Origin of the sequence: Thermomonas sp., assembly GCF_041919455.1 — a bacterium.
Taxonomy (GTDB): Bacteria; Pseudomonadota; Gammaproteobacteria; order Xanthomonadales; family Xanthomonadaceae; genus Thermomonas.
Map to the genome: position 1 here is coordinate 1 of NZ_JAYRTQ010000001.1, position 55,737 is coordinate 55,737.

Below are 55,737 nucleotides of genomic sequence, written 5' to 3' on the forward strand. Positions count from 1 at the left end.
CCACCCACCCAGCGAGCTGGGCAATACAATCGCCGTCGGCCACGGCCGACCCCCGGTTTGTTGACTCGACAACTGCAAACTAACCGGGTCGGCCGTGCGCCTCTCCCTCAGATGGGAGAAGAACCTTTTTTTTGTGCCTCTACCAGCCCTTGGGCATGCGGTACGGGCAATCCAGGCCACGAGGGGCTTGACGGCATGCGGACTCGGGCGCAGCGTGGAGTCGGGCATCGGGCCCGTCCAGGAGGTGTGGCATGACCGCTTCCGTGTTTGCTCGACCGCAGCCGCAAGCCGCTGCGATGGCCGGCATCAACATCACCCCGTTGGTCGACGTGATGCTGGTCCTGCTGGTGATCTTCATGGTGACCATGCCGATCCGCAGCGAATCGATCGATTTGACCCTGCCCGGAACCATCGATGTGCAACCCGTTCCCAGACCCGAGCCGGTGCAACTGCAGGTGCAGGCCGATGGCAGCGCGTTGCTTGATGGCGTGCGTGTCGAATTGTCGGCATTGACCGCGGAACTGCGTGCCCAGCATGCGCAGGCACCGAAGGCCGCGCTGGCGCTGGATGGCAGCGGTGAAGCGGAATACCGGGCATTCGCGTTTGCCTTGGCCGCCGCACGCAATGCGGGTTACCGGGATATCGCGATCAAGCGCTGACGGAATGGCCTACCGCCGCATCGACGATGCGGCGGTAGGCGCGGACGGTGGGATCCAGTCCCGCGTACAAGGCTTCGCCGATCAGCGCGTGGCCGATGGAAACCTCCAGCACGCCGGGCACGGTAGCGAGGAATTCGGCCAGATTGGTCTGGCTCAGGTCATGCCCGGCATTGACGCCCAAGCCGGCTGCTTGCGCGCGGCGCGCAGTCTCCGCGGCGGATCGCAATGCGGCCGCGGCGTGGCCGCTGGCGCAGGCCTCGGCAAACGGGCCGGTGTAGAGCTCGACACGATCGGCTCCCGCCCTGGCGGCATGCTCGACCAGCGGATCGCCGACGTCGACGAACACGCTGACCCGGCATCCAAGCTGCCTGTACATGGCGACCAGCGGGCGCAGGGCTTCGCCGTCACGGGCGAAGTCGAAGCCGTGGTCCGAGGTGAGCTGGCCATCGCCATCCGGCACCAGGGTGATCTGCGCCGGCCGAACCGCTTGGCATAGCGCCAACAGGCCGGGGTAGCCAGGCCGCGGCGAGGCGAACGGATTGCCTTCGATGTTGAACTCGACGCCGCGCGAATGGCAGAGCGCGCCCAGCGCATGCACGTCGTCCTCGCGGATATGGCGGGCATCGGGGCGTGGGTGCACGGTCAGTCCGTGCGCGCCAGCGTCGAGGCAGGCGATCCCGGCGCGCAGCACGTCGGGCTGCGTGCCGCCGCGCGAATTGCGCAGCACTGCGATCTTGTTGAGGTTGACGCTGAGGGCGGTCATGCGGAAGGAACTGCCTGGCGCAAGCCTGCGATCAATCCTGCGCGTCCTGGCTGGCCGCCGCCTTGCGGGCCTCGGCCTGTTCGCGGAATCGGCGCAGCTCGGCGGGGTCGATCATCATCGAGACGTCGCGTTCCTGGCTGCCCACCCGTGCGGAATACATCGCCGCCAGCCACAGGCCGAACAGCACCAGCGCCACCAGCCAGCACAGCACCATCACCACGGTGTTGGTGGTCAGGAACGACATCACCAGGATGGCGAAGCCGATCAGCAAGAACAGCCAGTGCATGCGCGCGCTCCGGGCGGGAAGGGCGCAGTGTAACGCCAGCCACCGCCGCCACGAACAGGCGCGCCGCTAGAGCAGCGGTGCCATCAGCCGGGCCAGTGCCTCGGGCAGGCGGGCGCCGAGCAGGGGCCGCGCGCGATCGTTGCGCACCCGTGGCGCGGACGCGAATTCGCGTTCGATGACCTGCGCCAGGTCGGCGGCCACGCCGGCATCGTCGAACAGCAGCGAGGCCTCGAAATTAAGGCGGAAGCTGCGATGGTCGAAGTTGGCGGTGCCGATGATCGCCAGGTGGTCGTCGACCAGCATCGCCTTGGTGTGCAGCATCCGCGGGCCGTACTCGTACACCTTGACCCCGGCGGCCAGCAGGTCGTCGAAGTATGAGCGCACGCAGTAGGTCACCAGCCGGCTGTCGCTCATCTTCGGCACCAGCAGGCGCACGTCCAGGCCACCCAGCGCGGCCGAGGTCAGCGCCATCATCGCCGCCTCGCCGGGAACGAAATACGGCGTGGCCAGCCACACCCGCTTGCCGGCCGAATGGATCGCGCCCACGTGCAGGCGATGGATCGATTCCCATGGCGAATCCGGCCCGGAACTCAGCAACTGCGCGCGGATCGGCCCCGGCTGCGCGGGTGGCATCGCCCGCACCACGTCGCCGACGAAATCGCGGGTCTCGGTGGCGTAGGCCCAGTCTTCGACGAAGACTTCCTGCAAGGCGCGGACCACGTCGCCCTCGACGCGCAGGTGCAGGTCGCGGTAGGCGTCCTCGCGCAGGCGCTCGTCTTCCTCGTCGGTGATGTTGATGCCGCCCAGGAAGCCGACGCTCCCGTCGATCACCACGATCTTGCGATGCATGCGCAGGTTGACCCAAGGCCGTTTCCACAGGGTCCACGGTTGCGCCGGATGGAACCAGGCGAGCTCGCCGCCGGCTTCGACCAGCGGCGCGAAGAAGCGCGGCTTGGCCTGCTTGGAACCCATCGCGTCCAGCAGCAGGCGCACCTTGACCCCGGCGCGCGCGCGCTCGACCAGCGCATCGCGCAGGGCGGTGCCGCAGTGGTCCGGGTTGTAGATGTAGTACTCGAGGTGCACGTGGTCGCGGGCGGCGGCGATCGCCTCCAGCAAGGCCGGGTACTTGCTGCCGCCGTCCACCAGCAGGCGCACGTCTCGCGCGGTGGTTGGCGCCAGGCCGGTCGTGGCATGGGCCAGCGTGCGCAGTTCCACGCTGTCGTCGCCCGGGCCTTCGGGCTCGCGCGCGAGGGACGCGCGATGGCGCAGGCGGCGCGCGCGATGGCGGGTGATCTTCTGCGGGCCCAGCAGGTAGTAGACCGCGAAGCCGATGTACGGCAACGCGGCCAGGCTGACCAGCCAGCTCAGCGTCGCCGCAGGCTCGCGTTTCTGCAGCACGATCCACAGGCCCAGCCAGACCAGGTAGAGGATCCAGCCGCCAGTCAGCCAGGCGCGGATATGCGGGATCGCCCAGAAGGCGTCCCAGGCATGCAGCAGGTCGGGCATCGGGACTCCGGCGTCGCGTGCGTTGCGACCACGACAGGGTAGGGTGGAACGATGGCGATTTCACGTGACGAAGGCCGGCCCGGCGACGATGCTCGCCGCGCGATGGCACCGACCAGGGGTCGCGGTGCGGCCTCGCGCGTGGCCGGGCGTTTCGAGAAGCGCGAATACCGCGGCGAGGACGACGGCTGGGGCTCGGTGTACGACGGCATGGACGATGCGCCATCACCACGCACGCAGGTGACCACCGAACGCGCGCGCAGCATCATCAGCCGCAACCGGTCGCCGGACATCGCGTTTTCGCAATCGGTGAATCCGTATCGCGGCTGCGAACACGGCTGCGTGTACTGCTTCGCGCGGCCGTCGCATGCCTACCTCGACCTGTCGCCCGGCCTCGATTTCGAAACGAAGCTGTTCGCGAAGACCAATGCCGCCGAGCTGCTGCGCGCGGAACTGGCGAAGCCAGGCTACGTGCCCGCGCCGATCGCGCTGGGCATAAATACCGATGGCTGGCAGCCGATCGAACGACACCATCGCATCACCCGCGACTGCCTGGCCGTGCTGCTGGAGACGCGGCATCCGCTCAGCATCGTCACCAAGGGCAGCGCGCTGCTGCGCGACCTCGACCTGCTTGCCGAGCTGGCGAAGCACGGCCTGGTCAGCGTGTTCGTGTCGATCACCTCGCTGGACAACACGCTGTCGTCGAAACTGGAGCCGCGCGCGGCTGCACCGCGCACGCGCCTGAAGATGCTCGCGGCCCTGCACGAAGCGGGCGTGCCGGCCGGCGTATTGGTGGCGCCGGTGATCCCGATGATCACCGACATGCACCTGGAGCACATCCTCGAAGCCGCCCGCGATGCCGGTGCGCAATCCGCGGGCTACGTGCTGCTGCGCCTGCCGCATGAGCTGAAAGAGATCTGGCGTGAATGGCTGCAGCTGCACTACCCGCAGCGTGCCGAGCACGTGATGAGCCTGGTCCAGCAGATGCGCGGCGGCAAGGACTACGACAGCACCTTCGGCAGCCGCATGCGCGGGCAGGGGCCGTTCGCGGATCTTGTCGCGATGCGCTTCGCCAAGACCCACAAGCGGTTGGGGTTCGAGGGCGTGCCGCCGTTGCGCACGGATTTGTTCGTCGCACCGAGGAAGCCGACGCCGCAGGGTTCCTTGTTCTGACCTCACGTCGCAGGAATGTGTCGGCAGGCCCGATGCCGGGGATTGCGGAAAGCGCGCCAGGGACGGCGCGCGGCGGCGCCTCGAACAGGACGTTCGCAGAAGCCGAGGAGCAATCCCCGGTATCGGGCCTGCTGCGCTGGCCCCGCGATGCGGCCTCAACGCTCAGGCAGCGGAATCCGCTCCACATCGTCGCCCGGGATCAACCCGAAGCGGCCTTCGTCCCAATCGTGCTTCGCCTGCTCGATGCGCTCCTTCGACGACGACACGAAGTTCCACCACATGTGCCGCGGGCCATCCAAAGGTTCGCCGCCAAGCAGCATCGCCTTCAGCGGCGTCTTCGCGCGCAGCACGTGGCGCACGCCACGATCGAGCACCAGCAGGTGCATCGAAGGGATGTCGGTGCCGTCGAGTTGCGCATCGCCTTCGAGCACGTACAGCGCGCGTTCGACCGCTTCGGGCGCGAGCGTGAGTTCGGCATCCGCGGCGAGGTCGACGGCGACGTTCCACGTGTCGGCGAACACCTTGACCGGCGATTCCATGCCGAACGCGCGCCCGGCGATGATGCGCAACAGGCTGCCGGCGTGATCGCGTTGCGGCAACGTCGATGCGGCGTGGTGATGGAACGAAGGCTCGACCTCGGCGTCCGACTGCGGCAACGCCACCCAGGTCTGCATGCCGTGCAGCGGGAAGCCGGTCTCGCGCAGGTCCGGCGGCGTGCGTTCGGAGTGGGCGATGCCGCGTCCCGCGGTCATCCAGTTGACGTCGCCGGGCAGGATGTCCTGCAGGCTGCCGAGGGTGTCGCGATGGCGCATCCCGCCCGACCAGAGGAAGGTCACCGTGGCCAGGCCGATATGCGGGTGCGGACGCACGTCCACGCCGTGGCCGGCATCGAAATGCGCCGGTCCCATGTGGTCGACGAACACGAACGGGCCGACGCTGCGCGCCTGCAGGGTCGGTACCGCGCGGCGCACCTGGAAGCCGCCGAGGTCGTGGGTGCGTGGCGCGATCAGCGTGGTCATGGGGACGTCCTCATCCGAAGTGGGGCAGCAGTGGGCCGCCGAGCCACAGCCAGCGCGCCATCCACGCACTGACCAAGGCAATCGCCACGGTCAGCGGCAAGCCGATGCGCAGGAAGTCGCCGAACCGGTATTGCCCGGGGCCGAGGATCAGCAGGTTGCCGTGGTGGCCGATCGGGGTGAGGAAGGCGACCACCGCGCCCAAGGCCGTGCACACCACGAACGGCGTTGGCGGCAGGTCGAGCAACTGCGCGAGGGCGATCGCGACCGGACCCAGCAATGCGGTGGTGGCGGCATCGCTCATCACCTGGGTGAGCAAGGCGGCGACGCTGAACATCACCAGCAGGATCACCAGCGGCGGCCAGTGCGCAACGAGGTGCGACAGGCCCTTCGCCAGCAGGTCGGCGGTGCCGGTCTGTTCCATCGCGATGCCGAGCGGGATCACGCCAGCGATCATCACGAAGATGCGCACGTCGATCCCGCGATAGGCCTGTTCGATGTCCACGCAGCGAGTAATCACCATCGCGACCGCGCCGAGCAGGAACGCCAGCGGTGCGGGGATCCATTCGGTGGCGGCGGCGAGGATGGTGAGGCCGAGGATCGTCAACGCGAGCGGCGCGCGCAGGCGGCGCTTGGCCTCGCCGGCGAACGGCACCAGCATCAGGAAGCCGTGGTGCGCCGCCAGGTCGGCGAAGCGCGAGGGCTTGCCCCACAGCACCAGCAGGTCGCCCTCGCGCAGGCGTGCGTCGGACAACCGATCGGCGACTTCCGCGCCACGCCGCCACAGTCCGGCGATGACCGCATGGAACTGCCGCGAGAAATCCAGTTCGCGGATGCTGCGGCCGATGAACTCGGAGCCGGGCGCGACCACCGCCTGTACCAGCTGCGGCTCGCCTTCGCCATCGAGGTTGTCGCCGAAACGCGCGATCGCGTTGAGGTCGAGGCCGGGATCGTCGTGCAGCGAGAGCAGTTCGTCGGCGGCGGCTTCGACCAGCAGGATGTCGCCCGCCAGCAGCGGGCTGCTGGGCCCCAGGTCGTCACGTCGCTGGCCATCGCGCAACCAGCCGAGCATGCGGAAGCGGCTGCCCAGCGCCTTCTGCAGCTCCGCCATCGGCCGCGTGCACCAGCGCCCGTCCTTCACGATCAGCAACTCGGTGCGATAGCGGTCCAGCCGCAGGTAGTCCTCGTCGTTGCGCTCGCCGCTGCGGCGCGGCAGCAGCCAGCGCGCGACCAGCATGTACACGGTGCCGACCACCACCAGGGCGAGGCCGATCGGGGTGATCGAGAAGATCCCCAGGCTTTCGGCGCCCGCGCGCTGCAGCAGGTCGTTGGCGAGCAGGAAGGCCGGTGCGCTGACCAGGGTCAGGGTGGTGCCCAGCGAGGCCGCCAGCGACATCGGCATCAGCAGGCGCGATGCCGGCAACTGGCGGTCGCGCGCATGCCGCAGCAACAGCGGCAGCATCATCGCGGTGACCATGACGTGGTGGGTGAACGCCGCCAGCAAGGCCACCAGCGGCATCACCACGCCGATCGTGCGGGCCTCACCGCGACCGCCCGCGCGACCCACCCATGCGCCCAGGCGCTCGCTGATGCCGGTGGCGGCCAGCGCACCGGAGATCACGAAGACCGCGGCGACGATGATCGCCGGCTCACTCGCAAACCCCGACAGCGCCTGCTTGCCATCGAGCACGCCGGTCAGCACCAGCGCCAGCAGGATCAGCATCGCGGTGACGTCGACCCGCAGTTTCTCGGTGATGAACAGGTACAGCCCGCCGACCAGGATCAACCCGAACGACAGTTGCTGGAGCAGGTGCGGCGGCAGGTCCATGACGGCATTCTGCCTGTTCGGCTCGTGATGGCGACCGGGACGACCTGCACATCGCGTTGACGAAGGCAGGCGTTAACCTCGATCCACAAGCAAGCTGCCCATGCCCATGCGTTCCGCAACCACTGATGTATTCACCATGCGATGCCGGATGGCGATGCCGCCCGGCTCGTCTCCGTGCGGGCGTGGCACCGACCCGGGGTGCCACGCCGCATGAGCACGGAACGGGAAGCGCGGTTGCAGCAGCAGCTTGAGGCTGCCGACAAGCGCCTGCAGGTGTTGATGCATGGCATCTCCCACGATCTGCGCGCGCCACTGCGGGCCATCGACGGTTTCGCGGCGCGGCTGTCCCGGCAACTGCAGGCCAATGACGATCCGGCCGCCATCGAGTCGCTGGCACGGATCAGCGCGACCAGCGCGCGCATGGCCGGGCTCATGGACGGCCTGCTCGAACTGGCCCGTGCCGGCAGCGTCGAATTGCGCCCGATGCCCGTCGACGTGAGCCTGCTGGCCGACTGGTGCGCCGCCGAGCTGCAGGATGCCGATCCCGGACGCGAGGCCGTGATCGAGGTGCAGCAAGGACTGGAAGTCATCGGTGACGAACGCCTGCTGAAGACCCTGTTGGCGCAACTGCTGCGCAATGCCTGGCGGTTCTCTGCGACGCGTCCGCGGGTGCAGATCGACGTCAGCGGAACGCGCGATGGCAACGGACTCGCGCTGGTCGTACGCGACCATGGCATCGGCTTCGAGATGACCTATGCCGAAAAGATGCTGGAACCGTTCCAGCGCCTGCACGGCAGCGACGACGGTGCGGGGGACGGCATCGGCCTGGCCATCGCCGACACGATCGTGTCGCGGCATGGCGGCCATATCCGCGCGGAATCGGTGCCGGGCGAAGGCGCGACCTTCCATGTCCGGCTGCAAGACTTGCCGATGCCGGAGGCGCGATGAACGGCCACGACATCCTGCTGGTGGAAGACAACCTGGACGATGTCGAGCTGACCCGGCTCGCGTTCGCCGAGGCCGGCGAGCCGCATCGCCTGCACGTGGTCAGCGATGGCGCCGAAGCGGTCGACTACCTGCTCGCGCGGGGCCGTCACGCGGATCGCGATGGTGCCGACCTTCCGGCGCTGGTCCTGCTCGACCTCAACCTGCCGCGGCTGGACGGCCACGAAGTGCTGCAGGCGATCCGCGCGGATGAGACGACGCGTTGCCTGCCGGTGGTGGTCCTCACCACCAGCATCGAGCCTTCCGATGTGGATCGCGCGTACGTGCTGGGCGCGAACAGCTATATCCAGAAGCCGGTCGAGTTCGACCGCTTCGTCGAAGTGGTGCGCCAGGTCGGACGTTACTGGTTGGGGATCAACCTGCCGCCGCGTCGTTGCTGATCGGGATCAGCTTGCCGCGGCGTGATAGCCGACCGCGGCCTCGACCTCGGCCTTCGAGCCCAGGAATACCGGCACCCGCATGTGCAGGCCGGTCGGTTGCACCTCGAGCAGGCGCTGGTGGCCGGTGCTGGCGGCGCCGCCGGCCTGTTCGACCAGCAGCGACATCGGGTTGGCCTCGTACATCAGGCGCAGGCGGCCGCCCTTGTCCGCGCACTTGCGGTCCAGCGGATAGCTGAAGATGCCGCCGCGGGTGAGGATGCGGTGCACGTCGGCCACCATGCTCGCCACCCAGCGCATGTTGAAGTCCTTGCCGCGCGGGCCTTCCGCGCCACGCAGCAGGTCGCCGACATAGGCCTGCATCGGCGGCTCCCAGTGGCGCTGGTTGGACATGTTGACCGCGAATTCCTTCGTCTCCTCCGGGATTCGCATGCCGCGCACGGTCAGCACGAAACTGCCGACTTCGCGATCCAGGGTGAAGGCGTGGGTGCCGTGGCCGACGGTGAGCACCAGCGTGGTGCTGGGGCCGTAGATGCAATAGCCGGCGGCGACCTGCGCGGTACCCGGCTGCAGGAAGTCCGCATCGACCGGATTGGTCACGCCGTCCGGGCAGCGCAACACCGAGAAGATCGTGCCCACCGAGACGTTGACGTCGATGTTCGACGAACCGTCCAGCGGATCGAACAGCAGCAGGTAGTTGCCGCGCGGGTACTTGTCCGGGATCGGGTGCGAGGTATCCATTTCCTCGGACGCCAGCCCGGCCAGGTGGCCGCCCCAGGCGTTGGCTTCCATCAGGATCTCGTTGCTGAGCACATCGAGCTTCTTCTGCGCCTCGCCCTGCACGTTGATGCTGGCGTCGCTGCCGCTGCCGACATCGCCCAGCACGCCGCCCAATGCCCCCTTGCCGACCGCGATCGAGATGGTCTTGCAGGCCCGGGCGACCACCTCGATGAGCAGGCGCAGGTCGGGATTGATCCGGTCGGCGCGCTGTTCCTCGATCAGGAAACGGGTCAGCGAGATGTTCGTGTTCGACATGTGCAGGCCGGTGGCAACGGGAGGCGGTATTGTCGCCGAAGTCCGCCACGGAGCGCCCCGATGCCTCGTCCGCTGCTGTTGCCCGCCGTGATCGTCCTGTCCCTTGCCGCGTGTTCGCCGCCGCCCGCCCCGGCGTCTTCTCCTGCACCGACTGCGTCCGCGCCCGTCCCGGCCGAGGCCACCCCGACGTCGACCGCCGCACCCGCGGCCACGCCAGCCGCGCCGGCCGCGCCGTCGCAGCCCGTTGCCACGCCATCCGGTTCGGCCATCGAAGGCGCCATCCGCGACGGCAACCGCCCGCCGCCGGCGTTGCGGGTCTGCGCGCATCCGCTGGATGGCGGCAAGCCGACCTGCACCGACACCGCGACAGGCGCGACGTCCTATCGCATCGAGGTCGCGGCCGGGCGCTACATCGTTGCTGGGCAGGCGCTGGACGATCCCGGCATGAAGTTCGCGCATGCCGAGCGCATCCGCTGCATCCGCGCGCCCTGCCCGCCGGATACCGCGATCATCGTGGATGTGGGCGCAGGCGCGGCCACGAACGGCATCGACCTGAGCCTGGGCGAGGCCTTGCCTCCCGGCTGAGCGTGGATCAGTCCGATGGCAAGGCCAGCTGCAGGTGTGCTTCGCCATCGCGGATGCGACTGACCGTGGCGACCGACACCTGATGGGCCGCCATCGCTGCGCGCAGGGCCTGCTCCCAGGCGGTGGCCTGCGCATCGTCCGCGGTCGCCAGCACCGCATCGACGCCAGCGGCGCGCCAGCGCTGCAGGGCCCACGCCTGCGCATCGAGCATGCCCCGTTGCGCAGCATCGGGACCGGCGTCGTTTTCGCGTGGCGCGCCCATCGCGATCACCGGCAGCGCCTGCAGGGCCGGGATCACCAGCAGTGCGTCGTCCTCTTGCGAGCGCGCGGCATTGATGTCGGTCTCGATCCGCCGTGCCCGCGCGATCGAGACGCGCGCGTCCGGGGCGAGCCACAGTTCCCAGCGGCTGTCGTCGCTGCTGCGTTGCAGCCGACCCAGGTAGGGCAGCAGCGCGGCGCTGATGCGCGCCTGCTGGGCCTGCGCGGCCTGCAGGCGCTGGCTGCGCGCGCTTTCGGCGTCCTCCAGCGCAAGCACGCTGCGCTTGAGTTGGGCCAGGGTGCCCTGCTGGCGGGCGATGCTGGCGTCGTCGGCAGTCAGCACCTCGCGCAGGCGCAGCGACACCGGCTGCGATGTACGTGCGGCCAGCTGCGCCTGCAGGCGCGATTCCAGCCCGCCGACATGGCTTGGCAGCATCATCACCACGTCCACCGCAACGCCGTCCGCAGCATTGTCGACGCGCAGCGCCGACACCCGCCCGCCGGCCTGGTTGGCCGCGGCGTCGAGAGTGGCCCGCACCGTCAGCTCGGTCTGCGACTGCAAGGCGATGCGCTTGAGCGCCAGCCCCAGCGGGATGGACAGCAGCACGAAGCTGGCGACGATCATGATCGCCTGCCAGGCGGTCTGCTTGGGCGTGTCGGCACCACCGAAGCCGTACCAGCGGGCGACGATGGTGACCGACAGCGCGATCGCCAGCAGGTTGGTCATGAACAGGAACGCGGCGCCGCCGGCGATGGATCCGTTGCCCACCGCGATGCCGTAACCGACCACCGCCAGCGGCGGCATCAACGCGGTGGCGATGGCGACGCCGACGATGGTCTCGCCCTTGCGGGTGACGGTGGCATAGGCGCCGGCAAGGCCGGAGAACACCGCGACCAGCAGGTCGAAGAAGGTGGGCTCCGTGCGTGCCAAAATCTCGCTGGTGGCTGCCTTCAGCGGCGACATCCACACGATCAGCACGGCGATCGCCAGCGCCAGCAGCACGCCGGTGGCCAGGGTGACCAGCGACTCGCGGATGCTGCGCAGTTCGAAGGTGGCCAGGCCCATGCCGAGCTGGACGATCGGCCCCATCAGCGGCGAGATCAGCATCGCGCCGATGATCACCGCCACCGAGTTCTGCAACAGCCCGAGCATGGCGATGCCGCAGGACATCACGATCATGAAGGCGTAGCGCGGTGCCAGCTGCCCGGCGTCGTGCACGTGCTCCAGCACCGCGATGCGGTCGATGCTGTCGACGAGCTGGTTCTGGCGCCATTGCCGCGCCCATCGCCACCAGGCGGCGGGCGTGCCGATGTCGAGATTCGTTTCCATCGGCGCAGGATAGCGGGGCAGGCGCGTGCGGTCAGCCGCGGCGGCTCAGGCGCGGCCCTCGTCGCGCAAGCGCGCGAATTCCTCGTCGGTGAACAATCGCGAGCGCACCAGGAAGCGCACGCCCTCGCCGTTCTCCAGCGAGAACATGCCGCCGCGGCCGGGCACGACGTCGATGACAAGCTGGGTGTGCTTCCAGTACTCGAACTGTGAGGGGCTGATGAAGAACGCCGCGCCGCCGATCTCGCCCAGCTTCACGTCGCGCTCGCCTACGATGAAATCGCCGACCGGATAGCACATCGGCGACGAGCCATCGCAGCAGCCACCCGACTGGTGGAACAGCAGTGGGCCGTGCTTCGCGCGCAGCTTTTCGATCAGCTGCAGCGCGGGGATCGTGGCGATGACCTGGCTTGTGTCCATGGCGTCTAAGAAGAGGCGGCGGATGCGCGGGAGGGAGGGAACCGCGCGATCCGCCGCATGGAAACACGCTGCGCCCGATGCCGAACGCAGCAGGATCGACCTCAGAAGAAGCCGAGCGCCTTAGGCGAGTAGCTCACAAGCAGGTTCTTGGTCTGCTGGTAGTGGTTGAGCATGTCCAGGTGGTTCTCGCGGCCGATGCCGCTCTGCTTGTAGCCGCCGAACGCCGCGTGCGCCGGATACGCGTGGTAGCAGTTGGTCCACACACGCCCGGCCTGGATCGCGCGGCCCATGCGGTACAGGCGATTGGCGTCGCGGCTCCACACGCCGGCGCCCAGGCCATACAGCGTGTCGTTGGCGATCGCCAGCGCTTCGGCCTCGTCCTTGAACGTGGTCACCGACACCACCGGGCCGAAGATCTCCTCCTGGAAGATGCGCATCCTGTTGTGGCCCTTGAACACGGTCGGCTTGACGTAGAAACCACCGGCCAGTTCGCCGTCCAGTTGGTTCTGCTCACCGCCGATCAGGATTTCGGCGCCCTCCTGCCTGCCGATGTCGATGTAGCTGAGGATCTTCTCCAGCTGCTCGCGGCTGGCCTGCGCGCCGACCATGGTGTTGGGGTCCAGCGGATTGCCCTGCTTGATCGCCGCCACGCGTGCCAGCACCTTTTCCATGAAGGCGTCGTAGATCGATTCCTGCACCAGCGCGCGACTCGGACAGGTGCAGACCTCGCCCTGGTTGAAGGCGAACAGCACGAAGCCCTCGATCGCCTTGTCCAGGAAGTCGTCGTCCTCGGCCATGACGTCGGCGAAGAAGATGTTCGGCGACTTGCCGCCCAGCTCCAGGGTCACCGGGATCAGGTTCTGGCTGGCGTATTGCATGATCAGTCGGCCGGTGGTGGTCTCGCCGGTGAAGGCGATCTTGGCGATGCGCGGGTTGGACGCCAGCGGCTTGCCGGCTTCCAGGCCGAAGCCGTTCACCACGTTGAGCACGCCGCCCGGCAACAGGTCGCCGATCACCTCCATCAGCACGAGGATGCTGGCCGGGGTCTGCTCGGCCGGTTTCATCACCACGCAGTTGCCTGCGGCCAGCGCCGGCGCCAGCTTCCACACGGCCATCAGCAGCGGGAAGTTCCACGGGATGATCTGCCCGACCACGCCCAGCGGTTCATGGAAGTGGTAGGCGATGGTGTCGTGGTCGATCTCGCTGATGCCGCCTTCCTGCGCGCGGATCGCGCCGGCGAAATAGCGGAAATGATCGACGCACAGCGGAAGGTCGGCGTTGAGGGTCTCGCGGATCGGCTTGCCGTTGTCCCAGGTCTCGGCATGCGCCAGCAGTTCGAGGTTCTGTTCGATGCGGTCGGCGATCTTCAGCAGGATGTTCGCGCGCTCGGTGGTGCTGGTCTTGCCCCAGGCGTCCTTCGCGGCGTGCGCGGCGTCCAGCGCCAGTTCGATGTCGGCGGCCTGCGAGCGCGCCACCGAGGTGATGACCTTGCCGGTGATCGGCGAGGTGTTGTCGAAGTACTGGCCGCCCGCCGGCTCGACCCATTTGCCGCCGATGAAGTTGGCGTAGCGCTTCTTGAAGATGGAAGACGGATCGACGGCTTGCGGGCGGGGCGAGGCGACTGCGTTCATGCGGAACTCCGTGCGTATGGGAACCCGTTGCGGGTATTCCCGGTAGCGCAGGCCACGTGCCAAGCGCGCATGTTGCGATGCGTCATCGCGCAGCGCCAGCATTGGCGCCGATCGGCTCGAAAACCTGCCGCAGCGCAGCATCGAAAGTCGTTGCGATGTGTCGCAGGCCTGTGTTGTGTAGTGGGACAGGCGGCGATGCGGCTGTCGCAAAATGCGACACATCGCCGACAGGTGGTCCGATGGCCCGCACAATCCCCACCCCATTTCCCGACCTCGCGCAGGCGCGCCGCTCCTTCTTCGAACAGGGCGGTGCGCCGGTCGGGCAGGTGCCCAATGCGATCCTGCAGTCGTGGCGGCGTTCGCGCTCGCTCGGCGTGGCCGCGGATCGTCGCCCGAGCATCGAACCGGTCGGCGACCTGCGCCTGCGCGAACTTCGCGAACGCCACGAGCGCCTGTGGCAGCGCGCGCGCGCGGAAGTGGAGATGCTGGCCAGCGACGGCGCCACCACCGGCAGCATCGCCATCCTCACCGATGCCGAAGGCTGGATCCTGGATGCCGAAGGCAGCACCGGCTTCCTGGACAAGGCCGGCCGGGTGGCGCTGATGCCGGGCGCCTGCTGGAACGAGGCGCGGGTGGGCACCAATGCGATCGGCACCGCGATCGCCGACGGCCGCGCGGTGGAAGTGCGCGGCGGCGAGCACTACGCGGCGGCCAACCGCATCCTCAATTGCGCGGCTGCGCCGATCTTCGATCCGTATGGACAGCTGGTCGGCGTGCTGGACATCTCCGGCGACGCGTCGATCGCGCAGGTGCATGCGCTGGGGCTGGCGCGGCTGGCGGTGGCCAACATCGAACATCGCTATTTCGACGAAGGCCTGCCCGATTGCGACCTGCTGCGCGTGCATCGCGACCGCGCCCTGCTGGGCAGCGCGCGCGAAGGCCTGCTGGCGTTCCGCGGCGGTCGACTGGTGGCGGCCAATCGCGCCGGGCTCGCGCTGTTCGGGCTGGAACGCGGCGAGCTGGGCCGCGCTTCCTACGAAAGCCTGTTCGCCGATGCGATGACCCGGTTGCGCGACGACGGCGTGCTGCTGGACCGCAGCGGCCGCGCCTTGTTCGGCCATGTGGACGAACCCACCCGCGCGCGGCGCGCGCGCGCCCAGTCCGCGATCACCGTATCGAACGCCAGCGATCCCGACGCACCGATCTTCGATGCCGCCCAGTCCGCCGAACTGCAGCGCGCGACGCGCGTGCTGGATGCCGGCATCGCGGTGCTGCTGCAGGGCGAGACCGGCAGCGGCAAAGACGTGTTCGCGCGCGAACTGCACCGGCGCAGCGCGCGCGCCGGCAAGCCGTTCGTGGCGGTGAATTGCGCGGCCTTGCCGGAAGGCCTGATCGAGGCGGAACTGTTCGGCTACGAAAGCGGCGCGTTCACCGGCGCGCGCAAGCAGGGCAGCCCCGGCCTGCTGCGCCAGGCCGACGGCGGCGTGCTGTTCCTGGACGAGATCGGCGACATGCCGCTGGCGCTGCAGCCGCGCCTGCTGCGCGTGCTGCAGGAACGCGAGCTCTCGCCGCTGGGCGGCGGCAAGCCGGTCAAGCTGGACTTCGCGCTGGTCTGCGCGACCCATCGCAGCCTTGGGGACGCGATCGGCGATGGCCGCTTCCGCGCCGACCTTTACTACCGCATCAGCGACCACGTGGTGCGCTTGGCACCGCTGCGCGAACACGCGGATGCGCGCGCGCTGGTGCAGGCGCTGTGGGCGCGCATCGGCGCCGGCAGGCGCTTGTCGCCGGCGGCACTGGACGTGCTGTCGGGCTACGACTGGCCCGGCAACACGCGCCAACTGGTGGCCTGCCTGCGCACGCTGGCCGCGCTGTCGGACCCCGGATGCGACGTCGGTACCGAGGCCTTGCCGGCGTATCTGCGCCAGCCGTCGCAGGAAGCAAAACCGACGGCACCGCGCTTGCCTGAGGCCGAACTCGGCGAACTGGAACTGGCCGCGATGCGCACCGCGCTGGAGGCCAGCAACGGAAATGTCGCGCGTGCCGCGCGCCGCCTCGGCATCAGCCGCAGCACCTTGTATCGCCGGCTGGGCAGCGACCCGCGCGCGCGCCACTGAGCGAATCGCGCGCTGCGGCGAATTCCCGGATTCGCGCGCGTATTTCCATCGGTGATGACGGCTTGACGAACGGTTGGCGCAACAGCGCGTCGGCGTAACCGGGCTTTTACAAGCCTGCCATCCGCAACCGGTATCACTGGCCCTCCATCGACGTAGGAACAGCGCATGCGCATCACCATCATCGGTGCCGGCTTCAGCGGCGGCGTCCTGGCCACCGAACTCATGCGGCACGCGTCGCAGGCCACCGAACTGCGCCTGGTCGGCGTGGCCGACAGCTTCGGCCGCGGCGTGGCCTACGGCGAATCGCGCGCCGAGCACCTGCTCAACGTACGCGCCTGCGAACTCGGTGCGGATCCGGACGATATCGACGGCTTCGCCCGCTGGTTGAACCTGGGCAAGCGTGCGGAACGGGGTTACATGCCACGGCTCGCGTACGGCGAATACCTGTATTCGCGCCTGCAGGACGCGATCCACGAATCGCGCGCCGACGTGCGCCTGCACACGCAGGAGGCGGTGGCGGTCGAACGTGCCGGCCGCCGTTTCCGTGTGCTGTTGGCCGACGGTCGTGAATTCGACAGCGACATCGTGGTGCTGGCGGTCGGCAGCCTGCCGCCGCAGCGCCTGCACGGCGTGGGCCCGCGCCTGCTGGTGGACCCCGCCTACATCGCCTAGCCGTGGCAACGCAGCCTGGCCGGCGACGAAGCCATCGATCGCATCGCGCCGGATGCGCGCGTGCTGATCGTCGGCAGCGGCCTGACCATGGCGGACACCGTGGCCACGCTGCAGCGGCGCGGGCATCGCGGCCCGATCACTGCGCTGTCGCGGCACGGCCTGTTGCCGCAGGCGCATGCCGACGTCGCCACGGACCCCATCGCATTGCCGCCGACCGTCCTGCATGCACTCAACAGCGGCAACGTCCGCCAGTTGTTGCGCGCACTGCGGACACTGCTGCCGATATTGCCCGACTGGCGCAGCCTGGTGGACGCGCTGCGACCGTATTCGCAGGCCTATTGGAAAACCCTGTCGCAGGACCAGCGCGCGCGCTTCCTGCGGCATCTGCGTTCGCACTGGGAAGCGGCGCGCCATCGGCTCGCGCCGGAGGTGCATGCCTCGTTGCTCGCGTTGCAGGCGGAAGGCCGGTTGCGGATCCGCGCCGGCCGCATCCTGCGCGCGCAACGCGGGCCGCAGGCGGTGGATGTGTTGCTGCGCGAACGCGGCAGCGGCCGCGTCGTTGCCGAGCAGTACTACGTGCTGGTCCGCGCCACCGGACTGGACACCGATGTCGAACGCACCAGCCACCCGCTGCTGGCGCAGCTGCGCGACAGTGGCCTGGTCAGCGCCGATCCGCTCGGGCTGGGTGTGCGTGCCTCGGCGCAGTGCGAGTTGCTCGATCGTCGCGGCATGCCGGTGCGCGGCTTGTACGGACTGGGCCCGCTGCTGCGCGGGCAGTCGTGGGAGATGACGGCAGTGCCCGAATTGCGAATTGCGGCTCGGCAACTGGCAGATCACCTGCTACGCCGGCAGCGGTCGGCATCGTCGCTGCCGCAGGCGGCACTGCGCGCGCGGGTCGGTTGAAACGAGGATCAGGACATCACATGCGGTGGCGTGTGTCAGACGTCGCCGTCGACGCTCCAGCCTTCGCCATTGCCGCGCTGGAACACCGCATCGGTGTCCAGCACGTTGCCGGCCGCGATCGCGTCCTGCTCGCGCAGGCGTTCGTAGATCGGGGTGAAGTCGGGCAGCGTCGCTTCGATCAACTCTTCGTAGCTGTCGATCACGAAATAGGTCTGCTGGTAGCTGTCGATTCGGTAGCGGGTGCGCATCACCCGCTCCAGGTCGAAGCCGATCCGGTTGGGCGCGGCGCTCTCCAGCGAATGGATCGACTCGCCCTTCGAACTGACGATGCCGGCGCCGTAGATGCGCAGCCCGTCCGGCTGGCGGATCAGGCCGAATTCGACCGTGTACCAGTACAGCCGCGCCAGCTGCATCAGCGCTTCCGGGCCGATGCCGTGCGCTTTCACCCCGCCCTTGCCGTAGGCCACCAGGTAGTCGGCGAACATCGGATCCATCAGCAGCGGTACGTGCCCGAACAGGTCGTGGAAGAGGTCGGGCTCCTCGATGTAATCGATCTGGTCCGGGCGACGGATCCACCAGCTGACCGGGAAGCGGCGATTGGCCAGGTGGTCGAAGAACACCAGCTCCGGCAGCAGGCCCTCCACCCCGACGATCTGCCAGCCGGTCGCATCGCCGAGCACGCGGTTGAGGTCGCTGAACTTCGGGATGCGGTCGGGCGTCATACCCATCGTGTCCTGCGCGTGCAGGAAGGCGTCGCTGGCGCGGCCCGGCAGGATCTCGCGCTGCCGCTTGTACAACTGTTGCCACACCGCATGGTCGCTGGCGCTGTAGCTGTCCCACGGCTGCTCGACGGTGCCGGTGGCATACACCGGCAACGACCCGCGGTCGCTCTGGATGTTCTCGATGCGTCGGGGCGTGGCGTTGGTGGTCATGCCGTCATCTTACGCCCGGCGGTTTTCGGGAACTTGATCGCGCGCAAATCGTGCGAGAAAAGGGGTCGGAGTGAATTTTTCGCCGACCCTGTTCGCTTGATCGACAGGCTGGATCGAAAAACTTCACTCTGACCCCTTTTCGGATCAGCCCTGCTTGCAGTCCTCGTCGCGGCGCAGCGTGTCCATCCAGCCCTGCTGCTGCGCGCAGCGTGCCTTGCGTTCGGCCTCGCGCTGGCGCGCGGCTTCGGCATCGGCGGCCTGTCGCGCCTTCGCGATGCGCGCGGCCTGCAGCGCGGCGATCTTCGCCCTGATCTGCGGCAGCGCGGCCTGCGCTGCGCGTTCCCCTTCCAGGATCGCGCGGTTCTTCGCCGCGAAATCGGCCGGGCCGATGTCGTTCACCTTCGGCCGGATCACGATGTCGGCGCGCGCGAGCTCCTGCGCACCGAGCTTCTGGCCCATGATCCGGATGCTCTGGTTGAGGTTGCCGAGCATGCTGGTGGTGCTGGCGATGCCGTCCGCCTTGCTGCTGATGTCGACCGCGATGACGAAGTCCGCGCCGAGTTCGCGCGCCGCATCCACCGGCACCGGGCTGACCACGCCGCCATCGACGTAATGCGCCTTGCCGATCGCGACCGCCTCGAACACCCCCGGGATCGAACTGGACGCGCGCACCGCCTGGCCGGTATTGCCGCGCACGAACACGGTGCGTTCGCCATTGGCCAGGTTGGTGGCGACCACCGCGAACGGCTTGCGCATCCTGTCGAGGCTGCGGCCACCGACCAGCTCGTTGACGTAGTCCTGAAGCTTCTGGCCCTTCACCACGCCGCCGGAGAACAGGCTGACGTCGCGGATCTTCGATTCGTCCAGCGCGAAGGCCTTTTCCTGCATCGCGTAGGCATCCATGCCGCTGGCATACAGCGCGCCGACCACGCTGCCGGCGCTGGTGCCGGACACGAAGACGGGCTTGATGCCGTTGGCTTCGAGCATCTTGATCACGCCGATGTGGGCGAAGCCCTTGGCCGCGCCGCCCCCCAGGGCGATGCCGACCTTGACCGGCGGCGGTGCGGTGACCGCCACGCGGACCGGCGCGCGCACGTCGGGGGTACTGGCGCAGGCGGCGAGCAGGCCGCACAGCAGGGCGGTGGCGAAGGCGCGATGCATCGTCGTGTCGGTCTCGGAAGGGCGAGCCACGGATCGCGGCCGGCGCGGTGAAGGCGAAGCTTAATGCGCGTTTCCGCAACGCCACCCGAACCACGCGCTAGCATCGGCGCATGACGGCAGACCACAGCGACATCGCGATCCCGCCCTCGCAAGGCGAACGCTGGCTGCTTGCGGGCGTCACCGTGCTGGCCTTGGTGGCCTCGTTCCTCATCGCCAAGGATCGACTCACTTGGTTCCTCGAAGTGATCTGGGCGATGGTCGGGCTGGCCCTGATTGCCTGGCGCTGGTCGCGGTTCCCGCTGACCCGGCTGTTGTGCTGGCTGTTGCTGCTGCACGCGCTGGTGCTGATCCACGGCGGTGCCTACACCTACTCGCTGACGCCCGGCGGCTTCTGGCTGCAGGACCTGCTGGGCACCGAGCGCAATCCGTGGGATCGCCTGGGCCACTGGATGCAGGGCTTCGTGCCGGCGATCCTGGCCCGCGAATTGTTGCTCCGGCTGACGCCTTTGCGCCGTGGCGGCTGGCTGGTCTATCTGGCGCTGGCCGCCTGCCTGAGTTTCTCGGCGTTCTTCGAACTGATCGAATGGTGGGCGGCGTTGATCTACGGCGCCGATGCCGATGCCTTCCTGGCCACCCAGGGCGACCAGTGGGACACGCAGTGGGACATGTTCCTGTGCCTGTGCGGCGCGGCCACGTCGCTGCTGTTGCTGTCGCGCTGGCATGACCACCAGCTGGGCCCGCGGGTGCTGGCGGGCAAGTAGCTCATTCGCCGGGGCGGCGGAACGGCAGCACCTTGCCGCGTTCCGCGTCCGCGGGATCGCGGTTCCACAGCACCGGCACGTCGCGCGGGGCGTCGGTTTCGTACATCGCGCGCTCGGCATCGCCCTGCTGCCGGGCCAGTTCTTCCTCGAGTTCCCAGCTGTATTTCGGCTTCACGGCTTGCGGGTCGGCGCGGCGGAACAGCAAGGCCGCGACGACGCCACCGATCGCACCGCCGAGGTGCGATTCCCAGGACACGCCGGCCTCGCGCGGCAGGATCGTCATCAGCATGCCGCCGTAGAACAGGAAGGCGAGCATGCCCGCGGCGATCGCCGCGCGGTCGCGGCGCAGCAGGCCCAGCACGAAGACCAGGAAGCCCAGGCCATGGGTCACGCCGCTGGCGCCGAGGTGGTGCGAACCGGCGTTGCCGAGCAGCCAGGCGCCAAGGCCCGAACCGATCCACAGCAGCGGCAACGCGCGCAGGGTCGCCTTCGGATACACGGTACCGGCGAGGGTGCCGAGCATCAGCACGGCGATGCCGTTGGCGACGATGTGTTCGACCGAGCCGTGCAGCAGTGGCGCGGTGAGCACGCCGAGCAGGCCTTCGACGCTGCGCGGTGAGACGGTGAGGAAGCGGAAGTCGAAGCCATGCTGGGCGGCGAAGCAGACCGCCAGCAGCAGCACGAAGCCGAGGCTGGCGTTCAACGCGCGGCGCAGGCGCGTGCGGTCGGCCAGGCGTTGCTGTTCGGTGGTCAGTGGCGTGGACATCCCATCGAACTGGGGCGCGGCACGCCGAAAGCAAGCACCGCCCGGGCGGGCGGTGCCTGCGGTGGCGCAACGCTGCGTGTCGTCAGCGCGCCGGCGGTGGCGGGCGCAGCAGGCTCAGGGCGATGGTGGTGCCGATGGTCGCGGCCACGATGCCCAGTGAGACCGCGATCGGGATCTTGTAGACATCGACCAGCAGCATCTTCGCGCCGATGAACATCAGCACCATCGCCAGCCCGTAGGGCAGCAGGTGGAAGCGGTCGGCCATGCCCTGCAGCAGGAAGAACATCGCGCGCAGGCCGAGCACCGCGAACACGTTGCTGGTCAGCACGATGAAGGGATCGTCGGTGATCGCGAAGATCGCCGGGATCGAATCCACCGCGAAGATCACGTCGGTGATGCCGATCATCACGATCACGATGAACAGCGGCGTGTACAGGCGCTTGCCGCCTTCGATCACCGACAGCGCGCTGCCGTGGTAGCCGCGGGTCATCTGCACGTGCGCGGTCAGCCAGCGCAGCACCGGGTTCTGCTCCAGGTCCGGTGCCTTGCCGGCGGCGCTGATCATCTTGATGCCGGTCAGCAGCAGGAACGCGCCGAACACGTAGAGGATCCAGTGGAACTTGGCCAGCAGGAAGGCGCCTGCGAAGATCAGGATCGCGCGCAACACGATGGCCGCGATGATGCCGATCACCAGCACCCGCTGCTTCTGCTCCTCGGGCACCGAGATGTAGGTGAAGATCATCAGGAACACGAAGATGTTGTCGACCGCCAGCGACTTCTCCACCAGGTAGCCGGTGAGGAACTCCATGCCGATGCGTTCGCCTTCGGCCGCGCCGAGTTGCTGGCCCGAGTACCACCAGAGCCAGGCGTTGAAGGCCAGCGCCAGCGCGACCCAGCCGATGCTCCACCAGGTCGCTTCCTTGAAGGTCACCTTGTGCGGGCCTCCGTGGCGCATCAGCACCAGGTCGACCAGCAACGCGACGATGACGACTCCGGCGAACATCAGCCAGAGGAACGGGGTACCGATCGACTCCATTGCACACTCCACCGTTGGAACCGGCGGACGCGTCCATGCAGGGAGGCATGGAAAGGGAGCGCGCTTCGCCGTTCGGCGAAGGTCTCACTCACAGGCGTCTGGCCTGCCACGGCGCCGGGATCCTGGGACCCGTAATGACGACGGCCGTGCGCGGAGTTACTCCCCTTCTTCGGCGACAATACCCGATCTTCGTTAGCCGCATGTCAAAAGGCAGCCCCATGGCCGAACCGCTCACCGTCGTCCGCCTCAAGAACGCGTGGAATTCCACCCACCCGTGGATCTTCCAGCGCCTGGTCGAGAAACCCGCGCAACGACCCAAGCCGGGCAGCATCGTCGACGTGGTTGGCGTGGATGGCGTCTGGATCGGCCGCGGTTTCTACAACGGCCATTCGCGGATCGCCCTGCGCATGCTGGAGAACGACCCGGACATCGAGGTCGATGCCGGCTGGTTCAGCCGCAAGATCGGCGAGGCCATCCAGCTGCGCCGGGAGATCCTCAAGCTCGATGACGTGTCGAATGCGTGGCGGGTGGTGCATAGCGAGGGCGACGGCATCAGCGGGTTGGTGGTCGACCGCTACGACGATCTCATCGTGGTCGAATTCTTCAGCGCAGGTGCCTACCGCCATCGCGAATGGATCTTCAACGCATTGCGCGAGCACTTCCCCGGTTGCCGCTTCCACAGCTTCGCCGACGAGCATGTGCAGAAGCAGGAAAGCTTCGACTACAAGCCCACTCTGGGCACGCAGCCGGCCACGGTCACCGAACACGGCATCCACTTCCGCGCGGATCCGGCCGGTGCGCACAAGACCGGCTTCTTCGCCGACCAGCGCGAGAACCGCGAATGGCTGTCGCGCCTGTGCGAAGGCAAGCGCGTGCTCGACCTGTGCTGCAACACCGGCGGCTTCGGCGTCTATGCCGCGGCACGCGGCGCGAGCGAAGTGGTCGGCATCGACATCGACGCGGCGGTGCTCGAGATCGCCCGCGAGAACGGTCACCTCAACAAGGTGAAGCCGCGCTTCATCCAGGCCGACATCTTCCCGTGGCTGCGCGATGCGGCGAACAACGGCGAGCGCTTCGACGTGGTGATCCTGGACCCCGCGAAGATGACCCGCGACCGCGAGCAGGTGATCCCGGCGCTGAAGAAATACCTCGACATGAACAAGGCGGCGCTGGCGGTGGTCAAGCCGGGTGGCCTGTTCGCCACCTTCAGCTGCACCGGCCTGGTCAGCGAAGAACAGTTCACCGACATGCTCCGCCGCGCCGCCTATTACGCCGGTCGCACCGTGCAGGTGCTCAAGGTCTCCGGCGCCGGGCCCGACCATCCGTGGCTGGCGCAGGTGCAGGAATCGCGGTATCTGAAGGCGGTGTTCTGCCGCGTGCTCGATTGATGGACGCACTGCAGGCGCACATCGAATCGCACCGCAGCCACCACAGTGGCTGGCTGCGCGCGGCGGTGCTGGGCGCGAACGATGGCCTGATTTCCACCGGCAGCCTGGTGCTGGGCATGGCCACTGCGCACGCAAGTCCCGCCACGATCCTGCTCACCGGCATCGCCGGGCTGGCCGCCGGCGCGTTGTCGATGGCCGCGGGCGAGTACGTTTCGGTAAGTTCGCAGGTGGATGCCGAGCGCGCCGATGCGCGTCTGGAAGCGCACGCGTTGCGCGAACATCCGGAGGCCGAACTCGACGAGCTGGCCGAGATCTACGTGCGCCGCGGGCTCGATCCTTCGCTGGCCCGCCAGGTCGCGGAGCAGCTGACCGCGCATGACGACCTCGGCACCCACCTGCGCGACGAACTCGGCATCCACGACCTGCAACGCGCGCGTCCCGTGCAGGCCGGCCTGGCCTCGGCGCTGGCTTTCACATCGGGTGCGTTGCCTCCGGTATTGCTGGCATGGTTGTGGCCCGGAACCGGATTGGCGGTAGCGATCGTCGTCAGCACCCTGATCCTGCTGGCGTTGCTGGGCTATCTCGCCGAGCGCGTTGCGGGCGGCAGGGGCCTGCGAGGTGCCTTGCGCGTGCTGTCGTGGGGCGCGCTGGCGATGGGGGCGACGGCGCTGATCGGCCATCTATTCGGGGTGTCCCTGGCCTGAGGTCGCAGGCGCTGCGACCGTCGCCGCTACACTGGCGCGATGGACTCGAACACGCTCCTGCTCGCTATCTTGCTGGTCGCCGTGCTGGTGGCGATCGGGCTGCTGATCCTGCTGATGCTGCGGCGCCCGGAAGAACGCATCGGCGGCCTGTTGCGCGATGAACAGCGTGCCGGCCGCGGCGAACTGCGCGAGCAGCTGGACGGCTTCGCATTGCAGCAGGGCCAGCGCATCGACGGCTTCGGTGGCCAGTTGCAGGCCGTCGCTGCGCGCACCGACCAGCGCCTGGACGAGTTCACCCTGCGGACCGATGCGCGGCTGGATGAACTGCGCGCAGCGCTGAGCGAAGACGCACGCAAGTCGCGCAGCGAAGCCGCAGAACAACAGCAGCGGCATGCCGATGCGCTCGGCCAGAAGCTGCAGGACCTCACCCAGCGCAACGAACAACGCATCGGCGAGATGCGCAGCACGCTGGAGCAGCAGTTGAAGGCGCTGCAGGCGGACAACGCGCAGAAGCTCGAGCAGATGCGCGCAACGGTCGACGAAAAATTGCAGAGCACCCTGGAAACCCGGCTTGGACAGTCCTTCAAGCTGGTGTCCGAGCGGCTGGAAGCGGTGCAGCGCGGCCTGGGCGAGATGCAGACCCTGGCGACCGGCGTCGGTGACCTCAAGCGCGTGCTGACGAACGTGAAAGACCGTGGCGGCTGGGGCGAAATCCAGCTGGAAACCCTGTTGCAGCAAGTGCTGACGGCCGAGCAGTTCGCACGTAGCGTGAAAGTGCGGCCAGGCAGCAACGAAGCGGTGGACTTCGCCATCCGCCTGCCGGGCCAGCAGGACGGTGGCGTGCCGGTGTGGTTGCCGATCGATGCCAAGTTCCCGCGCGAGGATTACGAGCGCCTGCTGGATGCACAGGAGCGCGGGGACACCGAGGCCATGCGCGCGACCGCGTCGCAACTGGAGCGCGCGATCAAGATCCAGGGAAAATCGATCAGCGAAAAATACGTGGCACCGCCATACACCACCGATTTCGCCGTGCTGTTCCTCGCGACCGAAGGACTCTACGCCGAAGCGATCCGCCGCCCCGGCCTGGTCGATGCCCTGCAGCAGCACCATCGCATCGTGATCGCCGGGCCGACCACGCTGGCGGCCTTGTTGAACAGCCTGCAGATGGGCTTTCGCACGCTGGCGATCGAGAAACGCTCCAGCGAAGTCTGGCAACTGCTCGGCGCGGTCAAGAGCGAGTTCGGCAAGTTCGCCAGCGTGCTGGAAAGCGCCGACAAGCAGCTCAACACGGTGCAGAACAGCCTGAAGCAGGCCGGCGTGCGCACGCGTCAGATCGAGCGGAAACTGAAGGGCGTGGAATCGCTGCCGGGCAGCGACCACCAGGCCTTGCTGGACGCTGACGAAGCAGCCGACACCGACGAGCCCTGAGCGCACCGGCGTTGTGGCGGCGATGCGTGCAGGCGTGGATCACCTCCCTGACAGCTTCATGAAAGCGAAGGCCGTACTCACGCGCGCATGACGCGGCCACCACGCGCCTTTCCCCATCCTTGGTCCCGTCCAACGCATGGAGCGTTGACGACCCCACTACCAAGGAGCAGGACATGACCATCAAGAAGGATCACAGCATCGGTGAAGGCACGGGCGCGGTTGCGGGTGCGATCGCAGGCGCTGCCGTGGGTTCGGCGGCTGGCCCGGTCGGTACCGTCGTCGGCGCCATCGCCGGTGGCGCGCTGGGTGCGAAGGGCGGCGGTGCGGTGGCCGAAGCGGTCAACCCGACCGCGTACGCGACCCACTTCGAGAACGCCTACAAGACCACCCCGTACTACATCAGCGGCAGCGAGTGGCGCGACTACGAGCCGGCCTACAAGTACGGCTACGACACCTACGGCCAGTACCAGGGCCGCAAGTTCGAGGACGTGGAAACCGACCTGGAGCGCAACTGGGACACCACCAAGGCGCAGTCGCGCCTCGCGTGGAATGAAGCCCGCAGCGCGGTGCGCGATGGCTGGCATCACATCGAGCGCCGCATCCCGGGCGATTTCGACAAGGATGGTCGTTGATCGATCGCAACATGATCGTGTGATCGCTTACAGCAATGCATGACGCAACATGACGAAGGCCGCCTGATGGCGGCCTTCGTTTTTAGCGACGTCCCGATTCACATCGCGTGATCAACTCGCGTTTGTCATTCGCCGCTTGGCGTGGAGACAGGCGCGGGTACGGCGTCGTCCTGCATCAGATAGGGCGGCAGCGTTTCGTCCGGCGCGGAGGCATCCTTCTTCCGGCCCGCCTGGTTGATCTGGTAGTTGCGGCGCTGCAGCCACATGTCGCGGAACAAGGCGTACTCGTCCACCGCGCCCTGGTTGATCAACCCTTCGATGGGCAGCAATTTCGCGCGCAGATCGACCAGTTGCAGGCCCTGCAGGAACACCCGGGTCTTGTCGTCCTCGACGTATTGCACCGGCCGCAGGCGCGCGTCGCCGACCAGGCCGATCATGTCGCGCACCGTGCGCGGGCCCAGCAAGGGGAGTTCCAGATAGCGCGAGCGCTGCCAGCCCCAGACTGCCAGGGTCTGCCCGAAATCCTCGCCGCGCTTTGGCATCTTCGCCTTGGTCGCCACATCGAGCAGGCCGCCGATCCCGACCGTGCTGTTGAGCAGGAAACGACCGAGGGAGTTCGCCGCGCCGCGCGGATTACCTTGCAGCAGGCTGTTGACCAGGGTGACCGGCTGGCCCAGGTTGTCGAAGAAATTGCTGACGCCGGTCCGCAAAGGACGCGGTACCGCGGCGACGTAGGCGCGCGCCAGCGGCTTGGCCAATCCGCGGTCCACGGCCATGTTGAAGGCATGCACGCGGCGGTTGTATTTCTCCCACGGATCGTAGGCCGCGGGAGCGCCGAGGCTGCCGATCGGGGTGCCTTCGCCGCCTGCTTGTTGGCCGTAGATCGCGGCGAAATCGGCTTCGGCATCACCCGTCGTGGCGTCGGCGTCTTGCGACGGGGTGGCATCCGCGATGGCGGGTGTTGCCGGTGCCGGCGGTTCGACGTCGCCCGCAGCCGATGCCGCGGACGTGTCCGCTGCAACGACATCGCCCGCGATCACCGGCGCGTCTTGCAGCGTGGCGGTTTCCGCCGTGCGATGGCCGGTGGAGGCGCACGCGCTCGCAAGCGCGCACATCAGCAACAGGGCGAGGGAACGCAACCGCATCATCGGATCATCCTTTGCACGAACATCAGCGGCCATCATCGAAGGCAAGGGTGGGGCGCAAGCGATAGGCCGCCAGCAGGTCCGACATTCCGGAGGGAACCCCTTCGATGCGGGCATCCTGCATGCGTTCGGCCAGCGCGACCAGCATCGCCAGCCCCGCACTGTCGATCGCGGACACGGCGCTCACGTCCAGCACCCGTGCGCCGTCCGCCGCTGCGAGCGCCCGCGACCACGATGCGGTGGCGGCATCGCGGTCCAGCGCGCCGGACAGCAACAACCGTTCGCCGTCGCGCTGCACGCGGGCCGCGGCCGCGGTCACTTCGACGTCTTGCCCGGAGCGGGCGCGGCCTGCATGCGGCCGGCGCGCAGGTCGGCGGCGACCTGGCGGATCGACTTCTGGGTCAGCGGCGCGGCGAACTGGTTCTTGAACGCCTGCACGTAGGAAATGCCCTCGACCATCACGTCGAACAATTTCCATTGGCCGTTGACGTTGCGCAGCAGGTAATCGACCGGGATCGGCCCGCCGCCCTGGCGCAGCATCTGCGTACTCACGCGCACGCCGCGGCCGCCGGGCAACGGGGTTTCCGATTTCACCTTGACCTGCAACTTCGTATTGAAGTCGAGCAGCGAAGCGCCGTAGCGCGCGGTGAGGTTGTCGGCCATCGCCGCGGCAAAATCGGCCACGTCGGCGGGCGTTGCGCTGCGGCCATGCACGCCCAAGACCAGGCGGGCGGCGTAGTCGGAATCGAAGCTGCGGGTGAACTCGGTCTTGATGAACTGGTTGAGCGCGGCCGGATTGGCCTTGAACTCGGCGCGGCGGCTGTCCAGCGTGGCCAGCACGCGGCCGGCGCTGTCGACCACCACGCGGCTGGCGGCGCCCTGCTGCGCGGTGGCGGCAGGCGGCGTGACGGCACTGGCGGTGAACGAAGGCGCGGCGGCAAGCAGGGCGGCCAGCAGGGCGCTGGCAAGGAGATTCTTCATGGGGTCTGTCCCTCGGGGGCGGGCAGCGCGGCCGGGTCGGCGGGCGTCTGGGTGGCGGCATCGTCGCCGGATGCCTTGTCACCGCTGCTGAACATGTACTTGCCGACCAGCTGCAGCAGGTCGACGGCGGGTTGGGTGAAGGCGATCTCGTCGCCCGGCTTGAGCGATTCCGGATCCCCGCCCGGCGACAGGCCGATGTAGCTCTCGCCCAGCAGGCCGCTGGTGAAGATGCCGGCCGAGGTGTCGGCTGACAGGTCCTGGTAGCGGCCGTCGATCGACAGCGTCACGACGGACTGGAAGGTCTTCGGGTCGAGGTCGATCTTGCTGACCTGGCCGACCACCACGCCGCCGATCTTCACCGGTGCGTTGGCACGCAACTGGCCAAGCTGGGTGAACTTCGCCACCAGCGGATAGGTGTCGCCGCCAAAGCCGAACTGGCGGTTGGTGGACGCCAGCGCCAGCACCAGCAGCGAGGACAGCGCCAGCAGCAGGAAGGCGCCGACGGCAAATTCGAGTCGTGGTCCGCGGATGGCCATGGTCTTTATCTCTTGCTCAACGGAACAGCAGGGCGGAAAGGATGAAGTTGAAGACCAGCACCAGCAGCGAGGCATTCACCACCGCGCGGGTGGTCGCCACCGAGGTGCCTTCGATCGTGGGCTCGGCGTGGAAGCCGACATAGGCCGCCACCAACGCGGCGATGCCACCGAACACCGCCGACTTCAGCATCGACACGCCGAAGTCGTCCCACAGGTCGACGCTGCCGCGCAGGCCGGACCAGAAGCTGCCGTTGTCGATGCCGAGCACCTGCACCGCCTGGAACCAGCCGGCGCTGATCGCCAGCGACACGAAGATGCCGGCCAGCAGCGGCATGGTCAGCACCGCCGCCCAGAAGCGCGGCGCCACGACCTTGGCCACCGGATCGATCGCCATCAGTTCCAGCGCCTTGATCTGGTCGGTGGCGCGCATCAGGCCCAGTTCCGCGGCGATCGAGCTGCCGGCGCGGCCGATGAATAGTAATGCCGTCAGCACCGGCGCCAGTTCGCGATACAGCGAGAGGCCGAGCAGGGTCGACAGCGCATCGACCGCGCCATAGGTCGACAGCGTGCGGTAGCCCTGCAGGGTCAACACCAGCCCGACGAAGGCGCCGCCGACCGCGATGATCGGCAACGAACGCGCACCGACCTTGTAGATCTCGCGGACGAGTTCGGCCAGGAAGTCGCGGGTCGGCACCGAGCCCCGCAACATCGTCAGCCCGAACAGGCCGCCACGACCGATCGAACGAATGGATTCGGCGAAGGCCATCAGGCGGCCTCGCTGTAACTGCGCTTCGGCGCATCGAACGGAATCGGCCCATCCGGCTGGCCGTCGAGGAACTGCCGCACCAGCGGGTCAGCCGTCGACTGCAGCTCCGCGGGCGTGCCGGCGAACACGATCCGGCCGTTGGCGATCACCACCGCCTGGTCGCAGATCGGCAGGGTCTCGCGGACGTGGTGGCTGACGATGATGCTGGTCAGGCCCAGGCTACGGTTGAGCCGCTGGATCAACGCGGTGATGACGCCCGACGCGATGGGATCCAGGCCGGTCAGCGGCTCGTCGTACAGCATCAATGGCGGATCCAGCGCCAGTGCACGCGCCAGCGCGACGCGCCGGGCCATGCCGCCGGAGAGTTCGCGCGGCCAGGCATCGGCGGCGGCGCGCAGGCCCACCGCGTGCAACTTCATCCGCACCAGTGCCTGCAGCACCGGCTCCGGCAAGCGCGTATGCGTGCGCAGCGGCAGCGCCACGTTCTCGGCCACGGTGAGGTCGGTGAGCAGGCCGTTGCCCTGCAGCAGGACGCCGAGGCCCTTGCGCATCGCCAGCAGGGCGCGTGCGCTGCGCGGGATCGGGTTGCCGAACACGTCCAGCGTGCCGGACGCCAATGCCAGTTCGCCGGTCAGCGCCGCCAGCAGCGTGGACTTGCCGCTGCCGGAGGGGCCCAGGACCGCGGTGATGCTGCCCTTCGGTACCACCAGGTCCAATCCAGACAGGATCGTGCGCCCGCCCCGGTCTAGGCGGGCGGCCTGCAAACGGACGGCGGGAACGGCGGCATCGGTCATCGGGTGAAACGGGATCCGTTGGCGGGGTCGGTGCGGCATCGAAACGCACGGGATCGGCATGTCGACGTGCGCCGCGGCTGAACTGATTGGTACAGGAATGGTACCTGCCCGAGGCACGGGCGGCATCCCCAGCCTGAACGAAACCGGCGGCAAGGCGTCGCATCGCAGGCCCGCAACCGGTCGCAGCAGGCGCGACCCGCTCCGGCACAATGCGATGACCGATGACGCCCGCCCCTGACTTCCGCCTCTATCACGGCAATGCGCTGGACGTGCTCGCCGGCCTGCTGGCGGAAGCATTGCGCACGGACGTGCCCGGCCAATCGCTGCTGGCGCCCGACACGATCCTGATCCCGCAGGTGGCGATGCGGCGCTGGCTGCAGGCCAGCCTGGCCGCGCGCCACGGCATCGCCGCGAACCTCGAATTCCTCACCCCGGGCGAGTTCGTCGCGCGCGCGCTGGATGCCAACCTCGGCGCGTCGAAGGACGACCTCGACCTCGACACCCTGCACTGGCGCCTGCACGCCGCGCTGTCCGATCCCGCGTTGCGCCGGAAGCCGGCGATGGCCCAGCTCGCGGCCTATCTGGCGGAACACAACGGCAATCCCGATCCGCTGAAAGCGTGGTCGCTGGCCGGCGAATTGGCCAACGTCTTCAACAAGTACCAGGCCTGGCGTCGCGACTGGTTGCTGCGCTGGGACGGCGGTGCCGATCCGGATGATCCGCAGGCGATCCTGTGGCGCGCCGTCGCCAGCGGCCGCCAGCATCGTGCGCGGCGGATCCAGGACTACCTCGCGCGTTTCGCCGATGGCGAGGCGCTGCCGGCGGGATTGCCCAAGCGGCTGTTCGCGTTCGGCACGCTGAACATCTCGCCGGACGTGCTGCGCGTGCTGGCCACGCAGGCACGCGTCGGCACCCTGTATTTCTATCTGCCGACGCCGACCAGGCATTACTGGGGCGACCTGCGATCGCTCGGCGCGCGCCTGCGCGCGGGTGCGGCACCGTTCGGCGACGACGCACAGGACAACCCCTTGCTGCGCGACTGGGGCGCGGCCGGCAAGGACTTCATGGCCCTGCTCGGCAGCTACGAGGTCGTGCACCCTTCGGGCGAGATCGCCGCCTATGCCGATCCCGCGGAAGGCGCGAACGACGGCCTGCTTCAGCGCATGCAGGCGGACCTGTTCCATCGACGCGCGGAACCGTCGGGCCACAGGCGCGATGGTGTCGATGCCGGCGATCCCAGCCTGCAATTCCACGCCTGCCACACCCGACTGCGCGAACTGCAGGTGTTGCACGACCGCCTGCGCGCATTGCTGGAAGACGATCGCTTCGATCCGCCGCTGCAGCCGCGCGAGATCGCGGTGCTTGCGCCCGACATCGACCCGTACGTCCCGTATCTGGATGCGGTGTTCGGCGGGCATGGCGCAGGTAACGCGATCCCGTACGCGCTGGCCGATGCGAGCCCGCTGGCCGGCGAGCGCCTGGCCGATGTGTTCCTGCGCCTGTTGGCGTTGCCGATCGCGCGCTTCGGGCTGGAGGAAATGCTCGACCTGCTGGCCAGCCCGCCGCTGGCCGAAGCCGCCGGCCTGGACGCGGCCGACTTCGAACGCCTGCACGGCTGGCTGCATGCGGCCGGCGCGCGCTGGGGCCTGGATGCCACGCATCGTGCCCGTCAGGGCGCGCCGAAGGACGATGCCTATACCTGGCAGTTCGCGCTGGACCGCCTGCTGCTGGGTCATGCCAGCGGCAGCGACGACGATATCGTGGGCGTCGCACCTTGGCCGGAACTGGAAGGCGGCGCGCTGGACGCACTGGATGCGTTGCTGAAACTGCTGCGCGTGCTGGCCCGCCACCAGCGCGTACTGGGCGAAGCGATGCCGCCCGCGCAATGGCGCGAACGCCTGCTCGGCCTGCTCGACGCATTGCTGCCGAAGCCGCCATCGACCACCGGTGCGCAACGCGCGCTGGATCGCCTGCGCACGCTAATCGACGACTTCGCCAAACAAGCGCACAAGGCCGGCGTCGACACGCCGCTCGCCACCGAAATCGTGCGCGCGCACTTCACCGCAAAACTCACCGAAGCCGACACCCGCGCGCCCTTGCTCACCGGTGGCGTGAGCTTCGCGCGGATGGTGCCGATGCGCCTGTTGCCGTTCCGCGCGATCTGCCTGCTCGGCATGAACGATGGCGATTTCCCGCGCCGCGACAGCGTGGCCGGACTCAATCGCCTTACCGCCGAGCTCGGCACCGACCAGCGCCGCCACGGCGACCGCTCCACCCGCGACGACGACCGCTACCTGTTCCTGCAACTGTTTTCCGCCGCGCAGGACGTGTTCTACGTCAGTTGGCTCGGCGCGGATCCGCGCGATGGCAGCACGCGCGAGCCGTCCGCGTTGGTGAGCGAATTGCTCGCTGCCGCCAGCGCCTATCACGCGGTTCCGGACGCCGCGGAAAAACAACTCGTGCTGCGGCATCCGCTGCAACCCTTCTCGCCGGCCGCGTTCGGTGTGGGCGACGCGCGACGTTTCAGCTATCGCGGGCATTGGCATCCGGCTGCGGGTCGCCTGTCCGGCACGCGTGATCGCCTGCCGCCGTGGATGGATGTAGCGACGGCATTGGCAGCGCCGAGCGAACCGGACACCGAACTTTCGCTGGACGCATTGCGCCGCTTCCTGCTGGCGCCGGCCGAGCAGTTCCTGCGCCAGCGCCTGGGCCTGCGCCTGCCCGAGCTGGACGCGGCCGCCGAAGACATCGAACCGTTGCAGGCACCCGCACGCGGGCTGGATCGGATGGCACTGCAACGCGCAGTGTTCGACGGACTGCTGGAAGGCTACGATGCCGCGGCACTGCAGCCTGCCTTGCGTGCACGTGGCCTGCTGCCCTCGGGTCCGTTGGGCGCGCGCGGACTGGCGACAGTGATCCGGGAGGTCGCGCCGTATGCGCAGGCCTTCGCGCAGTGGCGAGGCGATGGCGAGGTCACATCGCATGCGGTCGAGGTCGACATCGATGGCCTGCGCCTGCATGGACGACTCGACGACGTCTGGCCGAACGGCATCGTGCGCCTGCGCTTTGGCAAGCCGAATGGCCCGTCGTCGATCCGCAACGGACTCGACTGGTTGTTGGCATCGGCGGCGGGTTTCGATGCGCCATTCGTCGAAGTGCATGACGATGTCGATGCCGGCATCGATGCGCATGTGCGCGCACCGATTTCACAACGCGATGCGATTGATGCGCTGCGCAGCTTGATTGCTTTGCGTCGAGATGGCCTGGAGCAGCCGTTGCCGTTCGCGCCGTACAGCGGCTGGGAACTGTTCGCGGCGCGGGACGATGTGGCGAGCGGGGTGAAGAAGGCCGCCGGCAAATGGCGCGGCAACGAACGGGGCTGGGCAGAAGGCGACAGCGACGCACTCCGCCTCGCCCTGCGTGGTCGCGATCCATTCGCCGACGCCGCGTCGCTGCACGACTTCGCGCGCATCAGCGGCATCGTCTTCGGCGCGGTCACCCACGGCATGCCGATGGCGATCGACCTCGGCGATGCCGCGTTGCCGGGCGACGATGCGGAGGACGCCGCATGAGTGACCTGCGCGATCCGTATCTCGACATCCCGCTCGATGGCGTGCAACTGATCGAGGCCAGCGCCGGCACCGGCAAGACCTTCACCCTGGCCACGCTGGTGACGCGGCTGGTGGTCGAACGCGGCCTGCGCATCGGCCAGATCCTGGCGGTCACCTTCACCGAGGCGGCCACGCAGGAACTGCGCAAGCGCATCCGCGAGCGCCTGCAGCTCACGCTGGATGTGCTCGATGCACCTGAGGCCGGCGGTGACAGCGCGGAAGCCGTGCTGACCCGGCAGTTGCTGGAATCGCATCGCGCGCGCAGCGACGAGGGCGAGGACTCGCTGCGCCGTCGCCTGCGCCAGGCCACGCTGGAAACCGACCTGGCCGCGATCTTCACCATCCACGGCTTCTGCGCACGCGTGCTGCGCGAGCATGCGCTGGAAAGCGGGCAGGGTTTCGATGCCGCCACCCTGCTGACCAATGACCGCGACCTGCGCGCGGAACTCGCCGCCGACCTGTGGCGCTTGCATGCGCAGGACACGGCCGGTGCGGATGACCTGGCCGCGTTGTGGTCGGGTGGCTTCGAAGACCTCGCGAAGGATTTGCCGGCATTGCTGCGCGAGCCGGTGCTGTTGCCGCCGATTGCCGACGAGAGCCTGGTCGCAGGCATTGAGGCCATGCAGCGCGACGTGCTGCAGGCGCAGGGTGCGCTGCAGCAGGCATGGCACGACCACGGCGAAGACTTCCTGGATGCGTTGGCCGCGGCGATTGATGCCGACGTGATGCATCGCGGGCAGTACAAGCAGACGTGGCTTGCCGACCTGCGCCAGTGGCTGCAGGCGTTCGCCCACGACCCCTGGCTGGCCGGCGCGCTGCACGCGAAGCTGGAAAAACTGACCGCGAGTGCATTGGTGGCAGGCACCAAGAAAGGCAACGCGGACAGGACGCCGACCTCTGCGCACATGAGCCGAGCGGTATCGCACTACCTGGATGCAATGCAGGTACTGGACGCCTTGCTCGTGCGCCGTCGCGGCAACCTGCTGCATCGTCTCCGCGATGATGCGCGCATGCGCCTGGCGCTGCTCAAGCGGCAGCGCCGCGTGCAGACCTACGACGACCTGATCGATGGCGTCGCCGATGCGCTGGCGCATGACGATGCGGGCACGCTCACGCGCCAGTTGCGCGCGCAGTACGCCGTCGCGCTGGTCGATGAGTTCCAGGACACCGACGCGCGCCAGTGGGCGATCTTCGACCGGCTGTTCGGCAGCGGGAGCGCGCAGCCCGCATTGTTCGTGATCGGCGATCCCAAGCAGGCGATCTACGGGTTTCGTGGTGGCGATGTGCACACCTACCTCGCGGCGGCACGGGTCGCCACGCCCGCACCCGCGCTGTCGCACAACTTCCGTTCGCGTCCTGCGGTTTTGCGCGCCGTCGCCGCGCTCTACCGCAATGCGGGCGATGCGGCCTTCATCGATCCGCGCATCGAATTCCGCGCGGTCGAGGCCGGCCACAAGCGTCGCGACGACGACTTTCTGCGCGATGGCCAGCCCGCACCCGCATTGACGGTCTGGCGTGCGCCCGCGCCACCGGTCGACGACAAGGGCAAGCAGAAGCCGTGGACTGCGGGCGAATCGCGCGAATTCGCCACCCATGCCTGCGCCGCCGCGATCCATGCGGTGCTGTCCGACGCCCGTGCTGGCAAGGCGCTGGTCGAAGGCGAACCCGTGCAACCCGGCGACATCGCGGTGCTGGTGCGTTCGCATCGCGAGGCCACGATGATCCAGCAGGCGCTGGCGCTGGTCGGCATCGCCGCGGTGGCGGCCGGCAAGCAGAGCCTGTTCGCCACCGGCGAAGCACGCGACCTGCACGTGTTGTTGCTCGCCCTGCTGCACAGTGGCGATGACGGCCGCCTGCGCACCGCGCTGTCCACCGCGCTGGTCGGCGTGGACGCACTCGGCATCGACAAGCTCGAGGCCGATGCCGACGCGCACCGCGACTGGCAGCAGCGCGCGATGGGCTGGCGCGAACGCCTGCTGCGCGGCGGTCCGTTGGCGCTCATCAATGATCTCTGCGCCAGCAATGGCGAACGCCTGCTCGGCCTGCTGGACGGCGAGCGGCGCATCAGCAATTACCTGCAGCTGGCCGAACTGCTGCAGGAAGCGCAGCGCGATGCGTTGGGCCTGCACGGCCTGGTCGACTGGCTGGGCCAGCGCATCGCCAATGCCGATCCCAACGACGAGGCGCAACTGCTGCGCCTGGAATCCGACGCGCGTCGCGTGCAGATCGTCACCCTGCACAAGAGCAAGGGGCTTGAATATCCGTTGGTGTTCCTGCCGTTCGTGGGCATCGGCGGCAAGCCGCCGTCGCCGGGTCGTTGTTGCGTGGTGCATGACGGTGCCAGCGGCCAGCGTCGCCTGCATTGGCACCTCGATGTGCCGGAAGCGGAATGGACCACTGCCAGCACCGCCTGGAAGGACGAGCAACACGCCGAGGACGCGCGCCTGCTCTACGTCGGCCTGACCCGTGCGGAGCATGCGCTGTGGATCGCCAGCGGTTATTTCTACAACGCCGACAAGACCGCGCTGGCGAAGATGCTGGGCGATGCCGATGCGCTGCGGGAGGCCGGCGTCGCGTTCGACACGACGCGATCACTCCAACCACTGCAGCGCCTGCCCGCCGAATCGGACGCCGCGGTTCCACCCGCGCGCATCACCACGCGCCGGCTCACCCACGACTGGTGGGTGTACAGCTTCAGCCAGCTGGCCAAGGCCGATGCCGGCATCGACACCGCGAGTGCATCGACCGTGCCGGCCAGCGGCGGCAACGACGAACCCGAGGCCGCGGACGAGGTCATGGTCGACGCCGCATTCGATCCGCGCTTCGCCGGCAACCGCTACGGCGTCGCCCTGCATGCCGCGCTGGAACATGCGGATTTCGCCGCCTGGCGCGATTGGCGGGCAGGCGATGCGGCGCCGAACGAGGAAGCGACGATCATCGCGGACGCGCTGGGCAAGGAAGGCTTCGCTGTAGACATCATCGATGACGGCGTCGCCCTGACCACGCAGTTCGTCGGACAGACGTTGACCGTACCGCTGCCGGAAGGCGTGCGCCTGTGCGATGTGCCTGCCTTTGATCGCCGACCGGAAATCGAATTCCAGTTTTCGCTGCAGCCGACGCAGGTGGATGCGCTGCTGCAGTTGCTGCACGCGCACGGCATCGTCAACGAGCGCCACGGCTTCGGCTTGCGGCAACAACTCGAAGGGCTGATGACCGGCCTGATCGATTTGACCTATCGGCACGACGGCAAGTGGTACGTGCTGGACTACAAGTCCAATCGCCTCCCCGGCTACGACCCCGGCCACCTGCAGCGCGCGATGGCGCACAGCGAATACGACCTGCAGGCGCTGATCTACACGCTGGCCCTGCACCGCTGGCTGCGCTTGCGCCTGCGCGACGGCTACGACTACGCCCGCGATTTCGGCGGCATCCGCTACGTGTTCTGCCGCGGGCTGGACGCGAGCCGCAGCGATTCGCCCGGCATCCACGCGCAGCGCTTCGCGCCGGAATTGGTGCATGCGCTGGATGCGCTGTTCGGCCATGCCGCCGGGGAGGCTGCCGCATGAGCCTGCTGCGTGCCCTGCAACAGGCCGGCGTGTTGCGCACCCTCGACGACGCGCTGGCGAACACCTTGCGTCGCCTCGATCCGCACACGCCCGACGACGTGCTGGCCGCCGCCGCACTCGCCTCGCTCGCCATCGCGCACGGCCATGCCGGGTTCGATCCCGCATCGCCGCGGCACCTGGTCGATGCCGATATCGCCTGGCCCGACGCCGATGCCTGGATGCAGCAGCTCGCCGCATCGCGTTTCGTCGCCACGCCGCAATCGGCCGATGACGAATCCGATACCGCGCCGCTCGTCCTCGAGAGCGGCCTGCTCTACCTGCGTCGCTATCGCGAATACGAGCGTCGCTTGGCGATGCAACTCCATCGCATCGCATCGCACGTGGTGCCGGACATAGGCATCGAGCCAATCGCAACGTTGTTTGCGTCACTGTTCCCGGACGCACGCGATGGCGACCACCAGGCTCGCGCCGCCGCGCTTGCCCTGCGCCGCGCCTTGCTGCTGGTCACCGGCGGTCCGGGCACCGGCAAGACCACCACGATCGCGCGCCTGCTGATGCTGCGCATCGCGCAGGCATTGCACGCGGGCCATGCCGCGCCACGCATCGCGCTGGCCGCGCCCACCGGCCGCGCGGCGGATCGCATGGCGGACAGCCTGCGTCGTGCCGTCGCGCAGATGGCAGGACTGGCCATCGATGCCGCATCGCTCGATGCGTTGCCTACGCAGGCCAGCACCCTGCATCGCCTGCTCGGGACCATCCCGGACTCGCCGCGCTTCCGCCACGACCACGACCACCCGTTGCCGTTCGACATCGTGGTGGTGGATGAAGCCTCGATGGTCGACCTGCCGCTGATGTGCAAGCTGGTCGACGCGGTGGCCGATGGCACGCAACTGATCCTGCTCGGCGATCCGGATCAATTGCCATCGGTCGAAGCCGGCGACGTGCTGGCCGCCATCCTCAGCGCTGCCGGCGATGGCGACGCATTGTCGATGGACGATGCCGCGGCGTTGCGTCCCCTGCTTGCCGATGTGCCGGTCGACGCGGAAGCCGACGGCTTGCGCGGCCATCGCGTGCACCTGCAACGCGGCTGGCGCCAGGACGAATCGCTCGACCTGGCGCCACTCGCCCAGGCCGTGCGCAATGGCGATGGCGCGGAAGCACTCTCGCTGCTGCGCGGCGGCGCGCTCGCCAACGTGCACTTCCACGAGAACGTGGAGGATCCGCTGCAGGCGCGGCCCGACCTGCTCGGCCACTTCCGCGCGCTGGCCATGCACACGGACCCGGCGCAGGCCTTGCAGCAGGCCAATCGCCTGCGCCTGCTCACCGCCTTGCGCGAAGGCCCGCAGGGCGCGCGCGGCCTCAACGCCCGCATCGAGTCCGCGCTGTCCGGCCGGCGCATCGGCAGCCCGCCCGCGTGGTTCCCCGGCCGCCTGCTGCTGGTCACCGAGAACAGCTACCGCCATGACCTGTTCAACGGCGATGTCGGCATCTGTCTTGCCGGTGCCGACGGCACCCCGCTGGCCTGGTTTGTCGATAACGGCCGCGGCGATGGCAGCAATGGCGTGCGTGCCTTCCATCCCGCCGCGTTGCCCGCGCACGAATCCGCGTTCGCGATGACCGTGCACAAGGCGCAGGGCAGTGAGTTCGACGCGGTCTGGTTGCAGCTGCCGCGCAGCGACAGCCGCGTGCTCAGCCGCGAACTGCTCTACACCGGCCTGACCCGCGCGCGCAGCGCATTGCATGTCGCGGGCAGCGCGGAGGTGATCGCAGCAGCGCTGTCACGCCATGCGCGACGGGTGTCCGGGTTGGCGTGGCGGTTGGGGGCTGCGGAGTGACGACGATCCCTTGATGGATCATGCCTCGGGGTTCATCGCCGCCAGCCGATTCGCTGCCTGCCTCAGGCCCTCGAAGATCGGCCTCGCCACCTCGTCGGGATAAGCTGCAGGCAGTCGTGCCTGCACCTGGGCGATGGCCGGCTCCATGCGGTCCAGCAGTTCCGCGATCCAGGGTTCGGCACCTTCCGCAATGCCGCACGCGCGCGCCGTGGCGTTCCAGTGTCGGCGGCGAATCCCGGTGAGATGGCGGTGCCGATTCTTGCCGCTTACCGACATCGCCAATGCGGCGTTGCGTGGATCCAGTTGCCCGGGGCCACGGCCCAGGATGGGATACACCGACAACACGTCATAGATCGGGGTCATGCGGAATCGCCCGCCCGGTTCGATGTGCACGCTGAAATTCTTCGCGTGCCCATCGGTGGCGGCCAGCATCCAGAACAGGAGTTGGGTCTTGAAGAAGGTGGCGCGGTCTTGCGGTTCAAGCGACTGCCGCAACACGTTCATGATCTGCACGATGCCGGGGCCGCCATCGCTTTCGTACTTGCGAGAAGGAGGCAGGCCGAACACCTGGCACATGTCTTCCTGCGGCAGCCGCACCCACCACGCGCCATCGCGCGACAGCCTGCGGTCGAATCGCTCCACGACCAGCACGCGCTGTTCCTCGAAGGTCTCCATCGCCGTGTTCGCGACGGGGATCCCGAATGCAGCCAGCAACTGCATGCACAGCCATTCGTTTTCGACCGAGCGCCCCATGTCGGCGCGCATGTTGCCGACCAGCCCGAGCGGAAGCTTGAAGATGTGGGTGCTGGGCGTGCTGCCAATCGGCACGCACCACTGTCCCTCATGGCGAAGCAGCCCGGTTTTTTCCTGCGCGCCGGCAATCGAGATGCGGAATTCGTCGTAGTCCACGGCCGGTTGCCCGGGCATGGGCCGCACGGTGACGCGACGGAGGACGCCGGCGACCTGGGCCTCGCTCAAGGGCGAAGACCGGATCGCGTGGACGTCGTCCGGGGTTCGCCCGTTCGGCAGCAACTGCACCGCGCCCACGCAGTCTCGGCCGATTTCCCGCAGCAGTTCGAAGGTGTCGGCCGAGCGCAGCCGGAACCGGTCGCGGATGCGGTTGCGGATCTCCGCGTTGTCCGGCAACAGGTTGTCGAAGTAATCGGACACCACGTGGCCGCGGTGGTCTTCGCCGGACGGCAGCAACGGCAGCGACAACGACAGCGGACGCGCACCCGGCGATGCCAACCAGGACGGCAGGTAGGTCAGGCGTGACCCTTGGGTCGTCTCCTGCCAGGAGGCGACCTCTTCGCCATTCATCCAGACGCGAAGCTCGGCCATGGCCTCACCACTCCAGTGCGTCGGCAGTGACGGCGCGGGCCCGCAAGGACACTTCCAGTCCGAGCACCGCCCACACCTTCATCAGCCTTTCGAACGTGGCGGTCTCCGGACGGAGTTCGAGTGCGGTGACGGCTTGGCGGGTAATGCCCAACCGGCGGGCAAGCTCGGCCTGCGTCAGCCCGCGCTGTTTGCGCATCGCGCGCAGCAGTGGGGCCAACTGCTGTGGCGTCTGGATCGTGTAGGCGTTGGTGTCCATCAAAGCCTCCAGGCGCGTCGACAGACTGGCAACTTATCCCTTGCCTAATGCAAAAGCAATCTTTAAGTTTCCTTTCGCAAAGGCAATCGATACATTGCATTCACGCCTGCGCATATCGCTCACTTGATCTCGAACTGGATCACCATCGGATAGCCCGTCTTGCCCTCGACCTTCGGCGGTGGCGGCAGCTTGAACAGGGCGCCGCCCTGCCTGGCGATGCAACTCGTCCAGGCATTCACCGGCCGCACCGCCACGTTGGCCGCGCGCCCGTCGGCTTGCACGTCCATGACCAAGGTGAATTTCAGCGGGATCCCCGGCTTCTGCGCGGGCTGGCAGGCGGTCAGCGCGCCGTTCATGAAGCGCGGGGCCTTGGTCTTGAGTTGTTCGAAGTAACCCCGGCCCGCGGCGGTGCGCTCCTGCGCCTTGGCGCGCAGGACCCGCGCGGTGAACAGGTCCGCGGGCGATGCCGTGCCCTTGCGCGCGGCCAGCATCGTGCGCACGGCCTCGGCGTTCTTGGCGTGGTTGCTCCAGCGCTTGGGGTCGTGCAGCGCGACGAAGCGCTCCATCGCCTGCAGCGAGCCGGGCGCGTCGAACCCGATCACCAGCAGCCGCTGCCGCCAGCCTTCCGGGTTTTCGGGATACGCCTTCAGCAATTCATCGACGCAGGTGCCCGCCTCCTCGGTGCGTTTGGCGTCGATCAGGCTGCCGCAGAGTTCGTTGTAGGCGTCCTCGCGCGTCCTGCTGTCGGCGAGCGCGCGCCGGAAGTGCGGGACTGCGGCGTCGGGCCCGTCCACTTCGCGCACGATCCTGCCGAGCAAATGAAGGGCAAGCCCGTTCGCCGGATCAAGCTTCGCCGCGCGCTCGGCATCCGCGCGCGCCCATTTCGATTCGCCCAGGCGCCGCAGCACGAGTGCGCGGAAGCGCGACTCCTGCGCGTAGTCCGGCATGAACCGCAGCGCCTGCGACAGGTAGGCCAGTGCCTTCCAGTCCTCGTCCTTGCGCAGGTAGGCGCCACCCACTTCGCGCAGGTAGGCCGCATTGGGCACCTGCAGCGCAGCGGGTCCCAGAACGGCGATCGCTTGCCCATCGCCGGCGTCGCCGAGGCGCTCGATTTCGTAGAACTCGGCATGCGAGGCGAACACCGCCAGCACCGGATTGATCGCCGATTTCTCCTGCGCGTAGACGGCGACGCGCTTCATGTCATCCTCGGAGCCGCCCCAGCGCGGCTCGGCGGCGTCCATCAGTTCCTCGACCACGTAGTAGGAGCTGGGGTCGATGTACAGGCAGCGCTCGGTCGCATACGTCTGCAGGTCGTCCGAGCTCTGCCGGCCGATCGCCATCAGCCCTTCGCAGGCCGGCAGCAGCCGGCTCTTGCCCTCCAGCGCGGCCTTGTATTCCTTCGCCGCCTCGACGAAGAAGCCGCTCATGGTCTTCAGGTTCTCGGCGGGCGTCTTGGCGACGTAGTCGGTGCCGCGCGCATCCCAGCCGCGCCGCGACAGCACGTGCCCCAGCGCCACCCGCGCGAACGCGCTGTCCGGCGCCGCCGCGCGCCACGCCCGCGCGATCCGCTCCGCCTTGTGGCGGTCGCGGTCCAGGAACACCCGCAGCGCCACGCTGACCTGCTCGCGCTGCGCCGGTTCGGTGAAATGCGCGTCGAGGAGCGCGGCGAAGCTCGCCTCCAGTTCCGCCGCGCCGCCGGCCTTCTTCAACGTGGCGTCGATGGCGTCCAGCGAATAGCGCGGCGGCGTCAGGAACATCGTGCAGCGCGCCTTCGCCACGCCCGCAGGCCAGGTGTTGCCGGGCAGGTCCGGATACGCCAGGCAACGCTGCAGCGGATCGCCGATCGCATCGGCCTTGCGCATCGCCGCCACGTAATCAGCGTACTCGGCCGGCGGTTTTTTGGCGGCGGCATGCGTGCCGGCAGGAACGAACAAGGCCAGGGACAAGGCCAGCAACAGGACACGGTTCAAACGCAGGCTCCTTCGCCGCGCAGGCGGTGCGCGCGCCGCCACGATAGCAATCGCGCCCAGTCACAGAAAGCCGCGCGGGCGTGTGAACTATTGCCACTGCACGCCGCCGCGATTCCGGCAGAATCCGGCGAGGGATCGGGAGTGGGGACGCCATGAAATTCACCAGCTTCATCGCCCTGGTCGCCATCGGCGCGATCGGCCTGGTCGGCGTCGATCGCTACCAGGCGCATGCGCGTGCGCAGGCGGACGCAGTGCCCGTGGTGGCGCCGAAGTCGCGCATCGTCGAAGACGCACAGGTGGCCGCGCCGGTGGAGGATCGATCGTGGATCAAGCCGCGGGACAACGCACCGGCGATTGCCAGTGCCGCGCCTGCGTCATCGGCATCCCGCTGCGACGGAAGAACGCATTGCTCGCAGATGCGCTCCTGCGAGGAAGCGACGTACTTCCTCCAGCACTGCCCGAATACGCAGATGGATGGGGATCGCGATGGGGTGGCTTGTGAGAGGCAGTGGTGTTAGGGGTTAGACGATCAGTGTCGCTAAAGGCAGTCTCTGCCACATGCGTTCATCCGAATTTTGGTTTACGGCAATGGTTGATCTCGCGGCAGGTGACCGCAAGAATGTATAGGTCGCCAAGAGGCCCCATATGAGTATCAAGCCAGAAGCAGAAGCCCCCCCAGAAGAATTGGTGGGCAGTGTTGTTGATGCTGCTAGTGAGATTAGAGGGCTCGCCACAGAAGGGTGGCCTACTGGCTATGTGTATGGAGCCACTCGGTATGCCGACGTGATTCTTCGGCACGCCTTTGCCGCGCGTTCCGACGACCTGATCGCCGCGCTTGATCGGTTTCGCCCTACGTTGAACGAACTTCGCACCGGCGGAGGCGGAAGAACGGTTTTTGTAAAACGCTTCGATGACTCGCTAGCAGAAATGCTAGATGCGAGCGAGATTGTGTGGGGGAAGCAAAATATATCTATCTCCAAAGAACTTTCGCTGGATGGAACTTCCTTGAAGAAAGCGCGAACGCGCGGTCACGAGATTGATATGTTCGGCAAGGGATCGAAGAACAATCCTTTGCCGGGTATCGCTGTTGAGATGGAATGGAACAATAAAGATCCATTTTTTGATCGCGACCTATTGAGCTTCCAAGCCTTGCATCGAGAGGGAGCAATCGCGGTAGGCGTCATCATCACGCGCGGTCCCAAGCTCCAAGCTTTGATCAGCAGCACGATCCAAAGCAGCGAAGGCGGCTGGAAATATGGGCAGTCGTCGACTCATTGGGAGAAGCTTCTGCCTCGAGTCAACTTTGGGGGCGGCGGCGAGTGTCCGCTTCTCCTTGTAGGGATAGAACCGGAACGAATAGATGGAGTTGAGTTAGCGCAACAGGTTCAGCAAAGCTTGCTTCAAGCCGAAGAGCTTAGAAAAAACTGGCGAGAGATGAGGCCAGGAAAGAAATGGAGAGATGTCCAGCCAGAACATCAAAGACTGAAGGGAGACGCGCTTGCCTTAATGCCTCCACTCAAAGATGTGGAGGCGTGATTTACCTTCCCACAGAGTCTCAGCTCAGTGACTTGGCAGAATTCTCACGGATCGACCTCTCGGTCGCATCTTAGTATTCGCCGATTCCAATAAGGTTCTGACGCGCTGGATCGAATATCCAGATTCTTCGGCTAGATCACGTACGCTCCGGCCATGCTGATAGAGCTTTTTAAGCTCGCTACCAAGTGCCTTGGCGCGATTATGGTCAATTTGTTCGTTTGGGAAGAGAGACGGAAGAATAGGGCCTCCTTCGTAGCCCTTGTGGGCTGTTCCCCGAGGCACGATGTCTTCGGCCGCCTCGTTTCCCCAAACGGTCCAGCCTTCATGTGGGTGTCGCGCAAACATCTCCAAGTAAGGGCCCGGTGAGCATGACTCGATGAGCTTGTATTGCTCGTCAGGCTTGCGGGAATGTTCCCGCTTTCGCGTTTCGATCATATTTACTTGCGAGCGCCCAGGAGGCAGCGTCCTCATGGAGCCACGCACCCCGAACAAAAGCAGTTCCGTGACGTTTCGGAAGTAGAACCCGACCCCGCGACCGTCCGGTCCGCCATCGCGGCGGCGCTTTGCCCAGACGATATTGCTTACGTAACGGAACCCCCAAGCTGACATCACGTCCATACCTTCCGGTAAGAGTGCGTTTGGCACCCATAGATAGAGATGGGCATTGGGAGCAGCCGAATCACGAACTGGAAGCGCCTTGATGGCATCGAGAGGCATCGTTGAGTAACGATCTAGGCGTCGATGTTCGGGCGCGACTTTGCCGGTCCGGTTTGCGAAGCGCCAAGGCGGATCCGCAAGTACTGTCGAAAAGCCACCAACGAGACGTGGCAACGGGGCGGGTTCTTCTTCCGGACGTAAGGGGGTGGTCTTCATCGCGCTCTCGCTGGCAGAAGATCTTTTAATAGATCTTTACCTCGCAGTCAAGGATTGTGTCGTTCCCTCGACTCATAACCTGAGATTTAAGCCATGCCGTCCAAAACGGAAAAAAGCGCAGAAAGGTGTCAGGGACAATTTCCCGAGAACGCGGGCCAGCGTAGCCCGGGTAAGCGAACCGCACCCGGGGCCCTGAGCGCTCAGCATCGACGAGATATTTCCCGGGTGTAAGAAAAGGCGTCAGGGAAAATTTGAAGTCCATCGCACGCAATCAGGAACCTTCGCGCAGTGCGATCAAGGCGAAACAACCTTCTAGCCGACCTAGCCAAAGCCCCATGGCCCGTCGGCATCGTCATCGGCGTGATGCTGTTCCTGCTGATCAAGTACGGCATTCCCGCATGGATGGCGAGCCGCGGCGGGCCCTTGGCACAGGCCTTCGCGCGCGGCACGAATCCATTCGGCATGCTGGGCTGGTTCGTTCTGGCGCTGTGCTGGTTCGCTGCGCTGATGTCATTCTTCGACACACGCCGCAAGCGCCGCTTGCTGGAGACACGCACGAATCTGGACAGTCTTGCCGCCACCGGTTGGCGCGACTTCGAGAGGCTGGTGGGTGAAGCGTTCCGCCGACAGGGATACGCAGTCGAAGAGACCGGCTTGGGCGGCGCCGACGGCGGCATCGACCTGATCCTGTGTCGCGATGGTCGCCGCACGCTGGTCCAGTGCAAGCAATGGCGGCGCGAGCGCGTGCCGGTGAACGTGGTGCGCGAAATGTATGGACTGCTGGCGCATCACAACGCCGACAAGGTCATCATCGCCGCGTGCGGCGGCTTCACCTCTGACGCAGCCCGCTTTGCGAGTGGCAAGCCAATCGAACTGATCGACGGCGCAGCCTTGCTCGCGATGATTCGCACCGTGCGGGGACCCGCGAATACTGCGAACTGCGACCCATCGCCGTTGCCAACGCCTGCCGCGGAGGTGCCGAGTTGTCCGAAGTGCGGCACGGGCATGGTGCGACGAAACAATCGTCGCGATGGCACGCAGTTCTGGGGTTGCGCGCAGTTTCCGGCTTGTCGCGGAACCCGCTGATCGAAGCGGCATCCCCACAAGCCCGCGTAGCCCGGGTAAGCGAAGCGCACCCGGGGCCTGAAGCACCCGCGAATGCTTCCCGGGTGCGGCCGTTGGCCTTACCCGGGCTACGAAGAAGGTCGCAGAACAATAAGTGGACGGAGGGAATACAGACCTCTTCAATAAGGGGACGGAGGGAATTAAGACTTCTTAATTTCCTCCGTCCCGCCCCCTTATTGCTGACCTCTTAATTTCCTCCGTCCCCCTATCGCTGCTTGAGGCCCGGGTTCTTCAGTACTTCGGCGGTGCCCCCACCATCGGCGCGGTCTTCCCCGAACTCTTCAGATCGTTGCTGCCGTCGCGCACGCCCTCCGCCTTGGCCCAGATCTGCAGGCTGGTGAGTTGGGTGGTGGGCTGCTTGGGATTGTGTTGCGGGGTGACGCCGATCATCTTGCCGGCGTCGTAGATCGCGCTCATCGCCAGCATCTGCCATGCCGGATATTTTCCCGAGCCCACCCACGCGCGGGCCACGAAGTAGTGCTCCACCGCGGCCACCATCGTGGGGTCCGGGTCGAGCAGGTGCGGCGGCCAGGAAGACAGCGGTGGATTGCTGCCCCAGCCCGGATTGCGGACCTGCTTCAGGTCTTTGCGGATCTGGTCGTACCGCGCCGGCTCCGGCAGGCTGGCGCGATACAGCGTCCAGTGCCGGACCAGTTCGCGGAAACGTGCGACTTCGCTTGCCGTGGCCATGGGATTCCTCATCCAGGAGGGAACACATGGCAGTGATGCGCGATGCGGTCTGAGAACCGGACATGCCGGTGCATCACGCGGGAAAACGTCATTTGGGCGATGATGGCGCCGTCTGTCGCCGGGCCTGTACGTGACCGAGGAAACGATGCGCGCGCGTGCCGCGGGTTGGCCACGCTGGAGCAAGGGACTGGCCCTGGCCATCGCCTGGGTGGGCCTGTGGGGGCTCGGCCATCTCGGTGAGTTCGCCACCCATGCCAGCCTCTGGTATCCGCCTGCCGCGCTGACCTTCGCCAGCCTCGCGGTGCTTGGCCCGCGCGTGATTCCCTACCTGGCGCGACCGTGGGCGGTATCGAAGCGACCTCGCTGCGACTGCTCGGCAAGCTCGACCAGCTGATGCCCATGCGCCTGCGTCGCAAGGCGACTGCGCTGCATGCAGTCACGTTGTCGTTGCGCGGCAACATGCCGCCGCTGGTGGATGCCGGCCTGCTCAGCGAGATCGCCACCGCCTGTCGCGACGCGCGCGTGTTGCGCTTCGGTTATCGCAGCCATGCCGGCGATGCCAGCCAGCGTCACGTGCAGCCGCTGCGCCTGGCGAACTACGGCCGTCGCTGGTACCTGATCGCGTGGGACACCGATCGCAGCGACTGGCGCAGCTTCCGCGTGGATCGCATCGACCGGGCGCGCACCACCGGCGAGTCCTTCGTACCGCGGCCAGTCCCTGCGGATGTCGCCACGCGGCTGGAACGCGGCATCGCCTACGAACCGTTCGCCTGCCGCATCACCCTGCGCCTGCAGGGCAGCGTCGACGAACTGCAGGCGGTGTTGCCGGTCTGGTGCGGCGTGCTGGAGCCGGAGACCGCCACCCACAGCCTGTTGCGCGTCGGTGCCGATTCGCCCGAAAGCCTGCTGGCGCAGGTGTTGATGATCGGCCGCGACGTGGAGCTGGTGGAAGGCGAGGCAATGGCGCCGGCGCTGCAGCAGGTGTTGTCGCGGATGGGCGCGCTGTTGGGAGCCGCGCCGGCCGCGGCCGGCTAGCGCCCTGCGCGTTTCGGCCGGCGCGGCACACCTGCTACGTTGGTCGAGGCAATCATCGGGGAATCATCCATGCCATCCATCCTGCGCGTCAGCCTGTCGCTCGTCCTGCTGCTTTCCGCCGCGCCCGCATTCGCGGCGGACGCACCCATCGATCCCGCGCTGGAAGCGCGCATCGTCGCGATGGGCAAGGTGCACAGCGCCAGCGCGGCGCAGTACTCGCCGGATGGCAAGCAGATCGCCTACATCAGCACCCTCAGCGGTTCGCCGCAGGCGTGGATCCTGCCGACGCAGGGCGGTGAGCCGCGGCAGCTGACCACCGGCAGCGATCCGGTCTCCGGCCTGCGCTGGTCGCCGGACGGCAAGCTGGCGTATGCGGTGTCGCCGGGCGGCGGCTACAACGCGCAGCTGTTCATCGGCACGCCCGATGGCGCGCCGGCGACGCGTATTAACGAGGGCGAGGCCAATACCTTCCCCGGCGATTTCGCCCCGGATGGCCGCTACTACTTCCGCAGCAATGCGCGCAGCGCCAACAGCACCGACACCTGGCTGTACGACCCGGCGACCGGCAAGGCGAAACTCGCCGTCGAGATGGAAACCGTCGGCGAGATCGACGACATGCAGGGCCATCTCGCAGTGGTGAACCGGCTGGTCACGCGCGGCAACAACAACCTGTGGCTGGAAGACCTGCGCACCCATCGCAGCATGCTGCTCACCCCGCACCAGGGCACCGCGCAGAGTTTCGGCCTGTTCGGCAAGGACACCAACACCGTCTACATCGCCCACAACATCGGCCGCGATCGCATGGGGCTGGGTCGCGTCGACATCGCCGCCGATGGCAGGACCTTCAAGCGCACCGAACTGGCCGAACGCGACGATGCCGAGCTCGACGATTTCATCCTCGACGATGCCAAGCGCCAGGCCTTGCTCAAATGGAACGTGGCCGGCCGCAACGAATTGGAACTGATCGACCTCACCGGCAATACGCGGCGTCGCCTGCCCGCAGCACCCAACGACCTGGTAGGCAGCATCGACTTCGCGCCCGACGGATCGCGCGTGGTGCTGGCGCTGAGCGGCGCGACCGCGACGTCCGACCTGTGGCAACTGGACCTGGCCAGCGGCACCTACACCCGCCTCACCGTCAGCCCCACCGAGGGCGTGGACCTGGCGCAACTGGTGAAACCCGAATTGCGCACCTTCAAGGCCCACGACGGGCTGGAACTGTCGGGCTGGCTGTACCTGCCGAAGGACTTCAAGGCGCCGGGCCCGGTGGTGCTGAGTTTCCACGGCGGCCCGGAAGGCCAGGAGCGTCCCGCGTTCCGCGCCGACTACCAGGCGCTGCTGGCCAGCGGCATCGCGGTATTCGCACCGAACATCCGCGGCTCGTCCGGCTTCGGGAAAAAATTCATGTCGATGGACAACCATGCCGGCCGCTTCGACGCCAACCGGGACATCAAGGCCGCCGCCGATTTCCTGATCGCCGAACGCATCGGTGCGAAGGGCCGGCTGGGCATCGTCGGCGGCAGCTATGGCGGCTACGTGGTGATGGTCGCGGTGACCGATTACCCCGACACCTTCGCCGCCGGCGCCAACCTGTTCGGCATGGTCAACTTCGAGACCTTCTTCGCCCAGAGCACGCCGTGGATGGGCGCGATCAGCACCGGCGAATACGGCGACCCGAAGACCCAGCTGCAACTGCTGCGCGACCTCTCGCCGATCCACAAGCTCGACCGCGTCAAGACCCCGTTGCTGGTGATGCACGGCGCCAACGACACCAACGTGCCGGTGGTCGAAGCCGAGCAGGTTGTCGCCGCGTTGAAGAAGCGCGGTGTGCCGGTCGAGTACGTCCTGTTCCCCGACGAAGGCCACGGCTGGCGCAAGCAGGCCAATCGGGTGCGTTCGACGGTGGAGATGACGGCGTTCTTCGCGAAGCACCTCAACTGACGCGCTTGCGGGCCGGAGTCGCGACCCGCGCGATGCCGCCGTTATACTCGCCGCCGGTCCCGGCGAGGTCGCGGCGGCGGCAACACGAATGAGTGCATACGACCACGCCAGCGAACCCGGCTACGCGTTCCCGCGCGAACCATTGCTGCGCCTGTCCCTGCGTTTCCTGCGCTTCGGTGCGCTGGCCTGGGGTGGGCCGGTGGCGCAGATCGGCATGCTGCGGCAGGAGCTGGTGGAGCAGGAGCGCTGGCTGTCGCCGCAGGCGTTCAATCGAGTGCTGGCGGTCTACCAGGTGTTGCCCGGCCCGGAGGCGCACGAGCTGTGCGTGTACATGGGCTACCGCGCGCGCGGGCGCATCGGCGGGTTGCTGGCGGGCTTGGGCTTCATGGCCCCGGGCTTCGTGCTGATGTTCGTGGTGGCATGGGTCTACGTGACCCACGGCGTGCAACTGCAGGCGCTGGCGCCGGCGTTCGCCGCGGTGCAGGCCGTCGTTGCGGCGCTGGTGGTGCGTGCGGTGATCCGCATCGGCGGGCACGTGGCCACCAATGCCTGGTTGTGGACGATCGCCGCGCTGGCGATGGCCGCGCAGCTGGCTGGCGTGCATTTCGGCATCGTGCTGGCCGGTGCGGGCGCGATGTACCTGCTTGCCGTTCCCGGTCGCGCGCCGGTCGCGTGGAGCATCGCCGTGCTGGCGGTCTTCGGCATCGCCGGGACCATCGTCTCCAATGGAGGATTGGCGGGACTCGCGGCGTTGACGCCGATCCTCGTGGATGCCGTTCCCGCTCAATTGCAGGCGGTGTCGCCGCTGGCGCTGTTGTGGTCGGGCCTGAAGGCCGGCTTGCTCACCTTCGGCGGTGCCTACACGGTGATCCCGTTCCTGCAGCGCGACGCCGTGGTCGACGGTGGCTGGATGAGCAACGGCCAGTTCCTGGATGGAGTCGCCCTGACCGGGTTGCTGCCCGCGCCGCTGGTGATCCTGGCCACTTTCGTCGGCTACCTCGGTGGCGGTCCCTGGGGCGCGGTGGCGATGACCGCGGGCGTGTTCCTGCCCGCCTTCGCCTTCACCCTGCTCGGCCACGACGCGCTGGAACGGCTGCTGCATCGTCCGGGCGTGCATCGACTGCTGGAAGGCGTGAGTGCGGGCGTGGTGGGCCTGATCGCGGGTACCGCGGTTGCGTTGTTCAAGGCCAGTGTGGGCAACCTGGAAGCGCTGCTGTTGTTCGCGCTGGCATTGGCGGCGCTGTTCGCGTGGAAGGGCCGCATGGCGATTCCGGCGCTGATCCTCGCAGCTGCGCTCTGGGGCTGGTTGTGATCGAAACATGCGACGAAGGCCGTGTCCGCGCGCCTGCGTGGACGAGGTACACGCATGCGATGGCGGGGGTTTCGACCTAAGCTTGGCCACTTTCGTGCCGGAGACACGCCATGCGCCATTCCCTGCTCGCCGCCGCCCTGCTGACCGCGCTCGTCGCCGGGTGCAAGGCGGAAGCACGGACCGCACCCGCTGCATCGCCGGACACCGCGACGACTGCGGCCTCGCAGGCGGATGCGCAGTTCGCCGAGTTGTCGAAGCGCTGGCTGGAAGGCTGGCTGCCATTGAATCCGGTGGCCGCGACGCAGATCGGCGACCACCGCTTCGATGCCGAGCTGGACGATGTCAGTGCGGCCGGTCGCCAGCGCGCGCTGGATTTCAGCAAGACGCTGCTGGCCGAACTCGACGCGATCGACGCGAAGACGCTCTCGCGCGAGAACCAGGTCGATGCCCTGATCTTGCGCAACCAGCTGCGCGGCGACATCTGGTCGATCGAAACCCTGCAGGCCTGGGCCTGGGATCCGCAGGGCTACAGCGGCCTGGCCGGCAGCGCGATCTACAACCTGATGGCGCGCGAATTCGCGCCGCTGCCGGAGCGCCTGAAGTCGGCGACCGCGCGCATGGAAAAACTGCCGGCGATGTTCGCGCAGATGCGTGCCGAGATCGTCCCCGCGCGGGTGCCGAAACTGCATGCGGAAACGGTGGCCAAGCAGCATGCCGGGCTGCTCAGCCTGATCGACACCTTCATCACCCCGAACGCCGACAAGCTGCAGGGCGAAGACCGTACGCGGCTCGATGCCGCGGTGGCCGGCCTGCGCAAGGCCGTCGCAGAGCACCAGGAATGGCTCGACAAGACCCTGGTGCCGAATGCGAAGGGCGATGTCCGCATCGGACAGAAGCTGTACGACGAGAAGCTGCAGTTCTCGCTGAATTCCGAGTTGACGCGGCCGGAGATCCGCAAGCGCGCGGAGGCCGAGATCGCGCGCGTGCGCGACGAGATGTATGTGGTCGCGCGTGGTGTGCTGAAGGACAAGCCGGATGCACCCGAGCTGCCGGATGCGCCGAGCGAAGCACAAAAGCAGAAGGCGATCGAGGCCGCGCTGGAGCTGGCCTACGCGGAACGGCCGGCGCGCGACAAGGTCGTCGAGTACGCCACCCAGACCACCAAGGACGCGACCGCGTTCGTCCGCGCCAAGGACCTGGTCACGGTGCCGGACGACCCGGTCAAGATCATCCTGATGCCGGAGTTCCAGCGCGGCGTGGCAGTGGCGTACTGCGATTCGCCGGGTCCGCTCGACAAGGGCCTGGACACCTACTACGCGATCTCGCCGATCCCGGACGACTGGAGCAGCGAGCAGGTCGATTCGTTCCTGCGCGAATACAACAATCGCATGCTGCACCTGCTGTCGATCCACGAAGCGATGCCGGGGCATTACCTGGAAGGCGTGCACTCGGCCAAGCATCCCTCGACCCTGCGCGCGGTGTTGCGCTCGGGCCCGTTCGCGGAAGGCTGGGCGGTGTACACCGAGGACATGCTGGCCGATGCCGGCTACCTCGACAACGATCCGCTGTTCCGCCTGGTGCAGCTCAAGTTCTACCTGCGCGCGGTGGCCAACTCGATCCTCGACCAGGGCGTCCACGTGGACGACTGGAGCAAGGAACAGGCGATGGACCTGATGGTCAACAAGACCTTCCAGCAGGAGCGCGAGGCCGACGGCAAGTGGAAGCGCGCGCAGCTCACCTCCGCGCAGCTGGCCACCTACTTCGTCGGCGCGCAGGAACACGTCGACATGCGCAAGGCGGTGGAAGCGAAGCAGGGCACGGGCTTCAGCGCCAAGCAGTACCACGACAAGGTGCTGTCCTACGGCGCGCCGCCGGTGCGCTTCGTGCGCCAGCTGATGCTGGACGAGCCGATCAAGTAAGCAGTTCACGGATGCGACGGCGGTCCTCAGGGCAACCTGGCGACCGCCGTTTTCGTTGGTGCGATGGATGCGGCCACGAACCCGCCACGCCGCTTCGCCACGCGCAGCAACCAAATGGTCGCCGCCGTCGTCGTCAGGATCACCAGCCATGAGCTTTCCGGGCCGAACATCCCGCCGGTCAGCCAGTCCGGGCCGACCATGCGGCTTTGCAGCGGCGCCAGCGCGCGCCAGTCCTCGATGCCGGACAGCGGCAGGCCGCTGAGCAGGATGGTGAAGTTCCAGGCGGCGTGGTGCGCGGCCACTACCCACAGGTTGCGGGTCAGCACGAACAGGCCGGCCCACAACACGCCCAGCAGGCTGACCGACACCAGCAGGCGGACGATGTCGCCGGCGGTGGCATGGGTCAGGTTGTCCAGGTGCATCACCGCGAACACCAGCGCCTGCACCACCAATGCGATGCCGGTGCCGATGGTGCGCTCCAGCACGCGGAACAGCAGGCCGCGATACACCAGCTCCTCCAGCGTCGCGGCGATCACGATCAACGCCGCCACGCCCCACAACGCCGACGATGCGCCGCGCACCAGCAACGGCTCGTAGGCATTGATCGCGAACAGCAGGGCCATCGGCAGGCCGATCATCAACGCACCACCGGCTGCGCCGAGGGGCAGGCCCAGCAATGGCGGCTTCAGTTCGGTCGGATGGCGTCGTTCGTGCAAGCGCACATACGCCCAATACCCCGTCACCGCGGCCAGCAGGATGCCGATGCGGCGGATCGCGCTGAGCGTGCCGGCATCGGGCTGCAGCCACGCGTCGATCAGCGGCAACGCGCCCTGGCGGAAAACGAAGATCGCGCCCAGCACCGCGGTGCCACCGAACAGCAATGCGAGCAGCATGCGTCCGGCTAGCCGCAAGTGCGGCCAACCGATGCGGGGGCGCGTGGTGACATCCGGATCGAGGGTATCGGGCGGCATGGTCGCTTGATCGTGCTGCACAGCGCAGGAGTGCGACAGTACGACGCACGCACGCGCCATCGACCTGGCCTGCGACGGAGCCGTCGATGCGCGGGATGAACGCCCGCGAATGCGGACCAAGCCCTGACGCTGCCGCCGGATGCCGGCGCGGCGATGACGATGCCGCGTTGACATCCCGTATCCGACACTCCGGCATCGCACCATCACCGGAGCCGCGCATGGACACCACCGAAAGCAGCATGACCAACCTGTTCCTGCAGCTGGGCCTGCCGGCGGAGAAGCACGAGATCGCCGACTTCATCCGCATGCATCAGTTGCCGGAGGACGTGCGCGTGTCCGAAGCGGCGTTCTGGAACGAGGGCCAGCGCCAGTTCCTGCGCGAGGAGTGGGTGGAGGACGCCGACTGGGCGATCGTCGTGGATGAATTCAACGAGGCACTGCACGCGGATGCGGTGGCCGCGCGGCTGGCGAACGAAATGGGGTCAGAGTGAATATCGCGCCAGCCAAACCTGGCCCGTGCAGAAGCCTTCGTCGCGAAACTTCACTCTGACCCCGTTGCAGGGTCGATGCCCTTGCCGGTCGCGGCCCACCAGATGCCGCCGTACAGGTGGTCGAGGTAAAGCCGATCGTCGTAGACCGCAGGCGGATGGCCCAGCGCGGTGACGAAGACGCGGCCGCCGTCGTAGGCGTGGTACCAGGCCACAGGATGCTCCGCGCCCATGCCGCGCGCGACCTGGCCGGGCCAGATGCGCGTGGGGTCATACGTCGATTCGTCGACCGACAGCACCGTGCGCAGGCCGGGCAGCAACGGTTCGCCGAATTCGTACCACTCGTCGCTCCAGATCCAGCGCGACGGCAGCCCGAACGTGGCGGGGAACGCGGGATCGCGCACGCGCACGGTCGCGGTCTGCACCATCGGATGGATGCGGAAGCTGCGACCGATCAGCGTCTCGAACCACGGCCAGTCGCCGGGCGGATTGAAGATCAGCGCGCGATGCACGGCGACGATGCCGCCACCACCGCGCACATAGGCTTCCAGCTTGCCGCGCTGCGGCTTCTGCAGGGCATCGCCCGGCGTGTTGAGCAGGACGATGGCGGCGTAGCGCGACAAGTCGCCATCGAACGCGCTGTTGTTCCAGGCCCAGTCCAGGTCGACGCCATGCTGCTT

The 55,737-nt window shown here is 67.5% G+C and carries 51 protein-coding genes (1 of these 51 only partly in view); 25 read left to right on the forward strand and 26 right to left on the reverse strand.

The window, feature by feature from the left end; genetic code table 11:
- The first annotated feature begins 251 nt into the window (after positions 1-251).
- Positions 252-659 carry an ExbD/TolR family protein gene (locus tag ACE3T8_RS00005; protein WP_374605762.1) on the forward strand — a complete coding sequence of 136 codons (408 nt, stop codon included), beginning with the start codon at positions 252-254 and terminating at the stop codon, positions 657-659.
- Here ACE3T8_RS00005 and ACE3T8_RS00010 read toward each other — a convergent pair.
- From ACE3T8_RS00010 to cls, 3 genes are all read right to left on the reverse strand, one after another.
- Positions 649-1,422 carry a pyridoxine 5'-phosphate synthase gene (locus tag ACE3T8_RS00010; protein WP_374605764.1) on the reverse strand — a complete coding sequence of 258 codons (774 nt, stop codon included), beginning with the start codon at positions 1,420-1,422 and terminating at the stop codon, positions 649-651. The genes ACE3T8_RS00005 and ACE3T8_RS00010 overlap by 11 nt on opposite strands.
- A gap of 31 nt (positions 1,423-1,453) precedes the next feature.
- The gene (locus ACE3T8_RS00015) at positions 1,454-1,708 is read right to left on the reverse strand and encodes a hypothetical protein (protein ID WP_374605765.1); all 255 of its coding nucleotides are present in this window, start codon (positions 1,706-1,708) and stop codon (positions 1,454-1,456) included.
- Between the two features lie 66 nt (positions 1,709-1,774).
- Positions 1,775-3,214, reverse strand: coding sequence for a cardiolipin synthase (cls, locus tag ACE3T8_RS00020; protein WP_374605767.1), 1,440 nt, complete (start codon positions 3,212-3,214; stop codon positions 1,775-1,777).
- 51 nt (positions 3,215-3,265) lie between these two features.
- Here cls and ACE3T8_RS00025 point away from each other — a divergent pair, with 51 nt between their 5' ends.
- On the forward strand, positions 3,266-4,384 hold the full coding sequence (locus ACE3T8_RS00025; protein WP_374605769.1) for a PA0069 family radical SAM protein: 1,119 nt from the start codon (positions 3,266-3,268) through the stop codon (positions 4,382-4,384).
- Between the two features lie 155 nt (positions 4,385-4,539).
- On the opposite strand, the gene ACE3T8_RS00030 is transcribed toward ACE3T8_RS00025, so the two are convergent.
- Both ACE3T8_RS00030 and ACE3T8_RS00035 read right to left on the reverse strand, forming a co-directional pair.
- The gene (locus ACE3T8_RS00030) at positions 4,540-5,403 is read right to left on the reverse strand and encodes a pirin family protein (protein ID WP_374605770.1); all 864 of its coding nucleotides are present in this window, start codon (positions 5,401-5,403) and stop codon (positions 4,540-4,542) included.
- Positions 5,404-5,413: 10 nt separating this feature from the next.
- Positions 5,414-7,228: an SLC13 family permease gene (locus tag ACE3T8_RS00035; RefSeq protein ID WP_374605772.1), complete on the reverse strand. Its 1,815-nt coding sequence runs from the start codon at positions 7,226-7,228 to the stop codon at positions 5,414-5,416.
- 210 nt (positions 7,229-7,438) lie between these two features.
- On the opposite strand from ACE3T8_RS00035, the gene ACE3T8_RS00040 reads away from it, so the two are divergent.
- Both ACE3T8_RS00040 and ACE3T8_RS00045 read left to right on the forward strand, forming a co-directional pair.
- Positions 7,439-8,176, forward strand: coding sequence for an ATP-binding protein (locus ACE3T8_RS00040; protein ID WP_374605773.1), 738 nt, complete (start codon positions 7,439-7,441; stop codon positions 8,174-8,176).
- Positions 8,173-8,613 (forward strand): response regulator, encoded by a 441-nt coding sequence (locus ACE3T8_RS00045; protein ID WP_374605775.1) that lies wholly within the window; start codon positions 8,173-8,175, stop codon positions 8,611-8,613. The genes ACE3T8_RS00040 and ACE3T8_RS00045 overlap by 4 nt, the downstream gene beginning before the upstream one ends.
- A gap of 6 nt (positions 8,614-8,619) precedes the next feature.
- Here ACE3T8_RS00045 and ACE3T8_RS00050 read toward each other — a convergent pair whose 3' ends face one another.
- Positions 8,620-9,645, reverse strand: coding sequence for a class 1 fructose-bisphosphatase (locus ACE3T8_RS00050; protein ID WP_374605776.1), 1,026 nt, complete (start codon positions 9,643-9,645; stop codon positions 8,620-8,622).
- Positions 9,646-9,705: 60 nt separating this feature from the next.
- Here ACE3T8_RS00050 and ACE3T8_RS00055 point away from each other — a divergent pair, with 60 nt between their 5' ends.
- Positions 9,706-10,230, forward strand: coding sequence for a hypothetical protein (locus ACE3T8_RS00055; protein WP_374605777.1), 525 nt, complete (start codon positions 9,706-9,708; stop codon positions 10,228-10,230).
- A 7-nt stretch (positions 10,231-10,237) separates the two neighbouring features.
- Here ACE3T8_RS00055 and ACE3T8_RS00060 read toward each other — a convergent pair whose 3' ends face one another.
- From ACE3T8_RS00060 to adh, 3 genes are all read right to left on the reverse strand, one after another.
- Positions 10,238-11,818 carry a DUF389 domain-containing protein gene (locus ACE3T8_RS00060; RefSeq protein ID WP_374605778.1) on the reverse strand — a complete coding sequence of 527 codons (1,581 nt, stop codon included), beginning with the start codon at positions 11,816-11,818 and terminating at the stop codon, positions 10,238-10,240.
- A 45-nt stretch (positions 11,819-11,863) separates the two neighbouring features.
- Entirely contained in the window at positions 11,864-12,235 is a 372-nt protein-coding gene (locus tag ACE3T8_RS00065) for a DUF779 domain-containing protein (RefSeq protein ID WP_374605780.1), read from the reverse strand.
- A 101-nt stretch (positions 12,236-12,336) separates the two neighbouring features.
- The gene (gene adh, locus ACE3T8_RS00070; protein ID WP_374605781.1) at positions 12,337-13,866 is read right to left on the reverse strand and encodes an aldehyde dehydrogenase; all 1,530 of its coding nucleotides are present in this window, start codon (positions 13,864-13,866) and stop codon (positions 12,337-12,339) included.
- Positions 13,867-14,105: 239 nt separating this feature from the next.
- Between adh and ACE3T8_RS00075 the strand changes: the two genes are divergently transcribed.
- From ACE3T8_RS00075 to ACE3T8_RS00085, 3 genes are all read left to right on the forward strand, one after another.
- Positions 14,106-15,983 carry a sigma-54-dependent Fis family transcriptional regulator gene (locus tag ACE3T8_RS00075; RefSeq protein WP_374605783.1) on the forward strand — a complete coding sequence of 626 codons (1,878 nt, stop codon included), beginning with the start codon at positions 14,106-14,108 and terminating at the stop codon, positions 15,981-15,983.
- A 165-nt stretch (positions 15,984-16,148) separates the two neighbouring features.
- Positions 16,149-16,655 carry an FAD/NAD(P)-binding protein gene (locus ACE3T8_RS00080; RefSeq protein WP_374605785.1) on the forward strand — a complete coding sequence of 169 codons (507 nt, stop codon included), beginning with the start codon at positions 16,149-16,151 and terminating at the stop codon, positions 16,653-16,655.
- Between the two features lie 60 nt (positions 16,656-16,715).
- Positions 16,716-17,558, forward strand: coding sequence for an FAD/NAD(P)-binding protein (locus ACE3T8_RS00085; RefSeq protein ID WP_374605787.1), 843 nt, complete (start codon positions 16,716-16,718; stop codon positions 17,556-17,558).
- 35 nt (positions 17,559-17,593) lie between these two features.
- Here the strand turns inward: ACE3T8_RS00085 and phhA are convergent, their stop codons facing one another.
- Both phhA and ACE3T8_RS00095 read right to left on the reverse strand, forming a co-directional pair.
- On the reverse strand, positions 17,594-18,490 hold the full coding sequence (phhA, locus tag ACE3T8_RS00090; RefSeq protein WP_374605788.1) for a phenylalanine 4-monooxygenase: 897 nt from the start codon (positions 18,488-18,490) through the stop codon (positions 17,594-17,596).
- Between the two features lie 144 nt (positions 18,491-18,634).
- Positions 18,635-19,651 (reverse strand): patatin-like phospholipase family protein, encoded by a 1,017-nt coding sequence (locus tag ACE3T8_RS00095; protein ID WP_374605790.1) that lies wholly within the window; start codon positions 19,649-19,651, stop codon positions 18,635-18,637.
- 110 nt (positions 19,652-19,761) lie between these two features.
- On the opposite strand from ACE3T8_RS00095, the gene ACE3T8_RS00100 reads away from it, so the two are divergent.
- On the forward strand, positions 19,762-20,412 hold the full coding sequence (locus ACE3T8_RS00100) for a DUF2238 domain-containing protein (RefSeq protein ID WP_374605792.1): 651 nt from the start codon (positions 19,762-19,764) through the stop codon (positions 20,410-20,412).
- Between the two features lies 1 nt (position 20,413).
- On the opposite strand, the gene ACE3T8_RS00105 is transcribed toward ACE3T8_RS00100, so the two are convergent.
- Positions 20,414-21,178 carry a rhomboid family intramembrane serine protease gene (locus ACE3T8_RS00105; protein ID WP_374605794.1) on the reverse strand — a complete coding sequence of 255 codons (765 nt, stop codon included), beginning with the start codon at positions 21,176-21,178 and terminating at the stop codon, positions 20,414-20,416.
- Between the two features lie 82 nt (positions 21,179-21,260).
- Entirely contained in the window at positions 21,261-22,214 is a 954-nt protein-coding gene (locus ACE3T8_RS00110; protein WP_374605795.1) for a TerC family protein, read from the reverse strand.
- A 218-nt stretch (positions 22,215-22,432) separates the two neighbouring features.
- Between ACE3T8_RS00110 and ACE3T8_RS00115 the strand changes: the two genes are divergently transcribed.
- The 4 genes from ACE3T8_RS00115 (at position 22,433) to ACE3T8_RS00130 (ending at position 26,366) form a co-directional block, all read left to right on the forward strand.
- Positions 22,433-23,602 carry a class I SAM-dependent rRNA methyltransferase gene (locus ACE3T8_RS00115; protein WP_374605796.1) on the forward strand — a complete coding sequence of 390 codons (1,170 nt, stop codon included), beginning with the start codon at positions 22,433-22,435 and terminating at the stop codon, positions 23,600-23,602.
- Positions 23,602-24,306, forward strand: coding sequence for a VIT1/CCC1 transporter family protein (locus tag ACE3T8_RS00120; RefSeq protein WP_374605798.1), 705 nt, complete (start codon positions 23,602-23,604; stop codon positions 24,304-24,306). The genes ACE3T8_RS00115 and ACE3T8_RS00120 overlap by 1 nt, the downstream gene beginning before the upstream one ends.
- A 39-nt stretch (positions 24,307-24,345) precedes the next feature.
- Positions 24,346-25,734 carry a DNA recombination protein RmuC gene (rmuC, locus tag ACE3T8_RS00125; RefSeq protein WP_374605799.1) on the forward strand — a complete coding sequence of 463 codons (1,389 nt, stop codon included), beginning with the start codon at positions 24,346-24,348 and terminating at the stop codon, positions 25,732-25,734.
- Positions 25,735-25,907: 173 nt separating this feature from the next.
- Positions 25,908-26,366: a hypothetical protein gene (locus tag ACE3T8_RS00130; RefSeq protein WP_374605801.1), complete on the forward strand. Its 459-nt coding sequence runs from the start codon at positions 25,908-25,910 to the stop codon at positions 26,364-26,366.
- Positions 26,367-26,491: 125 nt separating this feature from the next.
- Here the strand turns inward: ACE3T8_RS00130 and ACE3T8_RS00135 are convergent, their stop codons facing one another.
- Genes ACE3T8_RS00135 through ACE3T8_RS00160 form a run of 6 tightly spaced genes read right to left on the reverse strand, consistent with a single transcriptional unit; the run spans position 26,492 to position 30,588 of the window.
- Positions 26,492-27,514 carry a VacJ family lipoprotein gene (locus tag ACE3T8_RS00135; RefSeq protein ID WP_374605803.1) on the reverse strand — a complete coding sequence of 341 codons (1,023 nt, stop codon included), beginning with the start codon at positions 27,512-27,514 and terminating at the stop codon, positions 26,492-26,494.
- A gap of 22 nt (positions 27,515-27,536) precedes the next feature.
- Positions 27,537-27,830 carry an STAS domain-containing protein gene (locus ACE3T8_RS00140; protein ID WP_374605804.1) on the reverse strand — a complete coding sequence of 98 codons (294 nt, stop codon included), beginning with the start codon at positions 27,828-27,830 and terminating at the stop codon, positions 27,537-27,539.
- Positions 27,827-28,492: a phospholipid-binding protein MlaC gene (locus tag ACE3T8_RS00145; protein WP_374605806.1), complete on the reverse strand. Its 666-nt coding sequence runs from the start codon at positions 28,490-28,492 to the stop codon at positions 27,827-27,829. The genes ACE3T8_RS00140 and ACE3T8_RS00145 overlap by 4 nt, the downstream gene beginning before the upstream one ends.
- Complete coding sequence (gene mlaD, locus ACE3T8_RS00150; protein WP_374605807.1) at positions 28,489-29,028, reverse strand: outer membrane lipid asymmetry maintenance protein MlaD; 540 nt, start codon at positions 29,026-29,028, stop codon at positions 28,489-28,491. Before mlaD ends, ACE3T8_RS00145 begins: the two co-directional genes overlap by 4 nt.
- Before the next feature lie 16 nt (positions 29,029-29,044).
- Positions 29,045-29,794 carry an MlaE family lipid ABC transporter permease subunit gene (locus tag ACE3T8_RS00155; protein ID WP_374605809.1) on the reverse strand — a complete coding sequence of 250 codons (750 nt, stop codon included), beginning with the start codon at positions 29,792-29,794 and terminating at the stop codon, positions 29,045-29,047.
- Positions 29,794-30,588: an ATP-binding cassette domain-containing protein gene (locus ACE3T8_RS00160; RefSeq protein WP_374605811.1), complete on the reverse strand. Its 795-nt coding sequence runs from the start codon at positions 30,586-30,588 to the stop codon at positions 29,794-29,796. Before ACE3T8_RS00160 ends, ACE3T8_RS00155 begins: the two co-directional genes overlap by 1 nt.
- A gap of 221 nt (positions 30,589-30,809) precedes the next feature.
- On the opposite strand from ACE3T8_RS00160, the gene recC reads away from it, so the two are divergent.
- The 3 genes from recC to recD are packed head-to-tail and all read left to right on the forward strand — an operon-like array spanning position 30,810 to position 39,600.
- Entirely contained in the window at positions 30,810-34,160 is a 3,351-nt protein-coding gene (recC, locus tag ACE3T8_RS00165; protein ID WP_374605813.1) for an exodeoxyribonuclease V subunit gamma, read from the forward strand.
- Positions 34,157-37,765 carry an exodeoxyribonuclease V subunit beta gene (recB, locus tag ACE3T8_RS00170; RefSeq protein ID WP_374605814.1) on the forward strand — a complete coding sequence of 1,203 codons (3,609 nt, stop codon included), beginning with the start codon at positions 34,157-34,159 and terminating at the stop codon, positions 37,763-37,765. Before recC ends, recB begins: the two co-directional genes overlap by 4 nt.
- Positions 37,762-39,600 (forward strand): exodeoxyribonuclease V subunit alpha, encoded by a 1,839-nt coding sequence (gene recD, locus ACE3T8_RS00175; protein WP_374605815.1) that lies wholly within the window; start codon positions 37,762-37,764, stop codon positions 39,598-39,600. The genes recB and recD overlap by 4 nt, the downstream gene beginning before the upstream one ends.
- A gap of 18 nt (positions 39,601-39,618) precedes the next feature.
- On the opposite strand, the gene ACE3T8_RS00180 is transcribed toward recD, so the two are convergent.
- The 3 genes from ACE3T8_RS00180 to ACE3T8_RS00190 all read right to left on the reverse strand — a co-directional run bounded on the left by ACE3T8_RS00180 (position 39,619) and on the right by ACE3T8_RS00190 (position 43,167).
- Entirely contained in the window at positions 39,619-40,941 is a 1,323-nt protein-coding gene (locus ACE3T8_RS00180; RefSeq protein WP_374605816.1) for a type II toxin-antitoxin system HipA family toxin, read from the reverse strand.
- A gap of 4 nt (positions 40,942-40,945) precedes the next feature.
- Positions 40,946-41,197, reverse strand: coding sequence for a helix-turn-helix domain-containing protein (locus tag ACE3T8_RS00185; protein ID WP_374605818.1), 252 nt, complete (start codon positions 41,195-41,197; stop codon positions 40,946-40,948).
- Positions 41,198-41,316: 119 nt separating this feature from the next.
- Positions 41,317-43,167, reverse strand: coding sequence for a tetratricopeptide repeat protein (locus ACE3T8_RS00190; protein WP_374605820.1), 1,851 nt, complete (start codon positions 43,165-43,167; stop codon positions 41,317-41,319).
- A 152-nt stretch (positions 43,168-43,319) separates the two neighbouring features.
- Between ACE3T8_RS00190 and ACE3T8_RS00195 the strand changes: the two genes are divergently transcribed.
- Entirely contained in the window at positions 43,320-43,685 is a 366-nt protein-coding gene (locus tag ACE3T8_RS00195; protein WP_374605822.1) for an excalibur calcium-binding domain-containing protein, read from the forward strand.
- 127 nt (positions 43,686-43,812) lie between these two features.
- Complete coding sequence (locus ACE3T8_RS00200; RefSeq protein WP_374605824.1) at positions 43,813-44,703, forward strand: BglII/BstYI family type II restriction endonuclease; 891 nt, start codon at positions 43,813-43,815, stop codon at positions 44,701-44,703.
- A gap of 24 nt (positions 44,704-44,727) precedes the next feature.
- Here the strand turns inward: ACE3T8_RS00200 and ACE3T8_RS00205 are convergent, their stop codons facing one another.
- Positions 44,728-45,576 (reverse strand): MT-A70 family methyltransferase, encoded by an 849-nt coding sequence (locus ACE3T8_RS00205; RefSeq protein WP_374605826.1) that lies wholly within the window; start codon positions 45,574-45,576, stop codon positions 44,728-44,730.
- A gap of 378 nt (positions 45,577-45,954) precedes the next feature.
- Here ACE3T8_RS00205 and ACE3T8_RS00210 point away from each other — a divergent pair, with 378 nt between their 5' ends.
- Positions 45,955-46,662, forward strand: a complete 708-nt coding sequence (locus ACE3T8_RS00210; RefSeq protein ID WP_374606118.1) for a restriction endonuclease — start codon at positions 45,955-45,957, stop codon at positions 46,660-46,662.
- 270 nt (positions 46,663-46,932) lie between these two features.
- Here ACE3T8_RS00210 and ACE3T8_RS00215 read toward each other — a convergent pair whose 3' ends face one another.
- Positions 46,933-47,391, reverse strand: coding sequence for a hypothetical protein (locus ACE3T8_RS00215; RefSeq protein WP_374605828.1), 459 nt, complete (start codon positions 47,389-47,391; stop codon positions 46,933-46,935).
- A 145-nt stretch (positions 47,392-47,536) separates the two neighbouring features.
- Here ACE3T8_RS00215 and ACE3T8_RS00220 point away from each other — a divergent pair, with 145 nt between their 5' ends.
- The 5 genes from ACE3T8_RS00220 to ACE3T8_RS00240 all read left to right on the forward strand — a co-directional run bounded on the left by ACE3T8_RS00220 (position 47,537) and on the right by ACE3T8_RS00240 (position 53,598).
- Positions 47,537-47,785 (forward strand): hypothetical protein, encoded by a 249-nt coding sequence (locus ACE3T8_RS00220; RefSeq protein WP_374605830.1) that lies wholly within the window; start codon positions 47,537-47,539, stop codon positions 47,783-47,785.
- Positions 47,731-48,426, forward strand: a complete 696-nt coding sequence (locus tag ACE3T8_RS00225) for a helix-turn-helix transcriptional regulator (RefSeq protein WP_374605832.1) — start codon at positions 47,731-47,733, stop codon at positions 48,424-48,426. The genes ACE3T8_RS00220 and ACE3T8_RS00225 overlap by 55 nt, the downstream gene beginning before the upstream one ends.
- Positions 48,427-48,495: 69 nt before the next feature.
- A complete protein-coding gene (locus ACE3T8_RS00230; protein WP_374605833.1) occupies positions 48,496-50,367 on the forward strand; it encodes an alpha/beta fold hydrolase in 1,872 nt (623 codons plus the stop codon).
- A gap of 88 nt (positions 50,368-50,455) precedes the next feature.
- Positions 50,456-51,679, forward strand: a complete 1,224-nt coding sequence (gene chrA, locus ACE3T8_RS00235; protein ID WP_374605834.1) for a chromate efflux transporter — start codon at positions 50,456-50,458, stop codon at positions 51,677-51,679.
- A 110-nt stretch (positions 51,680-51,789) separates the two neighbouring features.
- Positions 51,790-53,598, forward strand: a complete 1,809-nt coding sequence (locus tag ACE3T8_RS00240; RefSeq protein WP_374605836.1) for a DUF885 domain-containing protein — start codon at positions 51,790-51,792, stop codon at positions 53,596-53,598.
- A 26-nt stretch (positions 53,599-53,624) separates the two neighbouring features.
- Here the strand turns inward: ACE3T8_RS00240 and ACE3T8_RS00245 are convergent, their stop codons facing one another.
- A complete protein-coding gene (locus ACE3T8_RS00245; RefSeq protein WP_374605838.1) occupies positions 53,625-54,569 on the reverse strand; it encodes a lysostaphin resistance A-like protein in 945 nt (314 codons plus the stop codon).
- 218 nt (positions 54,570-54,787) lie between these two features.
- Here ACE3T8_RS00245 and ACE3T8_RS00250 point away from each other — a divergent pair, with 218 nt between their 5' ends.
- Positions 54,788-55,060: a DUF2789 domain-containing protein gene (locus ACE3T8_RS00250; protein WP_374605840.1), complete on the forward strand. Its 273-nt coding sequence runs from the start codon at positions 54,788-54,790 to the stop codon at positions 55,058-55,060.
- A 50-nt stretch (positions 55,061-55,110) separates the two neighbouring features.
- Here ACE3T8_RS00250 and ACE3T8_RS00255 read toward each other — a convergent pair whose 3' ends face one another.
- Positions 55,111-55,737, reverse strand: the 3' portion of a protein-coding gene (locus tag ACE3T8_RS00255) for a ThuA domain-containing protein (protein WP_374605842.1). It continues 153 nt past the right edge of the window; 627 of the gene's 780 nt are visible here — the last part of the coding sequence; its start codon lies beyond the right edge, outside the window; the stop codon is at positions 55,111-55,113.

Bases quoted from the DNA above. Each gene is read 5' to 3' on its own strand.
- ACE3T8_RS00005 (WP_374605762.1), top strand. From the start codon at position 252: ATGACCGCTTCCGTGTTTGCTCGACCGCAGCCGCAAGCCGCTGCGATG.
- ACE3T8_RS00010 (WP_374605764.1), bottom strand. From the start codon at position 1,422: ATGACCGCCCTCAGCGTCAACCTCAACAAGATCGCAGTGCTGCGCAAT.
- ACE3T8_RS00015 (WP_374605765.1), bottom strand. From the start codon at position 1,708: ATGCACTGGCTGTTCTTGCTGATCGGCTTCGCCATCCTGGTGATGTCG.
- cls (WP_374605767.1), bottom strand. From the start codon at position 3,214: ATGCCCGACCTGCTGCATGCCTGGGACGCCTTCTGGGCGATCCCGCAT.
- ACE3T8_RS00025 (WP_374605769.1), top strand. From the start codon at position 3,266: ATGGCGATTTCACGTGACGAAGGCCGGCCCGGCGACGATGCTCGCCGC.
- ACE3T8_RS00030 (WP_374605770.1), bottom strand. From the start codon at position 5,403: ATGACCACGCTGATCGCGCCACGCACCCACGACCTCGGCGGCTTCCAG.
- ACE3T8_RS00035 (WP_374605772.1), bottom strand. From the start codon at position 7,228: ATGGACCTGCCGCCGCACCTGCTCCAGCAACTGTCGTTCGGGTTGATC.
- ACE3T8_RS00040 (WP_374605773.1), top strand. From the start codon at position 7,439: ATGAGCACGGAACGGGAAGCGCGGTTGCAGCAGCAGCTTGAGGCTGCC.
- ACE3T8_RS00045 (WP_374605775.1), top strand. From the start codon at position 8,173: ATGAACGGCCACGACATCCTGCTGGTGGAAGACAACCTGGACGATGTC.
- ACE3T8_RS00050 (WP_374605776.1), bottom strand. From the start codon at position 9,645: ATGTCGAACACGAACATCTCGCTGACCCGTTTCCTGATCGAGGAACAG.
- ACE3T8_RS00055 (WP_374605777.1), top strand. From the start codon at position 9,706: ATGCCTCGTCCGCTGCTGTTGCCCGCCGTGATCGTCCTGTCCCTTGCC.
- ACE3T8_RS00060 (WP_374605778.1), bottom strand. From the start codon at position 11,818: ATGGAAACGAATCTCGACATCGGCACGCCCGCCGCCTGGTGGCGATGG.
- ACE3T8_RS00065 (WP_374605780.1), bottom strand. From the start codon at position 12,235: ATGGACACAAGCCAGGTCATCGCCACGATCCCCGCGCTGCAGCTGATC.
- adh (WP_374605781.1), bottom strand. From the start codon at position 13,866: ATGAACGCAGTCGCCTCGCCCCGCCCGCAAGCCGTCGATCCGTCTTCC.
- ACE3T8_RS00075 (WP_374605783.1), top strand. From the start codon at position 14,106: ATGGCCCGCACAATCCCCACCCCATTTCCCGACCTCGCGCAGGCGCGC.
- ACE3T8_RS00080 (WP_374605785.1), top strand. From the start codon at position 16,149: ATGCGCATCACCATCATCGGTGCCGGCTTCAGCGGCGGCGTCCTGGCC.
- phhA (WP_374605788.1), bottom strand. From the start codon at position 18,490: ATGACCACCAACGCCACGCCCCGACGCATCGAGAACATCCAGAGCGAC.
- ACE3T8_RS00095 (WP_374605790.1), bottom strand. From the start codon at position 19,651: ATGCATCGCGCCTTCGCCACCGCCCTGCTGTGCGGCCTGCTCGCCGCC.
- ACE3T8_RS00100 (WP_374605792.1), top strand. From the start codon at position 19,762: ATGACGGCAGACCACAGCGACATCGCGATCCCGCCCTCGCAAGGCGAA.
- ACE3T8_RS00105 (WP_374605794.1), bottom strand. From the start codon at position 21,178: ATGTCCACGCCACTGACCACCGAACAGCAACGCCTGGCCGACCGCACG.
- ACE3T8_RS00110 (WP_374605795.1), bottom strand. From the start codon at position 22,214: ATGGAGTCGATCGGTACCCCGTTCCTCTGGCTGATGTTCGCCGGAGTC.
- ACE3T8_RS00115 (WP_374605796.1), top strand. From the start codon at position 22,433: ATGGCCGAACCGCTCACCGTCGTCCGCCTCAAGAACGCGTGGAATTCC.
- ACE3T8_RS00120 (WP_374605798.1), top strand. From the start codon at position 23,602: ATGGACGCACTGCAGGCGCACATCGAATCGCACCGCAGCCACCACAGT.
- rmuC (WP_374605799.1), top strand. From the start codon at position 24,346: ATGGACTCGAACACGCTCCTGCTCGCTATCTTGCTGGTCGCCGTGCTG.
- ACE3T8_RS00130 (WP_374605801.1), top strand. From the start codon at position 25,908: ATGACCATCAAGAAGGATCACAGCATCGGTGAAGGCACGGGCGCGGTT.
- ACE3T8_RS00135 (WP_374605803.1), bottom strand. From the start codon at position 27,514: ATGATGCGGTTGCGTTCCCTCGCCCTGTTGCTGATGTGCGCGCTTGCG.
- ACE3T8_RS00145 (WP_374605806.1), bottom strand. From the start codon at position 28,492: ATGAAGAATCTCCTTGCCAGCGCCCTGCTGGCCGCCCTGCTTGCCGCC.
- mlaD (WP_374605807.1), bottom strand. From the start codon at position 29,028: ATGGCCATCCGCGGACCACGACTCGAATTTGCCGTCGGCGCCTTCCTG.
- ACE3T8_RS00155 (WP_374605809.1), bottom strand. From the start codon at position 29,794: ATGGCCTTCGCCGAATCCATTCGTTCGATCGGTCGTGGCGGCCTGTTC.
- ACE3T8_RS00160 (WP_374605811.1), bottom strand. From the start codon at position 30,588: ATGACCGATGCCGCCGTTCCCGCCGTCCGTTTGCAGGCCGCCCGCCTA.
- recC (WP_374605813.1), top strand. From the start codon at position 30,810: ATGACGCCCGCCCCTGACTTCCGCCTCTATCACGGCAATGCGCTGGAC.
- recB (WP_374605814.1), top strand. From the start codon at position 34,157: ATGAGTGACCTGCGCGATCCGTATCTCGACATCCCGCTCGATGGCGTG.
- recD (WP_374605815.1), top strand. From the start codon at position 37,762: ATGAGCCTGCTGCGTGCCCTGCAACAGGCCGGCGTGTTGCGCACCCTC.
- ACE3T8_RS00180 (WP_374605816.1), bottom strand. From the start codon at position 40,941: ATGGCCGAGCTTCGCGTCTGGATGAATGGCGAAGAGGTCGCCTCCTGG.
- ACE3T8_RS00185 (WP_374605818.1), bottom strand. From the start codon at position 41,197: ATGGACACCAACGCCTACACGATCCAGACGCCACAGCAGTTGGCCCCA.
- ACE3T8_RS00195 (WP_374605822.1), top strand. From the start codon at position 43,320: ATGAAATTCACCAGCTTCATCGCCCTGGTCGCCATCGGCGCGATCGGC.
- ACE3T8_RS00200 (WP_374605824.1), top strand. From the start codon at position 43,813: ATGAGTATCAAGCCAGAAGCAGAAGCCCCCCCAGAAGAATTGGTGGGC.
- ACE3T8_RS00205 (WP_374605826.1), bottom strand. From the start codon at position 45,576: ATGAAGACCACCCCCTTACGTCCGGAAGAAGAACCCGCCCCGTTGCCA.
- ACE3T8_RS00215 (WP_374605828.1), bottom strand. From the start codon at position 47,391: ATGGCCACGGCAAGCGAAGTCGCACGTTTCCGCGAACTGGTCCGGCAC.
- ACE3T8_RS00220 (WP_374605830.1), top strand. From the start codon at position 47,537: ATGCGCGCGCGTGCCGCGGGTTGGCCACGCTGGAGCAAGGGACTGGCC.
- ACE3T8_RS00230 (WP_374605833.1), top strand. From the start codon at position 48,496: ATGCCATCCATCCTGCGCGTCAGCCTGTCGCTCGTCCTGCTGCTTTCC.
- chrA (WP_374605834.1), top strand. From the start codon at position 50,456: ATGAGTGCATACGACCACGCCAGCGAACCCGGCTACGCGTTCCCGCGC.
- ACE3T8_RS00240 (WP_374605836.1), top strand. From the start codon at position 51,790: ATGCGCCATTCCCTGCTCGCCGCCGCCCTGCTGACCGCGCTCGTCGCC.
- ACE3T8_RS00245 (WP_374605838.1), bottom strand. From the start codon at position 54,569: ATGCCGCCCGATACCCTCGATCCGGATGTCACCACGCGCCCCCGCATC.
- ACE3T8_RS00250 (WP_374605840.1), top strand. From the start codon at position 54,788: ATGGACACCACCGAAAGCAGCATGACCAACCTGTTCCTGCAGCTGGGC.